The following is a 55,681-nucleotide window of genomic DNA, read 5'->3' on the forward strand; positions in this document are numbered from 1 at the left end:
GGGAGTTGTGGCGGCTGGGTGGGTGTGGCTGTTCACGGCGGGGGTGGTGCCTTGTGGGTGTGGGGAGTTGTGGCGGCTGGGTGGGTGTGGCTGTTCACGGCGGGGGTGGTGCGTTGCGGGTGTGGGGAGCTGCGGCGGCTGGGCTGACGCGGCTGCCCACACCGGGAGCGGCAGTATGCGAGCTTCGGAAACCATGACGCCCGGGCGGGTGCAAGTCTCTACACGAGGAGAGGACCGGCATCGGAGTGCGCGAGCGAGAACCAGCTGAACAATCTCATGATGTGAGACGTGCGTCCGTTGTGCGGGACTGACGACCGCATCGTGGTCGCAGGGTCCGCGATGTGAGACCGGAGTCCATTGTAGAGTTTCTTTCGTCCTGTCTCGGGGCTTTTGTCCTCGCGCTTTCCTCGACATTTCGTAGACCTTGGAGAGTTATGGCTCGTATGTGGGTGTCGTATGTGGGCGTAACTCTCCAAGGTCGCGAGAAAGTCCAGGATGTGGTCGGGATTGCCACATAGTGGGATCGGTGACGAGGTATCAGGCCGTTGCGCTGTCGAGGGCGCGATCACGGCGGTGTCGAAGGGCGCGGTCATGGCGGTGATGAGGCGTGCGGCGATCGCGGTGTCGACGGGCGCGGTCATTGCGATGACGGCGGGGGCGGCCACTGTGGTGTCGACGGGCGCGGTCATTGCGATGACGGCGGGGGCGGCCACTGTGGTGACGGTGGGTGCGGTCATTGCGGTGACGGCGGGTGCGGCCACCGCCGACGTGTGTGCCTCGTCGGTCATCTCGGCAGCCGATCTCGGTTGCGGGTCGTTGCGAGGCTCGACCCGCACGGCCTTCGCATCCGCCGCGGCCGGCACGGGAACAACCACGACGGATCCGGCCCCGACCCGCAAGGTTCTCTAGCGGGCGGCCCAGATCGGGCGGGTGCCGTTGACGCTCAGCCGGATCGCGTACAGGGTGGTGGTCGCGGCCAGGAACAGGACGTTGCGTTTCGGGCCGCCGAAGACCAGGTTCGCGACGACCTCGGGGACCAGGATGCGGCCCAGCCGGGTGCCGTCGGGGTGGTAGCAGTGCACGCCGTCGCCCGCGGCGGCCCAGATGAAGCCGCGGTCGTCGACGCGCAGGCCGTCGAACGAACCCTCGTCGCACTCGGCCACGAGCGAGCCGCCCGTCAGGCTCTGGTCGGCGGCGACGTCGAAGGCCCGGATGCTGCGCCGGGCGGTGTCCGCCAGATACAGGCGGCGCTCGTCGGGGGAGAAGGCCAGGCCGTTCGGGCGGTCCGCGTCGCGCACCACGGCGACGGGCGTCGAAGCGCCCGGGTCCAGCCGGTACACGTGGCTGGCGCCGATCTCGCTCGGCGCCCGGTGCCCCTCGTAGTCGCTGTTGATCCCGTACGGCGGGTCGGTGAACCAGATCGAGCCGGTGGAGTGCACCACCACGTCGTTCGGGCTGTTGAAGGGCTGACCGTCCCAGTTGTCGGTCAGCACGGTGATGCTGCCGTCGTGCTCGGTACGGGTGATCCGGCGCGGTCCCTGCTCGCAGCTGACCAGGCGCGCCTGTGCGTCCAGGGTGTGCCCGTTGGCGTACGCGGAAGGCTCCCGGAAGACGCCGACGGCGCCGGTGGTCTCGTCCCAGCGCAGGATGCGGTCGTTCGGGATGTCGCTGACGGTCAGGAAGCGGCCGGCCGGATGGTAGACGGGACCCTCCAGCCAGCGCGCCCCGCTGAACAGGCGTTCCACGCGGGCGTCGCCGAAACACGCGAAGCGCGGGTCCAGCTTGACGATCCGCGCTTCGATGGTGTCGGTCGCGAGCCGTGCATTCACGGCCGTGATCCTAGCGGCCCAGCTTCTCCCGCAGGGCGTCGCGGCGCTCGCGCAGCGTGTCGAGGACCGCTTCCTGCTCGTTGATCTCGGTCATCGCGGCCGCGTAGTCCTCCTGGTCGCCGGTGCCCTCGTCGCGGTTGCCGACGCGGCGGCGTGCCTCGTCGACGCTCGGCTCGAGGTCGGCGATCTCCTGCTCCAGCCGCTTCAGCTGGTTCTCGGGGCTGAAGTCGTCGTCATCGCTCATCGGATCATCTTGGCAGGCGGCCGGGAAAGCCGCACGCGCCAGGGTCCCCGAACGATATGGTCCGCTTGACATCACGTCGTGAATGACGCCAAGTAGGCGTATGCCCCGCAGCGTGGCGAGGCCTCCCCTCGCCACCTCGGTCAACCGCGCGCAACGGCAGGAGAGGGGAAGCGGGCATGCGAATCAGCGACATTCTCCGGGTCAAGGGCGACGAGGTCGTGACGGTGGCCCCGGATGCCGACGTGAGTGCTCTGCTGGCCGTTCTGGCCGAGCACCGGATCGGTGCGGTGGTGGTGTCCGCCGACGGCCGCCGGGTCGACGGCATCGCCAGTGAGCGTGACGTGGTGCGGGCGATCGCCCTGCGTGGCGCCGCCGTGCTCACCGAACCGGTCACCGCGATCCACACCGCCCAGGTGCGGTCGGTCGCCCGCGACGCCCTGGTCGAGGACGTGGAGCGGCTGATGACCGAGCGGCGGTTCCGGCACGTGCCGGTCGTCGAGGACGGCGTCCTGCACGGCGTGGTCAGCATCGGCGACGTGGTCAAGTTCCGGATCGACGAGCTGGAGTCCGAGCGCCGCAGCCTGGCCGGCTACATCACCGGCGAACGGGCGTACCCGGCCTGACCCGATTCACGAGTGTAAGTGCAATCACCCGTGACGGCCATTACAAGGTGACGCTGCGGACCACGACTCTCCGCTACTGTCGCCTGGCGCCATTACCTAGAGGAATTAGGGGCTTTCCTCCGGCCCCTTGCGGTAATGACGCGTGACCTGACCTGGGTGATTCGGTGATAGAGATCAACGGCGTCCGCAAGACCTACCGGTCGCGGCGGCGCACGGTCGTGGCCGTCGACGACGTGAACCTTACCGTGGGCGAGGGCGAGATCTTCGGTGTCGTCGGTCGCAGCGGCGCCGGTAAGAGCACCCTGCTGCGATGTGCCAACCTCCTGGAGCGCCCGGACGCGGGCACCGTGACGGTCGACGGCGTCGAGCTCACCGCACTCGGCGGGCGCCGCCTGCGCGACGCCCGGCACCGGATCGGCATGGTGCACCAGCACTTCGCGCTGCTCTCCTCGCGGACCGTGGCCGGCAACGTCGCCTTTCCGATGGAGCTGACCGGGGTGCCCCGGCCCGAGCGCCGGGCCCGCATCGCCGAGCTGCTGGAGCTTGTCGGGCTGGGGGACCGGGCCGACGCGTACCCGGCGCAGCTCTCCGGCGGGCAGAAGCAGCGGGTGGGAATCGCGCGCGCCCTCGCCGTACGGCCCCGGGTGTTGCTGTCCGACGAGGCCACCTCGGCGCTCGACCCGGACACCACCGCCTCGATCCTGGAACTGCTGCGCGACCTGAACAAAGAACTGGGACTCACGATCCTGCTGATCACGCACGAGATGGGCGTGGTCAAGAGCATCTGTCACTCGGCCGCGGTGATGCGCGAGGGCCGGTTCACCGAGTCCGGCGAGATCCCCGAGCTGCTCCGGCGGCCCGGGTCCGAGCTGGCCCGCGGCCTGTTCCCGCTGTCCGCGGCGGATGCCGGGCCGGGCGAGACGGTGCTCGACGTGACGGTGAGCGGGGGCGGCGCGGACGAGCCGCTGCTGGCCGAGGTGTCCCGCCGGTTCGACCTCGACCTGCGCATCCTCGGCGGCGGCGTGGAGACCCTCGCGGCGACGCGCGCGGGCCGGCTGCGGATCGCGGTGCCCGGCGCCGAGATCACCGGGCCCCTCGACTACCTCCGCTCGCGTGGCGCGCTGGTCGAGGTGGCTTCGTGAGCTGGCCGGACTTACGGGACCTGCTCTGGGAAGGGATCAAGGAGACGGCCTGGATGGTCGGCGTCTCCACGGTGCTCACCGCGATCGGTGGCCTGCTCATCGGCGTGCTGCTGGTGCTCACCGCCCGCGGCGGGCTGCTGCCGGCCCGGCCGGTGCACGCGGTGCTCGGCCTCGTCGTCAACGTGACCCGGTCGCTGCCGTTCGTCATCCTGCTGGTCGCGATCATCCCGTTCACCCGCGCCCTGGTCGGTACCACGATCGGCACCACCGCGGCGATCGTGCCGCTGACCATCGGCGCGATCCCGTTCTTCGCGCGGCTCGTCGAGACCTCGATCCGCGAGGTGACGCCGGACGTGGTCGCCGCGGCCGTCGCGATGGGCGCGTCGAGGCGGCAGATCGTCGCCAAGGTGCTGCTGCGCGAGGCCCGGCCCGGCCTGATCGCCGGGTTGACCATCACGGTGGTCGCGCTGCTGGGCTACTCGGCGCTGGCCGGTGTGGTCGGCGGCGGCGGGCTCGGTGACCTCGCCATCCGCTATGGATACCAGCGCTTCGAGACCGGGGTCATGGTCGCCACGGTCATCGTCCTGATCGTTTTTGTGCAGCTCGTCCAATCAGTGGGCGACCTGATCGTGCGTTTGCTGTCGCACGACTAATAAAGAACCCACAGCAGGAAGTAGAGAGATTCATCATGAAATTTCGTGCGATAGCCGCGACTGCCGTGCTTCTCGTCGGCCTCGCGGCCTGTGGCAGCAACGAGAGCGATTCAAAAAGCGCTGACGCACCCCTCAAGGTGGGAGTCAGCCCGGTCCCGCACGGCGAGATCCTCCAGTACGTCAAGGACAACCTCGCCGCCAAGGAGGGCCTCAAGCTCGACATCGTCGAGTTCAACGACTACATCCAGCCGAACGTGGCGCTGAGCGAGAAGCAGCTGGACGCGAACTACTTCCAGCACAAGCCGTACCTGGACGGCGAGATCAAGGACAAGGGCTACCAGTTCACCGCCGTCGAGCCGGTGCACATCGAGCCGCTCGGCGTCTACTCGCACAAGGTCAAGAGCCTGGCTGAGGTGCCGTCCGGCGGTGTCGTGGCGATCCCGAACGACCCGTCCGACGAGGGCCGCGCGCTCGGGCTGCTCGCCGCCAACGGACTGATCACGTTGACGCCGGACGCCGGGCTCGAGGCGACCGACAAGGACATCGCCTCGAACCCGAAGAACCTGCAGTTCAAGGAGCTGGAGGCGGCGCAACTGCCGCGCAGCCTGGACGACACCTCGCTGTCGGTGATCAACGGCAACTACGCGATCCAGGACGGCCTCAAGCCGGCGACCGACGCGCTGGCGCTGGAGAAGGCCGAGCACAACCCGTACGCGAACCTGCTGGTCGTGCGCACCGGCGACGAGAGTGACCCGCGGGTGGTCAAGCTGGCGAAACTGCTGCACTCGCCGGAGGTCAAGAAGTTCATTCAGGACAAATACCAGGGTTCGGTGCTGCCCGCGTTCTGATCCCCCGCTCGTACGGTCCGTCCCGTGATTCCACCGTAACGGTCAGCTATATGTCCATGTCTCAATGGATAGGCTGCCGGGATGGTGCCCGGATCCGGGCACCCGGGACGGACCGAAAGGCATGGGATGAGAAAGTTCCTCGCGGCCACGGTCGCCTCAGCGGCCGGACTTGTCCTGGCGGCCGGCGTGATCCCTGGCGCGGCGCAAGCCCATGATCACGGCGGCGGTGGCGACGGCGGCTGGACCCCGCCGCCGATCACCTGGTCGTCGTGCTTGAACGGCGCCGCCGAGTGCGGCCTCATGACCGTGCCGCTCGACTACGCGAAGCCGAACGGCACCAAGATCAAAATCGCTGTCTCCCGCGTACGCCACACCTCGTCCGACTATCAGGGCATCATGCTCGTGAATCCGGGCGGCCCGGGCGCCTCCGGGCTCGGCCTGGCGCGGCTGGGCACGAGCGTGCCGGACGACGTCGGCGACAAGTACGACTGGATCGGCTTCGACCCGCGCGGGGTCGGTTCCAGCCAGCCGTCGCTGACCTGCGACGACGAGTACTTCGGGTACAACCGGCCGTACTACGTGCCGGTCACCCGCCAGCTCGAGAAGACCTGGCTGAACAAGGCCGAGAACTACGCCGAGGCCTGCGACCGGGCCGGCGGCGCGCTGCTCGACCACACGAAGACGACCGACTGGGTCGCCGACATGGAGAGCATCCGCAAGGTGCTCGGCGCCAAGCAGATCAACTACTACGGCTTCTCGTACGGGACGTACCTCGGCCAGGTGTACGCCACGCTGCACCCGGACCGCGTGCGCCGGATGGTCTTCGACGGCGTGGTCAACCCGACCCGCGTCTGGTACGACGCCAACCTCGATCAGGACGTCCAGTTCGACAAGAACATGGACACCTACTTCTCCTGGGTCGCCGACCACAACGCGGTCTACCACCTCGGCACGAGCGGCAAGGTGGTCAAGGCCAAGTACTACGCGATCCTGCAGAAGCTCCGGGTCAAGCCGATCCAGGGCAAGATCGGCCCGGACGAGTGGAACGACATCTTCGTCTCGGCCGGCTACTACGTGTACGGCTGGGCGGACATCGCCACGATGTTCTCCCGCTACGTCAACGCCGGTGACGAGGCGGGCGTGCTCGACTTCTACGCCCCGCCCGGCGACCCCGGCGCGGACAACACGTACGCGGTCTACCTCGCCGTCCAGTGCACCGACGTGCAGTGGCCGCTGAGCTGGTCGAAGTGGGAACGCGACAACTGGCGGATCCACGCCAAGTACCCGTTCATCACCTGGAACAACGCCTGGTACAACGCGCCCTGCCTGGACTGGGGTGCCAAGGCCGGCAAGCCGGTACAGATCAACGGCAAGAAGGTCCCGCCGATCCTGCTGATCAGTGAGACCAACGACGCCGCCACCCCGTACGGTGGCAGCCTCGAGGTGCGCCAGCGCTTCCCGCGCTCGGTGCTCATCGAGGGCGTCGGCGGCACCACGCACGCCGGTTCGCTCAGCGGCGTCGCGTGCACCGACGACACCATCGCCAAGTACCTGGACACCGGCGTCCTGCCGCACCGGGTGCCGGGCAACCGGTCCGACAAGAAGTGCGCCCCGGTGCCGCCGCCTCCGGCCACCGCGGCCGCGACCATGCTGTCCACCGGTTCCAGCCGGGCCGGCATGCCGCTGCTGGGCCGTTAGCCACACCACCGCGCGTCCGGCGGTCCGCCACGGCGGATCGCCGGACGTTAGCGTGTGAGCCATGACTGACTTCCGGTTGTACGGCGGCCCGACGGTCCTGTTCGAGTACGGCGGGCTGCGGTTCCTGACCGACCCCACGTTCGACGCGCCCGGCGACTATCCGCGTCCCGGCGGCCGGTTCCTCACCAGGACAGCCCCGCCCGCCGCCGGACCGGAGACGCTCGGCACGATCGACGTGGTGCTGTTGTCGCACGACGAACACCCGGACAATCTGGACAATTCGGGCCGGGAACTGCTCGGTGGCGTACCGCTGGTGCTGACGACGCCGAGCGCGGCGGGACGTCTCGGCGGAACCACCCGGGGCCTGCAGCCGTGGGAAGAGGTGCACCTGGACGGCGTGACCGTCACCGCGGTTCCCGCGCTGCACGGGCCGCAGGGCGCCGAGGCCGTCATGGGCGAGGTCACCGGCTTCGTGCTGACCGCCGGCGGCCTGCCCACCCTCTACGTGAGCGGCGACAACGCCTCGCTCGACCTGGTCCGGCAGATCGCCGCCCGCTTCGACGTCGACACGGCAGTGCTGTTCGCCGGCGCGGTACGGATCGGCGTGTTCGACAACGCGGTGCTCACCCTGGACGGCTCGATGGCCGCCGAGGCCGCCGCGATCCTGGGTGCCCGCCACGTCGTACCGGCGCATGTGGACAGCTGGAAGCACTTCACCGAGGGCCGCGAGGAGTTCGTCACCGCGTTCGAGAAGGCCGGACTCGCCGGTCTGCTTGACGCCTGAGACCAGCCCCCATACGGTCGAGGCACAACCGCATACCGCGCCGCACGAACCGCTGCGGGAGAGCCCCGACCACGGGCGCCGAAGGAGCAAGTCCCTCCCCGGAATCTCTCAGGCCCACGTACCGCTGCCGGTCAGGCGACTCTGGAAAGACGGGACACCGACGTCCCGCACCCACGGTGCAAGCCGCCCGGCCGGGCGGTGAAGCTCTCAGGTACCGATGACAGAGCGGGAGGCCAACCAAGGGAGCCTTCCGTGGCGGTCAGCGCCTTCGATCTCTACTCCATCGGTATCGGCCCGTCCTCCTCGCACACCGTCGGCCCGATGCGCGCGGCCCGCGAGTTCGCCTCGCGCCATCGGGAGGCGACGCGGGTGCGGGTCGAGCTGTTCGGTTCGCTCGCCGCCACCGGCCGCGGCCACGGCACCGACGCCGCGATCCTGCTCGGCCTCGAAGGCGAGGACCCGGCCACCGTCGACACCGCCCGCGTTCCCGCGCGGGTCGCCGCGATCCGGGCCGGGAAGCGGCTGCTGCTCGGCGGCAAACGGGCGATCGACTTCGACCCGGACACCGACCTGGTCCTGCACCGGCGCGAGAGCCTGCCGTTCCACCCCAACGGGATGCGCTTCGAGGCGGACGGCGAGAGCCGCACCTACTACTCGGTGGGCGGCGGATTCGTGGTCGAGGAGGGTGCCGGGACCGCGTCGGACACCACCCGGCTGCCGCATCCGTTCACCAGCGGCGATCAACTTCTGGACATCTGCCGTACGGAGGACGCCTCGATCTCCACGGTGATGCTCGCCAACGAGAGCGCCTGGCGCGACGCCGCCGACGTCCGCGACGGGCTGCTGCACATCTGGGCCGTGATGCGGGCCTGCGTCCGCAACGGCTTCCGCGGCGAGGGGGTGCTGCCCGGCGGCCTGCGCGTCCGGCGTCGCGCGCCCGGCCTGCACCGCGAGCTCAGCGCCCGCTCGGACAACGACCCGCTGCACATCATCGACTGGGTCAACCTGTACGCGCTCGCGGTCAACGAGGAGAACGCGGCCGGCGGCCGGGTGGTCACCGCACCCACCAACGGCGCCGCCGGCATCGTGCCCGCCGTGCTGCACTACTACACCCGGTTCATCGGCGGCGCGGACGACGAGGGCGTGGTGCGGTTCCTGCTCACCGCCGCCGCGATCGGCCTGATCATCAAGGGCAACGCGTCGATCTCCGGCGCCGAGGTGGGCTGCCAGGGCGAGGTCGGCTCGGCGGCGGCGATGGCGGCCGGCGCGCTCTGCGAGGTCCTCGGCGGCACGCCGTCGCAGGTGGAGAACGCGGCCGAGATCGCGCTCGAACACAGCCTCGGCCTGACCTGCGACCCGGTCGGCGGTCTCGTGCAGGTGCCGTGCATCGAACGCAACGCGATCGCCAGCGTCAAGGCGATCAACGCGGCCCGGCTGGCGCTCTACGGTGACGGGACGCACCGGGTCAGCCTGGACACCGCGATCCGGACCATGCGCGAGACCGGCCGCGACATGTCGCACAAGTACAAGGAGACGTCGCTGGGCGGCCTAGCCGTCACGGTCGTCGAGTGTTGAACTCGACATGCGCCAGTTGGCGGATTGGCATAACTTTCATGAAGTGAGTGACACGATGCGCGCGGTGGGGTATCGCCGGAACCTGCCCGTTTCCGATCCGGAGTCGCTGGTCGACATGACCGTGCCGGTGCCGGTGCCCGGGCCGTACGACCTGCTGGTGCGGGTGCGGGCCGTCTCGGTCAACCCGGTCGACGTGAAGCGGCGCGCCGGCGTCACGGCCGGACCGGACGGGCAGATCCTCGGGTACGACGCGGCCGGCGTGGTCGAGCGGGTGGGTGAGGCCGTCACGCTGTTCCAGCCCGGCGACGAGGTCTGGTACGCCGGGGCGGTGCAGCGCTCGGGGACGAACGCCGAGCTGCACCTGGTCGACGAGCGGATCGTCGGCCGCAAACCGGCGACGCTGGACTTCGCCGAGGCGGCCGCGTTGCCGCTGACGTCGCTGACCGCGTGGGAGTCGCTGTTCGAGCGGCTGCGGCTGACCGCCTCCAGCACCGGGACGCTGGTCGTGGTGGGTGCCGCCGGTGGGGTGGGCTCGATCCTGGTGCCGCTCGCCCGGCAGCTGACCTCCCTCGAGGTCATCGGCACGGCGTCGCGGCCGGAGTCGCGCGACTGGGTGCTGGCGCGCGGCGCCAACCGGGTGGTCGGCCACGACGAACTGCCCGAAGGCGTCGACTATGTTTTCACGGCCCACTCGACCGGCATGGTCGATGAGTTCGCGAGGATTCTCAAGCCGTACGGGGAAATCGTGGCCATCGACGACCCGGCCGGCCTCGACATCAAAGCGTTGAAGGCGAAGAGCATCACCTGGCACTGGGAGCTCATGTTCACCAGGCCGCGGCTCGAACCGGAGAGCCGGGCGCAGCATCAGATCCTGACCGAGGTGGCGTCGCTGGTCGACAAGGGAGTGCTGAGCACGACGATGACCCGGCATCTCGAGGGCATCAACGCGGCCAACCTGCGGGTGGCGCACCAGGCCGTCGAGTCGGGCACGACGATCGGGAAGATCGTCCTCGAAGGGTTCTAGGCTCCTTTCACGACCGCCGGCGCCGCCGCAGCAGGAGGCCGCCGCCGATCCCGGCCAGGATCAGGACGCCGGCCGCGATCGCCGCCACCGGGCCGGCGCCCCGGTCCGGCTCGTCGTCGGCGGCCCGGCTGAGCACGGCGGTGGCGCCCGCGCTGGACGTGGCGGTGGGGGCGTGTTTCGGCAGCGGCGGCGCGATCACCTCCTGGCCGGTCAGCTCGCTCTCGGCGGCCTTGACCGTGAAGCGGTACGACCCCTTGACCTGATGCCCGTCGCGTGAGGTGACGTCGTAGGCCACGGTGTAGCCGCCGTTGCCCGGCTTCCGGCCGAACGTGACCCGGACCGTGGCGCCGTCGATCGCCGGCTTCGACGTCGCGACCGTCCGCGCCGCCGCGTCGGTGACCGTGACCCTGGTGGACGCCGGGTCCAGCTTCTGCAGGAACCGCAGCCTCACCTCGGACGGCGCCGCGCTCACCGTGGCGTTGCGGGCGGGGGAGGCCTCGGCCAGCGAGTTGTGTGCCCAGGCGGGAGCGGCCGGGGCCAGCGCCAGGGCGGCCGTCGTCGCGGTCGTCGTCGCCAGCGCCGCGAGCACGCTCCGGCCGCGGATGATCAGAGTCGGCATGCTTCCGTAGTCGAGCGAAGCGGGGAGTTAGTTCCCCGTCATCCCCGCTATCTTGGCGGCGACACGGGTGGCGCCGGCGCCGAGCACGATCGTGTAGTGGTTGACGTCGGCGACCAGGGTGGCGTCCATGCCGTCGAGCTGCGCGGCCGCGTACATGCCCTGGGGTTGGTCCTGCATGCCGCGTGGGGCCCAGAGGATCGGGTGATGCGCGTGCGGCGCGGGGTTCTTCAGCATGTCGGCGGCGTCCGCCCGGATCGCCGTGACATCGCACGACGATCCGCCGTCGACGTAATCCCGTTCGATGTAGCGGGACATCTCCGCCGACCAGTACCGGCCCATCGCGGGATTCGCCTCGAAGAACGCGATGTACGCGTCCAGCGTCGGGAACGTCATCGCCAGACGTTTCATGGCCGGGCCGACCGTGTGCGCGAGCGCGGCGTCCACGTCCATGCCGTCCGGGATCGCGAGCGGCACGCCACCGTCGACGAGCAGCACCGACGAAACCCGCTCGGGGTGGCGTTCCGCGGTCTCGGTCGCCACGAAACCGCCCATCGAGTGCCCCACCAGACCCACGCGACGCACGCCGAGGAAGTCGGCGATCGCCATGATGTCGGCCGCGTGCTGGGCCATCCCGTACGGGCCGGGCAGTTGCGCACTGCGGGCCCGTCCGCGCAGATCGGGCGCCACGAAGCGGACGCGTCTGTTCAGGGCGCGGGCGACGCGTGCCCAGGACAGGGCGTTCGCGGTGATGCCGTGCAGCGCGATCACGAGTGGCCCGTCGCCCGGCCACTCGACCACGCGTAACGGGCCGCCGTCGGCGGGGACGTCGAACTCGGCCGGCATCAGTGCGCCGTCCAGCCGCCGTCGATGGTGATCGACGAGCCGGTGATGAACTCGGCCGGCGGCGTGCACAGGTACGCGAGCAGCTCGGCCACGTGCTCCGGCTCGATCAGCCGCTTGATCGCGGCGCGTTCCAGCAACACCTTCGCCACCACGTCGGCCTCCGGGATGCCGTTGATCCGGGCCTGGTCCGCGATCTGCTGGTCCACCAGAGGCGTACGGACGAAAGCGGGGTTGATGCAGTTGGCGGTGACACCACGGCCGGCGCCCTCGATCGCGGTCACCTTGGACAGCCCCTCGAGGCCGTGCTTGGCGGTCACGTAGGCGGCCTTGAACGGCGACGCGAGCAGGCCGTGCACCGAGGAGATGTTCACGATGCGGCCCCACCCGGCGGCGTACATGTGCGGCAGAACGAGTTTCACCAGCCGGTAGGGCGCCTCGACCATGACCCGCTGGATGAGCGCGAACTTGTCGTCCGGGAATTCGTGCAGCGGCGCGACCACCTGCAGGCCGGCGTTGTTGACGAGGACGTCCACCCGGGCGGGCAGCTCGGCGATGCGGTCCAGGTCGGCGAGGTCGGCGGTGATCGCCCGGCCGTTGATGGCGCCGGCGACCTCCGTGGCGCTTCGCTCGTCGCGGTCCACGACCAGCACGTGCGCGCCGGCGCCGGCTAATCGTCGGGCGCACGCGCGGCCGATGCCGCTTCCGGCGCCGGTCACCAGGGCGGTCCGGCCGCGCAGATCCAGATCGACAACCATGAGGATCAACATACGCCGGTGCCCGCCGGTGCAGCCCGGTAGATTTCCGGGCATGGGCGTAACGCGACGCGAGCTCGCCGGGCTGACCTTCGCCGAGTGGCACCCGGGCGGGGCGCCGGTCGTCCTTTGCCTGCACGGGTTGACGAGCACGTCCGAGGTGTGGTCGGCGTTCGCGGCGGCGCTTCCGGACGCCCGGGTGATCGCGCCGGATCTGCCCGGCCGGGGTGGTTCGGTCGACACGCCGGCCGGTCCCGGGCTGGCCGGGCACGCCGAGGCGGTGGTGCGTCTCGCCGACGAGCTGGCGCTCGACGACATCGTCGTGGTGGGTCACTCGATGGGTGCGTTTGTTGCGCCGCTTGCCGCGTACGCCTTGGGCAAGCGCGTGCGCAAGGTGGTGCTGATGGACGGGGGAGTGCCGCCGGAGCAGACGCTGGTGGTGCGGCGGCCGGTGGTGCGGGCGGTGTTCGGGTTGCAGACGCGCTTGCTGGATCGCCGGTGGCGTGATGTGCGGTCCTATGTGGATGCCGTGGAGGGGAAGGCCATCGCGAACCGGGCCGAGTTGCGGCCGCGGATGGTGGAGTGGGCGGCGTACATGCTCGGCGGGCCGCCGGGGGCGTTGCGGCCGAGGGTGGATTCGGCGCGGCTCGTCGCGGACGCGACCGATGCGCTGGCGGGGGAGAAGACGTTGCCGGCGTTGACCGACGTTGATGCGCCGGTGCACGCGATCGTGGCGGCGAACGGGAAGGACGACAACGCCAAGCCGTTCATCAGCGATCGGGCGCTGGCGGCCGGGCACGTGTGTTTGCCGCGGTTGACGTCGGAGCGGGTGCGCGCCAACCATCTGACGATGCTGTTCGATCCGGCCGGGCCGGCTGCGGTTCGGGCGCTTCCCTAAGCGGGGTTTTCTGGCTTTCTCTTGTCGGCTTCCTAGACGCGAGTGGCTTACTAGGCGCGGGTAGCTGCTTTTCGCGCGCGGTAGGCGTTGACCGCCGCGCGGTTGCCGCAGCCGGCCTCGCAGAACCGTTTCGACCGGTTGCGGGTCAGGTCGACCACGACGTTGCCGCAGTCCGGGAACTCGCAGATGCGCAGCCGGTCGAGCTGACCCTCGCGGACCACGTCGACGAACGCCATGGCCGCGTCCACCGCCATCCGAGTCGCGAGCGGGGCGTCCTGCGGGGTGGCGTGCAGATGGTACGGCCAGTTGTGGTGCCGGACGAGCTGGGGCAACGCGTGGAACTCGCGCAGCAGTCCGTTGACCATCGCGACGACCTCGTCCTCGCCGCTCTCCCACAGCCGCCGCAGCCGGGGCCGGAGCTCCTGCACCGCGCGCAGCTCGGCCGCCGTGCCCTCGATGCGGCCGGTCCAGCCCTGATCGACGAAGAAGTGGTCCAGCGCGACCGTGTCCGGCAGCTCCTCACCGTCGCGCCCGGCCGTGTTGACCAGCGCGGCAGCGCCGGCCAGGGCGGTCTCGGTGTCATGACTAAAAACCATGTTGACTCCTGTCGCAACCCCCACTAGCGTCATGAGCATACCAACCCCTAGCTCATGACACCCCTCTCTCCTGGCAGGAGGAGCCCATGCGAACCGACCGTTCCGCCGCCGGCTTCGGCCTCGCGCTGGCCCTGGTCTCCGCGGCGACGTTCGGCACCTCGGGCACGTTCGCTCGCGCGCTGATCGACGCCGGCTGGACGGCCGGCGCCGCGGTCGCCGCCCGCGTCGGCATCGCCGCGGTGATCCTGGCGATCCCGGCCGCGATCGCGCTGCGCGGCCGCTGGCGAGCGTTCGGCCGGTCGCTGCCGCAGGTGGGCTTGTTCGGCCTCCTGGCAGTCGGCGGCGCCCAGCTGGGCTTCTTCAACGCCGTCCGTTTCCTGCCCGTCGGCGTGGCGCTGCTGGTGGAATATTCCGGGATCGTCCTGGTCGTCCTGTGGATGTGGGCCCGCCACGGCGACCGCCCCCGCCGCCTGACGGTCGCCGGCGCCACCGCCGCCGCGATCGGCCTGATCCTCGTCCTGGACGTGGCGTCCGGCGGCGGCCTGAGCCCCGTCGGCATCATCTGGGGCCTGGTGGCCGCCGTGGGCCTGGCGACGTATTACGTCTTGTCCGCCCGTGTCGACCCCGAGCTGCCGTCCGTGGCCCTGGCGTGCGGCGGCATGGCCATCGGCGCCGTGGTCCTCCTGCTGCTGGGCGTGGTGGGCCTGCTCCCGCTGCACGCCACCTACGGCAACGTGAGCTTCGGCGGCCACGAGATGAGCTGGCTGCTCCCGATCGCCGGCCTGTCCCTGATCGCCGCCGTGATCTCCTACGTGTCCGGCATCGGCGCCGCCCGCCTGCTCGGCGCCCCGCTGTCCTCGTTCGTGGGCCTGACCGAGGTCCTGTTCGCGGTCCTGTTCGCCTGGCTGGTCCTGGGCGAGTTCCCCACGCTGACCCAGGCCATCGGCGGCGCCTTCATCATCGCCGGCATCGCCCTGGTCCGCGTCGACCAGCTCAAAGCCGCGCCCAAGCCGCCCCGGGCCGAGGCGCCACCCGCCCACCTCCCCGAGCCGTCGTTGGCGACCCGCGGCCAAGGGGCGTAAGCACCCGCGGGGCCGAGTGCCGGCGTCCACCGCCCGCCCTTGCTTGGCGTTCGGGCAGCTGCGGCCCTCTCAGGTCCCAGAGCCGTCGTTGGTGCCGCGTGCCCGAGGGGGCGTAAGTACCGGTGGGTTGAGTGTCGGCGTCTGCCGCGCGCCTTCGCCTGGCGTTCGGGGAGCTGCGGCCCGTTCAGGTCCCGGGGCCGTTTGCTGGCGTGGCGTGGCCAAGGGCGTGAGCGCCGGTGGGTTGAGTGTCGGCGTCTGCCGCGCGCCTTCGCCTGGCGTTCGGGGAGCTGCGGCCCGCTTAGGTCCCCGGGGCGTCGTTGGTGTCGCGTGGCCAAGGGGCGTATGCACCGGTGGGGTTGAGTGCTGGGCGTCCACCGCCCGTCCCCGCGAGTTGTTCTGGGAGCTGCCACCCCGCTCTGGTCCTGCGGTTGTTGTTCGTGTCGCGTGGCCGCTGCGCGTAGGTATCGGTGTGGCTGAGTGCTGGCGTCCACCACTCGTGCGCGCCGGCGTTCTCGGAGGCGCGCTGCTCGGAGCTGTCGGTGGTGACGCGCGGCCGGGCGCCGGGGGACATGTCACGTTAGCGGTTTTGGGCGGATCGGCTTTGCCTCGCGCGCCGGTGGGGTGTGTCGGCTTCGCCGGTGGCGTCGATGGTCGTTCATTGGCCGGCCAGGATCGCGACGGGGGCCGGGATCGCGGCGCGGGCCAGGATCGCGGCGCGGGCCAGGATGCTGAGCAACATCTGCTGAGCCAAAGTGGGGTTAAGGCGACAAAGCGGTGCTTGACGTCGTGGTGAAGCGGCGCTCGCTTCCTGCGAGGTCCATGATGTGGGATCTGCGTCCGCTGTGCGGGATCGGTGACCACATCGTGGCCGCGCTTCCGCCATGTGGGATGAGTGTCCACTGTAGAGTTTCTTTCCTCCGCTCTTGCGGCTTTTGTTCGGCCGCTTTCCGCGCTGTTTCGTGGACCTTGGATACTTATGGCTCGCATGTGGGCGTAAGTATCCAAGGTCGCGAGAAAGTCCACCTTGTGGAAGGGATCGCCGCATAGTGGGATCGGTGCCGAGGCTTGCGGCCACTGGAGGCTAGTCCAGTGCCGGGCCGTGCAATGCCGTGCCGGGGCCCTGCAATCCGGAGCGTGCCGGGCGTGCCGTGCCGTGCACTGCCGTGCGATCCCGGGCGTGCCGGGCCGTGTCGTGCCGGGCCGTGTCGTGCCGGGCCGTGTCGGGCCGGGTAGCGACGGCGCGTTGTTGTTCGATGGCGAGCGCCCGGTGGGCCGGCACCATCTCGCAAGTGCGCAGGACCCGGGAGGCCGACGCGCACGGCATCGAGATCCGCCGCGACCTGGCTCGAAAGCGGCACACGCAGATCCGGACCCGGGCCACCCCAAAAGGGCTATAGCGCCCGCCTTGCCGCATTTGCTGTGAATCGTCCAGGGCCGCCGCCGGCCCCCACCCGTGTCACTGGGTGGGGTCGAGTCAAGCAGGCGGGTACGACAACTTTTTCTGGTTGTCCACAGTGGGGGCGGTGGCGGCCAGGCCAGGGCGGCGCCGCGGTGGCGTCCTCGGCGAGAGCGGCCCGGGCTGAGGAGGCGGTCGGCGGGTGCCTTCGCCGATCGTGGCGGCGGTGGTGGGCGATTGGTGCTTTCGCGCCCTGCCGGGCTGTTAGCGCTTTTGCGCCCTGCCGGGCTCTTGGGCTCGCGCCTTGCCAGGGTCTTGGGCTCGCTGCTTGCCGGGCTCTTGGGCTCGCGCCTTGCCAGGGTCTTGGGCTTGCGCCTTGGCGGGCACATCGGCTCGCGTCCGGCCGGGCTCTTCGGCTCGCGCCCCGCCGGGCACATCGGCTTGCGCGTCGCGGGGGGTGGCCAGCAGGGTGACCAGCTCGACCACCGTGCGGCGGCGGGTCTCGGGGGCGTCGGGCTGGGCGTTCTCGTGGGCCAGCTGGGTCATCGCCGGGCCGGGGTGGGCCATGGAGCGGGACAGCTCGTGGACGGCGTGGAAAAGGCTGACCGGGTCGACGTCGGGGTTGATGTGGCCGGCGGCCTGGGCCTGGCGGATTTCGTCGATCTTCGGCTGGTACGTCTTGACGCGGCGATCGTTCGCGTCGGGCTGGTCGCCGAGCCAGTCGTCCATGCGGGCGTACTCGGGATGGGACACGAACAGGTCGAACAGGCGGCCGGCGTAACCGGGCAGGTCGTCGCCGGTCATCTCCAGCTCCGACGTGGCGTCGGACATGACCTTGTCGATGGCCGCGGCGAACAGGGCCCCCTTGCTCGGGAAGTAGGCGTAGAGCCGTTCCGTGCTGGCCCGGGCGGAGGTGGCGATGCGGTTGACGCGGGCACCCCCGGGGCCGTACGTCACCAATTCCTTCAGCGTCGCGACCAAGATCCGTTCGCGAGTCGCCTCACCTGCAGCGCGCATCACACCAGGCTACCTTGCCGAAGCGTTTATTTCGGGACTAGCTTCGAGGACGGTCGCGGGCGGGTGGGGGGCGCCCGGGCCGCGGCGAACGGGGGAGAGGACGACATGAGCTACGACTATGTGATCGTCGGTGGCGGGACGGCGGGTTCGGTGCTGGCGGCGCGGCTGTCCGAGGACACCGACGTGCGGGTGCTGCTGCTCGAGGCGGGCAGCGCCATTCCGCTCGAGGCGATGGCCAATCCGCTGCGGTGGGAGCGGCTTTTCGGCACCAGGGTGGACTGGGGTTTCTCGACCACGGCGCAGCGGCACCTCAACGGGGACGAGATCGTCTATCCGCGGGGCCGGGTGCTGGGCGGCTCCAGCGGGATCAACGGGATGTACCACATTCGCGGGGATCGGACCGACTACGACGCGTGGGCGGCCGCCGGTGCGCAGGGGTGGGACTACGCCTCGCTGCTGCCGTACTTTCGCCGCAGCGAGACCGCACCGGGACGCGACCCGGCCTACCGGGGCACCGAGGGGCCGATGCTGGTCAGCGTTCCCGAGGGCCGCAACCGGCTGTGGGAGGCCGGCTACGAGGCGCTGCTCGAGGCCGGTTACCGGCGGAACCCGGACGGCAACGCGGAGTCCGCCTTCGGCGCCACGTGGAACGAGATGAACGTGGTCGGGGGGACCCGGCAGAGCGTCTCGGACAACTACCTGAGGTCGCTGCGCCGCGACAACCTGACGGTGCTCACCGAGGCACAGGCGTACCGGGTGATCATCGAGGGGGACCGGTGCGTGGGCGTGGAGTACGCCGTTCGCGGCGGCGCGGCCGAGACGGTGCGCGCCGACCGGGAAGTGGTGCTCGCGGCCGGTGCCGTCGCGTCGCCGCAGCTGCTGCAACTGTCCGGGGTCGGGCCGGCGGCGCACCTGCGTGAGGTCGGCATCGAGGTGAAGGTCGATCTGAGCGGCGTCGGCGGCAACCTGCACGACCATCTCATGTCCCAGGTCCGCTACCAGACGCCCGAATCGATGACCGCGACGTTCAGCCGCAAACCCCGCCTGCTGGTCGGCGGCATCCAGATCATGTTCGTCGACGTGGTCATGCATCCGCGGTGGAAGGCCGGCCCGGAGAACGGGTTCTCCATCGTGGCCAGCCTGGAGGTGGCGGAAAGCCGCGGTTCGGTGCGGCTCGCCAGTGCGGATCCGACGGCGGCCCCGCTGATCGACCCGAACTATCTTTCGGACGAGCGTGACGTGACCGCGCTGCTCGACGGGCTACGGATCGCCCGGGAGGTCGGCGGGACGGCCGCCCTGAGCGAGTTCCACGGCAAGGAACTGACCAGCGGCGAGGACGACACGGAGTTTCTCCGGCGGATCGTCTACACGCAGTTTCACCCGGCCGGCACCTGCCGTATCGGCGACGACGAGAACGCCGTCCTCGACCCGGAGCTGCGGGTCTACGGTCTCACCGGGCTGCGCGTGGCCGACGCGTCGGTGATGCCCTCGTCGATCCGGGCCAATCTGAACGCGACGGTCCTGGCCATCGGCGAGCGTGCGGCCGCCCTCATCCGCGGCGAGACGAACGTGTGAGACGAACGTGTGAGACGAACGTGTGAGACGAACGTGTGAAACCTTTCGGGTAATACGGGCTCCTCGGGTCAGTTGTGTATATTCCGGACGGTCCCGCCCCCGTCGTCGAGGAGAATCTCTGATGGACCCGGTCTCGATCGGCGTCGCCGCCGCCGCACTCGCGGGCAGCAAGGCGATGGAAGAATTCGCGACCCAGGCCGGATCGACCGCGTGGCTCGCCGTCCAGCGCATGCACACCTCCGTACGCGCACGGCTGTCGCCACGAGCGGGCGAGGAGCCAGCGGACGAGGAGCGGGCCGTCCTCGCCGGCGAGATCGAGGACGCGGCCCGCGCCGACCCGAGGTTCCGCGAAGAGCTGGAAGGCCTGGTCAGGCAACGAGCGGTAGCGCGCGATCACGCCAAGCAGGTCAACATCGCCGGCGGCAACAGCGGCCCGATCACCCTCTGACCGGCGAGGATCCGCTGCCATGCCCGGTGGCTTCCGGTGGCTCAAAGCACTAGCCGGGGGAAACGCCAAGCAGGTCAACGTGACGGGCGACAACTTCGGGCCGATCTATCTGGGCCCGCAGCACGGCCGCCGCAGCGTCCATCAGCTACCGGCCGACCCGGCCGACTTCTCCGGCCGGACCGCGCTCGTCGACCAGGTGCGCAAGCTGCTCACCGACGGACCCGGGCCGCGCATGGTCAACCTGTACGGCATCCCGGGCGTCGGCAAGTCCGCCCTGGGTCTGCGGCTCGCCCACGCGGTGAGCGCCGAGCACTATCCGGATCATCAGCTCTACTTCGACCTGCGCGAATACGACGACCCGCGGGCCGGCGACCCGCAGGCAGGCGACCGGCGGGCCGGCCACCCGCGGGCCGGCGACGCGAACACCGCCCACGACCTGCTCGGTGGCGCTCTGGTAGCCCTGGGCACGGCCGCCGCCGAGGTACCCAGCGGGCTAGGGCCACGCGCCGCCGCCTACCGTTCCGCCCTGGCCGCCGACCGCACCCTCGTGATGATCGACAACGCGTCCACCGCCGCCGAGGTCGAGCCGCTGCTCCCCGGCCACTACCGGTCGGCGGTCATCATCACCAGCTGGGCGCCGGTCACCGACCTCCCGGGGGTGCGGGCCGTCGGAGTCCGGGTGGTCGGCGACGACGAGGGCGTCGAGATCCTGCGCACCGTCTCGGGCCGCGACCTGGAGATCGCCGACCGGGGTGTCGCCCGCGAGATCGTCCGGTGCGCGGGGCACCTCCCACTGGCGCTGCGCGTCGCCGGCGGCCTGCTCAAGGTGCGTCCGGCATGGACCTGGAAGGATCTCCTGGTACGCCTCACCGGGCCGGACGGTCGCGGCCGCATCGACCGCTTCGCCACCGGCAGACTCGCGGTGGAGAAGACCTTCGATCTCGCGTACGGGGATCTCGGCACCGATCTTGCCCGCGCGTACCGTCTTCTCGGATTGGCCCCGTCCCCGCGGATCAGCCGCGAACTCGCCCGCGTCCTCATCGACGCGGACCCGCTGGTGGCCGACGACCTGACCGACGACCTGACCGGTCGTGGCCTGCTGCAACCCGAGTCGGGCAGCACCCTGCGGATGCACGGCCTGCTCTGGCAGCGGGCCCGTGACCTGGTCACCGGCGACGACCCGGCGCTGCGCCGGCGGGCGAGCGACCGGATGACCGCCTGGGCGCTCGCCCGGCTCGACAAGGACTACCTCGACCACCACGCCGGCGTGGAACCGGAAAGCTTTGTGGACAGCCCGTTGGACACCGGGACTGTGCTCACCGACGTCTTCCCGGCCACGCCGCGGCTGGTGCTGGTCGCCGACGGCGGCACCGGCAAGACCACCCTGGTCAACCATCTCTGCGTCACCGCGGCCCGGCATCGCCGCAACGGCTACGACGGCCCGGTCCCGCTGATCGCGCTGATCCGGGACATCGCCGGCGACGAGGACGCCGACGTCGTCACGCTGCTGCTGCGCACGCTGCGGCACCGCTACGGCCTGGACATGACCGTGGACGCGCTGCAGGTCGCGCTGCACGGCGGCCACGCCTTCGTGGTGCTCGACGGCCTCGACGAACTCGCCGACCGGACACTGCGGCGCACGGTCGTCACGGAGATCCGGGCCTTTGCCGAGGCGTACCCGGGAGTGCCGTTGCTCGTGACCTCCCGGCCGTATCACACCCTCGACGCGGATCTGCCCGGCTGGACGGCGGTCACGATCCGGCCGTGGAGCCGCCGGACGTCCGAGCGATATCTGGCCACGCTGCTGTCCGACCACTCCCCGCGGGAGGCCCGCGACCTGCTGCGGGTCGCCTCCGAATCGGGCATTCTGCAGGGCCCGCTGGCGCTGCAGATGCTGGTCGTGCACTACCGCCGGCACCGGCGCCTGCCCGCGACGCACTCCGAGCTGCTCGAGATGTACATCGCGGACACCATCGCGACCCGGGAGGCGAGCCGCGGCACCCTCTACTTCCCGCCGCAGCACCTGCGCCGGCTGCTGGAGTCGGTGGCCTTCACCATGCAGTCGGACGACACCAACCGGGTGACGATCGCCTACGCCGACGTCGTGCGGGCGATGCGGCGGGTCAGCCCGGACACGAAAGAGCTGCTGCTGTCCGGCTTCGCGGACCGCACCGGGCTGCTGCACGAGATCGGTGACTGGAACGCGCCGGGCCGGTCGGTGTTCGCGTTCACCCACACGATCTACCGGGAGCACCTCGCCGCGGCGCATCTCGCGCGCAAACCGGCCAAGGAGGTCGCGGCCAGCATTGTCGAGCACGCCACCGACGCGTCGTGGGAGGCGGTGCTGCGCGGCACGCTGGAGATGCGGGAGCCGGACTTCACCGCGGAGGTGGCCGCCCACCTGCGCCGCCGCCATCCCGGCCTGGCCGCGCTGGTCGCCGCCTGGACCACGTAGTGGTACACGAGCGCACCAGCCGCGACGGACGCGATGGTTACCGTCCAGACATGACACCAACCATCGGTGACCGCATTCAGCGCCGGCGTCTGCTGCGTGGGTGGAGCATCCGGTACGCCGCCAGCCGTGCCGGCATCTCGCACGCGACCTGGAGCCGTATCGAACGGGGGCTCCAGGCAGCGGACAACCGGTTCGTTCTCGCGGACATCGCGGCCGCGCTGGACTGCGCACCGGGCGAGCTCGCCGGTGTCGCGGTCCCGGCCGGTGACCGCGCCGCCCGCGACGCGCACGCCGCGGTGCACGGCATCCGGCAGGCCCTGGTCGAGGTGGACCTCGGTGAGCCGCCGCGGGTGCCGGCCCGGCCGCTGGACGAGGTGCGGCGCACCGCGGCACTGGCCGACCAGCTGCGTCAGGCCTGCGACTACGCGGGGGCGGCCCGCCTGCTGCCGGGCCTGCTGCGCGACGCGCACGCCGCCGGGGATCCGCGTCTGCTGTGCGACGTGGCGTTCTTCGCGTCCTCGGTGCTGCGCAACCTCGGGCATCCCGCGGAGGCGTGGCTGGGTGCCGAACGCTGCCGCGACGCGGCGCAGGCCACCGGCGATCCGGTCTTTCTCGCTTATGCCGCGTACGCCCGAGCGACCGCCGCCAGCACCTGCGGATCGATGGACCGCGCCCGGTCGCTGGCCGAAGGCGCCGCCGCCGAGCTGGGCAGCGACGCTGGCCCGGTGATGCTCGGCTCGCTGCACCTGGTCGCCGCGAACGCGAGCCGCAGCGGGGAGCATCTGGACGAGGCGGCCGCGCTCGCCGGCCGGACCGGGGAGACCACCACGATGGGCATGTACTTCGGGCCCACCAACGTCGGCATCTGGCAGATCGGGATCGAGGCGGACACCGGCGATCCGGGCCGGGCGGTGGCGGTGGCCCGCGAGACGAACCCGGCGATCATCCCGGCCGGGTTCCGGCAGGTGTTCTACTACGCCGAGACGGCTCGCGCGCTGGCCCGGATGCGCGGCCGCGACCGGGACGCCATCCGGCTGCTGCTCACCGCGGAACGCGTCGCGCCGCAGCACGTGCACACCTCACCGATGGTGCGCGAGACCACGCGCGCGCTGCTGGAACGCTCGCGGCGACAGGCCGGCGGCACGGAACTGCGCGGCCTGTGCGCCCGGCTGGACGTCAGCGCCTGAAAAGCGCGTCAGCGCCGGACGGTGACCTCTCGTACCAGGTCGGCGAAGGCCGCCGGCCGCTCCAGCTGCGGCATGTGGCCGGTCTCCGGGAACAGATACGTGCGGGCGTGCGGCAACGCGACCCGGGCCGCCGCCAGATGCGCCGCGGGCAGGACCAGATCGTGCTCACCCCAGACCACGAGGGTCGGTTTCGGCGTCTGCCGCACCCGCGTCAGCAACTCGGCACGCCAGCGCGGCGCGACCCCGCGGAAGCTGCCCAGCGCCCGGGCGATCTCCACATAGACCGGCGCGAAGTCGGGCTGCCGCGCGATCTCCACCGCCATCCGCACCCGTTCCTCGGTCACCAGCGAACCGTCCACGAACAGGGCCCGCTCGACGCGCCGGGCCGTGCGCGGATCGATCCGGCTCAGCAACCGCCGGCCCAGCAGCGGAATCGACAGCACCCGCAGCGCGAACGTCACCTCCCGGCCGAACCCGGCGCTGCCGGCCAGAGTCAGCGCGGACACCCGCCCCGGATCGTCGACCAGCATCTGCATGGCGACGGCACCACCGAGCGAGTTGCCCATCAGATGCACCGGCCGGGTCTCGCCGAGCGCGTCCAGCGTCTGCCACACCCCGTCGGACAGCGAGCCCAGCGTCGCCGGCACCGGCAGCCGCTGGGACAGCCCGAACCCGGGCATGTCGACGCTGATCACCCGGTGGTCGGCCGCCAGCAGCGGGTGCTGCGGCAGCCAGTCCTCGAGGCTGCGGCCGATGCCGTGCAACTGCACCACCGGCGGCGCCGCCGGATCCCCGCTCTCGTGGTAACGGATTCGCGCGCCGGCCACCTCGACGTGTTTCACCGGACCACCTTCCGCATCACCGCGGCGTGTCCCACCGGCAGCGCGCGGGCGAGCAGATCGGGCACTTTGGCGCTGACCGCGATCAATACCCGTGCCTTGCGCCGGGCGGCCGCGTCGAGGATCTGCCGGGCCGCCTTCTCCGGCGGAAAGGTGAGCAGTTTCGCGACGAGCTTGCGGTGCCCTTCGACCAATTCCTTCGGTACGCCGCTGCCGACGCGCGCGTTGTCCGCGATTCTGGTCCGCACCCCGCCCGGATGCACTGTTGTCACCCCGACGCCGTGCCCACCCAGTTCCGCGTAGAGCACCTGGCTGAGCCCGCGCAACGCGAATTTGCTGGCGCTGTACGCGCTCTGGCCGGCCGGGGCGATCAACCCGAACAGGCTGGAGACGTTGACCAGGTGGCTGCCCGGGGTGGCGTACAGGGAAGGGAGAAGGGCGTGGGTGAGCAGCATCGGCGCGCGGAAGTTCACGTTCATCACCGTTTCGAACTCGTCGACGGTGACCTGGTCGAAGCGTCCGCCGAGCGCGATTCCGGCGTTGTTGACGAGCATCCCCAACGCGGGGTGGCCGGTGCGGATCTGCGACGCGAGGTCGGTGACCGACTCGCGGGATGCCAGATCGGCGACGATGGATTCCACGCTCAGTTCCGGATGGGTGGCGCGGATGCGGTCGGCGACGACTTTCAGGCGTACGTCGTCGACGTCGACCAGCACGAGCCCGCTGCCGCGCGCGGCCAGCTGGTAGCCGAGGTGTTCGCCGATCCCGCTCGCCGCGCCGGTCACCACGGCGGTCCGGCCGGCGAACCGATAGCGTTCCAGCCTCATGCGCTCACCTCGAAACGCATGTCCCGGGTGACGTCCGCGCGCGGCGTCGTCACCACGTCGCGCAAATAGTTCTGCCGCATGACCCACGGATGGCGGTCGCCCTGCCGGGGGAACAGCGGAAGGGCACGTTGCACGTATCCGGACGACAGATTGATGAGCGGTTCACCCTCGGGGCCGTGATAGGAGGGCGTGGCCGTGGCGTAACCGCGCCGGTCCATGTGCCGGAGCAGTTTGACGACGTACCGGTGCGACAGGTCGGCACGCAGTGTCCACGACGCGTTGGCGTATCCGATGCAGTACGCGAAATTGGGCACCCCGCTGAGCATCAGCCCGCGATAGGCGGCGGTGCGGCCGAGCGGAACCGGCTCGCCGTCCACGTCGAGGCGCATCCCGCCGGCCGGGCGTAACGACAATCCGGTCGCCGACACCACGATGTCGGCGTCGAGGCGCCGCCCGGATTCCAGCCGGATTCCTTCGGGTTCGAACGACGCGATCCGATCGGTCACCACGGACGCGTTCCCGGACCGGATGGCGGCGTACAGATCACCCGCGGGCAGGACGCATAATCGCTGATCCCACGGGTCGTATCGGGGACGGAAATGCTCGTCCACGTAGGCCTCGTCGTGTAACGCGCGCACGGCCATCGAACGCAGCATTTTCCGGACCCCGGCGGGCCGGCGCCGGGCGAGCTGATAGAAGCCCTGGGTCAGCAGAATGTTCTTCGCCCGCACGACCCGGCCGGCGGCGCTTTCCGGCAGGACTTTGCGCAGCGTGTCCGCGATGGCGTCGCGCCCGGGCAGCACGGTCATGTAGGTGGGGGAGCGCTGCAGCATCGTCACGTGCGCCGCGTCGCCGGCCAGCGCGGGAACGAGCGTCACCGCCGTCGCGCCGCTGCCGATGACGACGATTTTCTTGCCCTGGTACGCCAGATCGGCCGGCCAGAACTGCGGATGCACCAGCTGTCCGGCGAAATCCGCGAGCCCCGGGAAGTCGGGTTGATAGCCGCTGTCGTAGTCGAAGTACCCCGTGCAGGCGTACAGGAAATCGCAGTTGATCTCGCGGCCGTCCGCGACGGTGAGCGTCCACGTCCCGGCGGACCACGCGGCCGAGACGACCTTGGCGCCGAACCGGATGTGCTTGTCGATGCCGGCCTCGGCCGCGGTGTCCTCGATGTAGCGCCGGATTTTGTCGCCGGGGGCGATCGACTCGGCCTCGCGCCACGGCCGGAACGGGTAGCTGAGCGTGAACATGTCTGAATCGGAGCGCACCCCGGGGTAGCGGAACAGGTCCCACGTGCCGCCGATCGCGTCGCGCGCCTCCAGGATCGCGTACGTCTTGGCGGGGAACGCCTCCTGTAATCGCCAGGCCGCGCCGATCCCGGACAGCCCGGCCCCGATGATCACGACGTCGAAGTGTTCGGCCATGTCCTCAGTCTTACGGCGATCGATCCGGCAGGACTTGCCTTCGCGCGACACTCATTTACCCTTAGGCGACATGGGATCGATGCTGCGTGCCGCGGGCCTGCGCGGACTGCCCGACCTCATCGAGGAGCTGGGTGGCGACCGGGAGGCTCTCCCGGCCCGCTACGGCGTGCCGGCCGCGGCCGTCGACTCGGACAACGAGGTGATCAGCTCGAACGACGCGGCCCGCCTGCTCCAAGGTGCGGCGGCGGCGTTGAACTGCCCCGATCTCGGGCTGCGGCTGGCCGCCCGGCAGGACATCGCGATCCTCGGCCCGCTCGCCGTCGCGATCGAGAATTCGGCGACGCTCGGTGACGCGCTGGACTGCGCCGGGCGGTTCCTCTTCGTGCACAGCCCGGCCCTCACGATCGACCAGGTGCCGGACCCGTCGCACCGGCCCGGGGTGATCGGCCTGCGCTACCGCGGCACCGAGTGGGACGCGCTGCCGCCGGTGGCCGCCGATCACGGCCTGGGCCTGCTGCACCGGATCACGATCGTGCTGATCGGCGGCCGCTACGGGCTGCGGTCGGTGCACCTGCCGCACCGGCCCGCCGCACCGGTCGCGCGCTACACCGAGTTCTTCGGCGCGGACGTACGCTTCGGCCAGGCCGACGCCCTGTTACGGGTGCCGGCCACGCTCGTCGACGCCCCGATCACCGGGGGCAGCCGGATGCTGCGCGACGTCGCCCTCGACTACCTGAAGTCACACCTGCCCGCCACCGCGCCGACCCTGGAGGTCCGGGTGCGGCAGCTGCTCACCCGCTCGCTGGGCTCGACCCCGGCCGACATCACCGCGATCGCCCGCCACCTGCGCACCCACCCGCGCACGCTGCAGCGCCGGCTCGCCGCGTCCGGCACGACGTTCGACAAAATCCTCGACTCCGTACGCCGGGAGGCCGCGCACCGCCTGATCACCACCACGGACGTACCGTTCGCGCAGGTCACCGCCATGGTCGGGCTGACCGAGCAGTCGGCCCTGACACGTGCGGTCCGCCGTTGGTACGGCCAGGCGCCGCGCGAGTTGCGCAGAAATATCCACCCGGTCCCTTGACCCGCACCGGGTGGATCTTGGCTGAGCCGGATCGGCCGGTGCCGCGGCCGGGGCGCACGCGACACGATGGGCTCGGCCGACCGGACGAGGAGGAGCCATGGACGACGCGCTGCGCGCCTACGACGTGGGCCGGGCCGACGGGCTCGCCGGACTGCGCGACCACGTCATGGCCACCGACCCGGACATGGGCGCCGACTACCGTGTCGGCCTGGCCGACGGCCAGCTCGAGCTGTTCCAGAAGAACCTTCTCGCCGCCGTCCGCAGGGCCCTCGGCGACGCGGCCTGATCCGATGGACGACGAGACCCTGCTGGCGTACTTCACCGGCCGGCTCGACGGCATCCTCGGGCGCCGCGACACCGTCCGCTCCGGCGACCCGGACTACCGGATCGGCTTCCTCGACGGGCGCCTCGAGGTCTTCCGCCTCCTCGCCGCGGTCCGCCGCATCGTCGAAGAGAACGACCGGTAGGGCCACTCAGGGCAGGAGGATGCCCGGGTTCAGGATGCCGGCCGGGTCGACCGCCTGCTTCACACCCCGCAGCATCGCGGCGCCCACCGGGCCGATCTCACCGGCGTACCACGGACGGTGGTCGCGGCCGATCCCGTGATGGTGAGTGATCGTGCCACCGGCGGCCGCGACCGCGTCGCCCGCGGCCTTCTTCACCGAGCGCCACTGCGCCACCGGGTCGTCGTCACTCTTAGTGGCTAGGGTGTAGTACAGCGAGGCGCCGTTCTCGTACACGTGCGAGACGTGGCACATCACCACCGCTCGCGGGGCGGCCTCGCGGAGCGCGTCGCGGATGGCGGCGTACGCGTCGGGTACCCGATGCCAGAACGTCGCGGTCTCGAACGTGTCCGCCCAGCCGCCCGCGTCCAGCAGCGCGTCCCGCAGGTAACCGGCGCCGTAGCGGCCGCGCTGCCACGCGTCGCCGGCCGCCGCGCCCAGCGGGGTGGCGCCGGGCGGGTCCAGCGGCGGCGCGTCCAGGTCCGGCGACGAGAAGATGGCCAGCGCGCCGTCCACCCCGGACACCTGCGACTCCACCTCGTCGGACAGCCGCGCGACAGCGGGCAGCGGACCGTCCTGGGCCAGCGACCGCATCGCACGTAGCCCGTCGGCGAAACTCGGGAAACGCCAACCGGCGTACCGCAGCACCGAGGCCGGACGCACCCGGACCGTGACCTGAGTGATGACGCCGAAGACACCCTCCGAGCCGAGCAGCAGCTGGCGCAGGTCGGGGCCGGCGGCGGACTGCGGCGCCCGGCCGAGGTCGAGGCTGCCGGTGGGGGTGGCGGCCCGCAACGCGACCACCATCTGGTCGAACCGCCCGTACGCCGACGAGGCCTGGCCGCTGGATCGGGTGGCCGCGAACCCGCCCAGCGTCGCGTACTGGAACGACTGCGGGAAATGGCCGAGCGTGAAACCGTGCGACGCCAGGATCGTCTCCGCCTCCGGCGCGCGGATGCCGGCCTCGAAGGTGGCGGTCCGCGAGATCGGGTCGATGTCGACGAGCCGGTTCATCCGGGCCAGATCCAGGGCGATGACCCCGGCGAATCCGTTGCGCTCGGCGTGCAGGCCGCCGACCACCGAGGTGCCTCCCCCGTACGGGACCACAGCGACCCGGTATTCCGAGGCGATCCGCAGGATTTCGAGTATCTCGTCGTGCGTCGCCGGCCGCAGGACGCCGTCCGGCACGCCCGGGACCTGCCCGGACCGGGCCAGCAGCAGGTCCTCGGTGGACATTCCGGCCGCGTGCCCCAGTCGCGCCTCGTCGGAGACGTCCGCGCCCGGGAAGGGAAGTGCCCGCGGCGCCGGAAGCGTGACGGGCGCGGGCGGTGGCGGATTGTCGGCGGCCAGGCCCAGGACGGCCCGGATCTCCGGCGGCAACGTGATGGCGTGAGCGGGTTCTCCCCAGCGGAACGCGGTCATGCGTATACCGTTTCATCCGCCTTTGGAGCGCCCAAGGGGTGATGCCTGCGCCGTTGATCTCACGTGAGGAGCGACTCATGTGAGAACTCGCCCGAGCACCTTTTCCGGCCGCCGCAGCACCAGCGCGACGACGGGCAGCGGGCTCTCGTTGAGGATCGCCGCGTCCGCGTCGGAGAGCAGGTCGCCCTCGGTGTAGGCCAGCCACCACCGGCGCAGCCGGGGGATCCGGCGGTCCCGCAGCAACCGGCCGAACAGCGTGCTCGCGGCCCGGCGGCTGAGGACGTCGAGCCGGTTCATCGCGGCGACCCGCGCGGTGACGTCGGCGTCGCCGGCCGCGATCGCGGTGAGCACGGCCCGCGCCTCGGCGTCCGGCAGCAGGCGGCAGGCCGCAGCCCGCACCAGCGCCGGGACACCGTCGGTGGTGGCCAGTGCGGCCAGCCGCGGATCGGTCACCAGCTCGACCGCCGCGGCCCGGTGCCGTGCGGGCGCGGTGTCGTCGAAGGCCAGCCGGATCAGCGGTCCGGCGTCGTCCAGGATGCCCAGCGCGACGGTGGCCGCCCGCAGCCGCAGCGCCCGCCGGGAGCCGGGCGCGGCGAGTTGGTCGAGGACCTGCCGGCCCGCGGCCGGGTCGAGCTGGGCGAGCCCGGTCGCGGCCCGCATCCGCGGGCGCCGCCGCGTGCTCCGGCTCCCGGCGGTGCGGCGCAGCCGTTGCGGGCCGCGCGGATCGCCGAGCGCGGTCAGGGCGATCGCCGCTTCGATGGCCAGGCGCGATCCGGTGCGTCCCCGCGTCCGTCGGTGCAGCACCTCCGCCGACCGCGCGTCGCCGTTGGCGGCCAGCAGATAGCGCAGATGCAGCTTCTGGAAGGGGGAGAAGCGATGTTTGTCGAGCAGCCGCCGCAGCCGTGGCACCGACTCGGCGTGGCCCACCTCGAGCAGCCCGGCGAGGATGGTGGCCTCGACCGCGGGCGGCTGCGGATCGTCGAGCAGCCCGGTGAGAGGCCGCACCGCGCCGAGGGCGGCGAGCCGTCGCGCGGCGGCGAGCCGTATGAGGATCTCGCCCGGCTGGTGGGCCAGCGAGGTCAGCGGCGCCCGGTTCCCGAGGTCGGCGCAGCGGGCCGCTGCCCCGTACGCCATCGGCAGGTTCGGGCGCGCCCGGGCGACGTCGCGCAACGCCTCGCCGGCGGCCGGATCCCCGCGCTCGTACAGGGCGAGCGCGGCCGCGTACGTGCTCGGCGGCCACCGCGTGGTGTACGGCCATCCGGCGCCGAGGTTGCGCAGCAGCTCCGGATCTCCGGCGTCGGCCAGCGCCGACGCCAGCCGCACGCGATGAAACGCGTCGATTCCCGGGGCCTCGGCCATCGCCCGCAGCGCGGCAGGGTCACCGCCCTCGGCCAGGCGGAACGCCGCGGCCACCCGCTCGGCCTCGCTGGCCCGCGCATCCGCCACCCGCCGGGTGAGCGCCTCCCGGGCCAGCACCCCGAGAGGCCCGTCCGCGACCGGCACCGCGTCCGCCGACAACGGCAGCCGCAGATCCGGGTCCGCCCCGGCGCCGCGTTCCTCGAGGGTGTCGGCGATCCACGCCCGCACCACCTCGTCCGCCTGCGCGGCCACCGTCCGGAGCAGCTCGTGCCCGTTCGCCGGGTCGATGTCGGCGACCCGGTCCGCCACCAGCGCACGCGTCCACGACGGCAGCGTCGCGTCACCGGCCAGCTTCGACATGCGCGCCAGCACGTCCGCGTCGATGCTCAGCTCACCCAGGATGCGCAGCGCCTCCGGGGCCTGCTCGGACTCCCCGGCGACCCGGTTCAGCAGCAGCTCGACGACCCGGTCGCGGGTCCGCGGCGCCACCGCGATCCCGTCGGCGAGCAGGTCGCCCGCAGCAATGGGCTCGTCGCGCAGCAGCGCCTCGATCAGCGCGTCCGAGTCGGGCCGCCGCGCGACCGCGAACGCGGCGAGACTGCGCGTGGCGGGGCCGGCCGCCAGCGTGATCCAGGACGCCTCGTCCACGAACGACGCCGCGAAGTACTCGGCGAAGCTCTGATGCGCGAACACCACCCGGTCCCGGCGCAGCGTGCACACCCCGGTGGCGAGCAGCAGGTCACGCACCACCCGATCGCGATCCGGGCCGAGGTCGTGCGGCGCGTGCTCGGCGAGCCAGCCGGCGGCGACGGTGATCAGGCGTACGGAGGGATCGGTCAGCCAGGCCTCGCCGCAGGCCCGCAACAGGCCCGCCAGGTGCGGCCGGAACGGGTCCGGCGCGCCGCGCCCGTCCAGCAGATGATCGACGAACCGGTCGTACAACGCGGCCCGGCTGGACGGCAACGCCCGATCGCCGGACGCCTCGTAGACCAGCGCGGCGATGGTCGCCAGCAGCGGAACCCGGGCCACCGGGCCCAGCCGGGCACCCGCCACCCGGGCCAGGAAACGCCCGGCCGTGCGGTCCGCGCGGCGCCGGTCGTCCGGGAAGCGCGCGGCGAACCAGCGATGCGCGAACTCGTCCAGCTCCCGCCGGTCGAAGGGGCGCAGGTCGTAGACGCCGACCGCCGGTCCGTGCAGCTCGGCGAGCTCGGGCCCGGCCAGCGGCCGCCCGGTCAGCACGAACCGGTACGGGCCGGTGCCGGTGAGCAGCCCCTTGATCCGCCACAGCACCTCGGACCGGCTCTTCGTGCCGGCCACCTCGTCGAGCCCGTCGACCAGCACCCGCCAGCAGTGGCCGCGGGCCGGCGGCCGCTCGAAGACCGCGGCCGGCAGCTCGACCGCCAGATCACGATGGACGGCACGGGCCAGCGCGTCGCCCAGCGATCGGCCCACCAGGTCGGCGGCCGGAACGATCACCGCGATGTCGCCCTGTCTACGCCGGGCGAGATCACCGGCGAAGGTCGCCAGAAACGTGGACTTGCCCGCCCCGGCGTCACCCAGCAGCACCGCGTGGCGATGCGCGTCGAGGATCCGCGCCGCCGCGACCGTGCGCGGTTTGTCGCCGCCGAGCGTCGCCCGCGACCGCACGTACAGCTCGCTCAGCCGGGGCACGTGCTCGCCGAAGAACCGGTAACGATGGCGTCCCGCGTCGTCGATCTGCGCCGCCAGCAGTGCGGCCAGGCGCGGATCCCGGCGGCGGCGCCGGCGCTTACCGGCCCGGACGGCGATCCACAGCGCCGCGACACCCGCCACGGCGCCCACGATGGACGCGAGCTTGTCACCGGTGTCCAACAGGGATCCGAGGCCGTCCATCGACGGCGATCCTCTCAGACGGCCCGGCGCGTGAGCTCGCGGACCACCTCAACGAAGACGTCGATGTCGGATTCGGTGGTGCGCCAGTTGACGATCGCCGGCCGCAGCGCCACCCGCCCGTCGTACACGGTGGTCCCGGCGTACACCCGGCCGTCCTCGATCAACGCGGCGCCGATCCGCCGGTTGAGCTCGTCCAGAGCCTCCTCCGGCACGCCCGCGGGCCGCGCCCGGAAACAGACGATGCACAGCGGGACGTCGGCCAGGCGTTCCAGTTCCGGCGCCTCGTCCACCCGGCGGGCCAGGTGCTGCGCCAAATCCAGGTGGCGTTCCACCATCTGCCGATAACCATTGCGTCCGTACGCCGAGAGCGTCGCCCAGATGGGCAACGCGCGGGCGCGCCGCGACGACTCCGGCCCGTACAGCGCGTATCCACCGGACGGGTCACCGGGGCCGGGCAGATAGGCGGCACCCGGCATGCCGAATGCCGCACCGAGCCGCGCGGTGTCCTTCACCAGGGCGAACCCGCTCTCGTACGGGACGTTGAGCCATTTGTGCCCGTCGGCCGCGATGGAGTCGGCCCGGTCGATGCCGTCGGTCAGGTGCCGGGTGCGCGGCGACAACGCGGCGAACAGCCCGAACGCGCCGTCCACGTGCAGCCAGGCCCCGAACTCCTCGGCCAGGTCGGCCAGCTCGCCGATCGGGTCGAAGTCGCCCGCGTTGACCTCACCCGCGTTCCCGATGATCACCGCCGGGGCGTTCAGCTCGGCCAGCCGCCGCCGCATCGCCCCGACGTCGGCCCGGCCGTCCCCGTACACCTCCACCGAGTCCCGGCCGTGGCCCAGCATCTGCAGTGCCTTACGGGCGCTGGCGTGCACGTATCCGCCGGACAGCACCGGCATCCGCGGCATCCCGGTCAGCCCTTGACCGACTGTGTCCCGCCCGTGCCGCGCACCCCACCAGTGGGTGGCGCAGCCCAGCGAGGTGAAGTTGGCGAACGTCGCACTCGCCACCAGCGCGCCGCCCCAGCCCCGGGGCAGGCCGAACAGGTCGCGCAGCCAGTCCAGCACCACGGTCTCGGTCTCGTGCGCGAACGACGACGACACCCGGGCGAACGCGTTCTGGTCGAGCAGGCTCGCCGTCCAGTCCGCGGCCAGCGCCGCCGGGGTCACCCCGCCGGTGACGAAGTGAAAGAAGCGCGGCCCCGACGAGGTGGTCGCCGCCGCGGTGCCGACGCGCAGCAGCCGCTCGACCGTCTCAGCGCCGCCTGCGCCGTCGTCCGGGAGCGACCCGCCCAGCTCGGGCAGCAGTTTGGCGGCGGCGGGGTCCAGCACCGGCCGGTCCGCGAGGGACGCCAGGTAGGGCCCGGCGGCGGCGTGGACGCGGTCGAGCGCGGCGGCGGCGAGGGCGATCTCACCAATCGGGTCGGCCATGCCCGCAGCCTACGGAATCGAGGCCGGCCACGGGGTCCGGCGCGCGCCCGCCGGGCGCGCGGTGGCTGCGCCCGGCGGCCGCGCGGTGGCCGTGCCCGCCGGACGCGCGGTGGCCGTGCCCGCCGGCCGCGCGGTGGCCGTGCCCGCCGGACGCGCGGTGGCCGCGCCCACGAAACGGTGGCTCCGGGGCTTGCTGTCGGCCGGCTGCTGACGTCGCCGAGCCGCCGCCGCCAACCGCTGAGGCGGCGACGATCAACCGGTGCGCCGTGTCCGCTCCAGTGCGTCTCCTTCAGCGGGATATTTCCGACTGCGCCGATCGCCCGGGCACCGGCTAGGAGCCACTGCCGTCTCACCCGCCTCCTGGTGTCTCCTTCAGCTGGAAATTTCCAACTCTGCTGACCGTCCAGGCACCGGCTAATTAGGAGCCACTGCCGTCTCACCCGCCTCCTGGTGTCTCCTTCAGCTGGAAATTTCCAACTCTGCTGACCGTCCGGGCGGCGGCCGTGAGCAAGCGTCGCGCTCGCGTGTCTGCTTCAGGTGGATATTTCCGACTGCGTCAGCGGTCTCGGCGCCGGCTATGAGCGAGCCAGCGCGTCGCATTCGCTTCATGTGTCTGCTGTCACGAGATATTTCCGACTTGTCGGTCGTGCGGGCGGCGGGCGTGAGCTAGGGCGTCGCGTTCGCTTCGCGTGTCTGCTTCAGACGGATATTTCCGACTCCGCTGACTGGCCGGGCGGCGGGCAGGAATCGCTGCGCCACGTTCGCCCTGTGTGCCTCCATCAGTTGCAGTTGCAACCGCGACCGGGCCCGAGATTGCATCGAGACATTTCCGATTTTTCGCTTTTATCGCCTGGCTCGGATGCTGCGGTCTCGCACCCGTCGTCCGGAGGGTGGCCCCCCTTCCGCGACGCCGCGAGGAGGTGTCGAGCGATCGGATTTTCGAGACCTTGGAGAGTTCGGGTTCGTATGTGGGCGTAACTCTCCAAGGTCTCGAAATCGGTCCGAAAATAGTGGCCACAAAAGCCGCGATGTGGATAAAACGACCGTCCTCTTTGGGCGGTCGTCCATGATGCGGGCGTTCTCGTCCGGATGGTGAGAAGTCCCCTCATCGCGACGCCCGCCTGCCAAGCCGCGCGCAGCGAATGCCGTATCACCGCGGCGCGCGCAGCCAATGCCGTCTCACCCCGCCGCGCCCCCATGGGCCCAAAGCATGACTTATACGGTCTATCCGCCCACCACGCCACCCGCGTGAGATCGATCGCGTCCGCTTTACATGATCAACGGTGCGGGCCCGGGCGCGGACGGGGTGAATGTGATCCGGCCGCTAGTCATGGTCGGTGCCGCCGGGCTTGGCCTACGGTGTAGAGCGTGCTGGACACGCTGCTCTCCGTGGTTGATCGGTTCGGGTACGTCGGCGTTTCCGGCCTGGTCTTCGTGGAGAGCTTCGGCATCCCGGCGCCGGGGGAGACCGCCATCGTCGCGGGCGCGGCGGCCGCCGGCAGTGGGCACCTCAACGTGTTCGGGGTCGCCGCCGCCGCGTTTGTGGCCGCCGTCCTCGGTGACAGCATCGGCTGGCTGATCGGCCGGCGCGGCGGACGCCCGCTCGTGCACCGGTTCGGGCGGTATGTCCGGCTGACCCCGGCCCGGCTCGACAAGGTCGAGCAGTTCATGTCCCGCCAGGGGCCGAAGATCGTGGTCGTCGCCCGCTTCGTCGAGGGCTTACGCCAGTTCAACGGGATCGTGTCGGGCATGACCGGGATGCGGTTCCTGGTGTTCGTGACGTGCAACGCGATCGGCGCCGCGCTGTGGGTGTCCGTCTGGTCCGCGGCCGGGTACTTCGCGGGCGACCACCTCGACGCGATCACCGGCGCGATCAAACAATACCTGGTGGTGGCCGTCGCCGCGGCCGTGGTGGCCGTCATCGCGTACGTCTGGATGCGCCGCCACCGCCGCCGCCACACCTGATGTGCTTGACGCGCACATCGACCGATGCCTAACTTCGGGGTCGAACCGGCGAAGGGGCAGCGGATGGTCACGGTAAAGGGCATCGACGAACTGAGCGCCCTCGTCGGCGAGGAACTCGGCGCGAGCTCCTGGCTGGAAATCACGCAGGAGCGCGTTGACCAGTTCGCCGACTCGACCGGCGACCACCAGTGGATCCATGTGGACCCGGCACGCGCGGCGCAGGGCCCGTTCGGCGGCCCGATCGCCCACGGCTATCTCACGCTGTCGCTGGTGATCCCGTTGTTCGGCGAGATCCTCAAGGTCGACGGCGTCAAGATGGGCGTCAACTACGGCCTGGAGAAGGTGCGTTTCCCCAGCCCGGTCCGGGTCGGCTCGAAGATCCGGCTGGTCGCCCGGCTCGTGTCGATCGAGGAGTTACCGGAGGGCGCCGCCCAGGGCGTCTTCGACTTCACCATCGAGGTGGACGGCAGCGCGAAGCCGGCCTGCGTGGCGCGCCCGATCTACCGCTACTTCACCTGACGGGCCGATCCGCACACCCACGTCCACGCGTCGTCGTCGCGCGTCATCGTGCACTCCCAGCCCAGCCTGCGAAGGCGTACCACCAGGTCGCCGGGGTCGATGAAATTCTTGACCACGCGGAACGCCCGCCCGTCCCGCAGGTGCCGCTCGACCACCTCGTCCGAAATGTACGTCTCCTTCGCCCGCTCCGAGACCGGCTCGTCCACGAACAGCACCCGGCCGCCGCCGGCCAGCAGGCCGCCCAGCGCCGCCCAGAACTCGCCGAACCGGGCCGCCGGCACGTGCGACAGCCACGCCGAGAAGAAGATCGTGTCGAAGCGGACGCCGGGCCGGTAGGTGAACACGTCCGCCACCTCGAAGCGCACGTTCTCCGCGCGCACCCGGTCGCGGGCGATGGCCAGCGCTTCCGGGGCGGCATCGATCGCCGTCACCGAGTCGGCGGCCGCTGCCAGCGCGGACGTCCACATCCCGGTGCCACAGGCGATTTCCAGTACGCGTCCGGCAGGCCGCATCGCCCCGACTATCCGCGCGATACGCTCCGAGGCCGCGGCGACATCCCCAAACGCCGTCGCGTCGTACTCCCCGGCCCGCAGCCGGTAGTAGTGAAGCTGCTCATCGGTCACGTCCGCCGCCTCCGCACTCTGACCGGGCTAGACGCTCTTGAGTACGTCGTCGAGGAAGTCGGCGCCGGCCTCGATCAGGGCGCCGATGTCGTCGTGGCCGGTGAAGCAGTGACCGGCCCCGGCGACCGGCAGCAGATCGCACCGTACGCCCTGGGCCCGTAACGCCTCGGCCAGGCGCACGCTCTGCTCGAACGGGACCACGTCGTCGGCGGTGCCGTGCACGTTCAGGAACGGCGGTGTCCCCGGGTGCACGCGGTGCAGCGGGCTGGCCCACGCCGCGAAGTCGCGCCGCTCGGCGATCGGGCCGCCCAGCAGTAGCGCCGGCGCGGTCACCGGGTTCTCGTCGTCGCCTACGTCCAGCAGGTCGGTCGCGCCGTACCAGTTCACCACCGCCTGGATCGCCGTCTCCCCGTCGCCGGCCACCCCGGCCATCGCGGCGAGGTGACCGCCGGCCGACTCACCCAGCGTCGCGAACCGCCCGGCGTCGAGCCGCAGCTCGGTCGCGTGGTGCCGCAGCCACCGGATCGCGGACTGCACGTCGAGAAGCTGGGCCGGGTAGAGAGCCTCGCCGGACAGCCGGTAGTCGACGTCCGCGACGGCATAGCCGCGCGCGAGGAGCCGCGAATGGAACCCGGACGGCTCGACCGTGTCCGGCATCCACGTGCGGCTGCCCTCCAGCCACCCGCCGCCGTGGATCCACAGCACCACCGGGAACGGGCCGTCGCCCGGCGGCAGGTGCAGATCCAGGTGCAGGGGCCGGAAGCCGGCGGGCGCGGACACCGTGCAGTTGGCGTACGTGACGGTCGGACGGGGCGCGGGCACCGGTATGAATTCGATCACGGACGATACATTAGACCGCCGGTACGCGCTGCCGTCCGAACCGGGCCGCCGCCAGCGTGCCCGCGCACAGCGCCGTCGCGCTCAGCCCGAGCGACCAGTGCACCCCGACCAGGCCGCCGAACAACCCGACCGTGATGCCGCTGCCGAACCGCAACCCCATCGACGACATGCTGTACACGCCGATCACCCGGCCCCGATCCGCGGGCGGCGCGAGCAACTGCACCAGCGTCTGCCCGATCGACATCGACGCCAGGCTCGCCACCCCGCCAATCACCAGAAGCAGCAGCGCGAGCGGGTAATTCGGGCTCCAGGCGAACAGGGCGGTGCTCACGCCGTACACAAATGTGCTCGCGATCGCCGTCCCGACGGTGGCCGGCAGACGCCCGGTCGCCTCCAGCGCAATGCCGCCCAGCACGCCCCCGGCGCCATTCGCAAACAGCAATATCCCGTACGCCGCCCCGGCGCTGGAGGCCCCGAGATCCTGCGCGAAGATCGGCATCGCGGACTGCAGTGACGCCCCCACGAAGAACGAGCCCAGCCCGCCCAGCACGATCAGGCTGACCAGCGTGTGATCGGTGCGCACCTTGCGCAGAACGGCGAGCGACCCGACAATTCCCACCCGTTCTCTCGGTACGCCTCCGGACCGTACATGCCCGGTGAACCGCGTCCGGAACAGGAAAACGGTCAGCGGCAGGTAGAACGCGACGTTCGCGAAGATGCCCCAGGTGGGACCGAGCCCGAGCAGCAACGCCGACCCGACGACCGGCCCGAACAGCACCCCGAGACTCCGGAAGGTCGCATTGAGCCGCACCGCGCTGGGCAGATCGTCGTCGCCCACGAAATCGTGCAGCATCAACTGCTCGGCCGGACCCCACAACGACCCGGCGACGCCGTGCAGAACGAGCAGCACGCACGCCTCCCACACCCGCAACGTACCGGTCAGGAAAAGCACGCCCCAGGCCGCCGACACCGCCATGAACAACAGTTGCGCGACCTGAATGACCCGGCGGCAGTCGAACCGGTCGGCCAGGGACCCGAACCACACCGACAGCAACAGGAACGGCACCCAATGGCTGATGACCTGGAATCCGGCCAGCGCCGGCGAATGGAACTTCTCCCACAGCTGCCAGTACGTGATCACGTGCTCGATATTGTCGGCCATCATTGCCAGGCCGGTACCGACGAGATAGGGGCGGCAGTCCGGGTTGCGCAGCGCGGCGAACCGGCGCCCGGTCATGAGCTGATCTTCATGTCGCCGACACGTTAGGCGGTGCGGTGGTCCGCGCGCAAAGCAAGATCAGCAAGCCAGTCGCGGCTGGCCCCGGCGACCCGCGGCGCGACGCCCAGCTCGGTGAGCAGGTCCGCGGCCGCGGCCATCTCCTCGGTCCGCCGCACGGCGTGCGCGTGCGACCCGTCGACGAGGCGATCGAGGGTACCGGCGTCGCTGCGGGTCAGCTCGGCCCGGATATTGCCGGCGAGCCAGTCCTCCAGCCCCGCCGCGCGCGCCGCTTCGAGGGCCTCGATGACGGCGGCCGCGAGTCCTTTGTAGAACACGCTGCGCAGCAGCTTCCGGGTGGCCGCCTCACCCACGGACCCGTCCAAAACCTCGATCTCGGCCCCGTACGCCCTGAGGAGTGCGGCCGCGCGCCCCGCCGCCGGCCCGCTCATCGTCATCGGGGTCCGCAGCCCGCGCCCCGGCACCGGCGCCATCAGCGCCACGTCGACCACGTCGGCCCGCCCGCCCGCGGCGTCCCGCAACGCCGTCTTGAGCGCGGGGGAGGCGGTGTTGAGATCGGCCCAGATGGTTCCCGCCCGCAGCGCGGAAAGCGACTGCCGGAGCGCGTCGAGCGCGTCGTGCGCGCTGTTGACGCTGAGCACGAGCCCCGCGTCCCGGCAGGCGTCGGCATCGCTCGCCGCCGCCCGCACCCCGTCCGGCGCACCCAGCCGCGGATCGAACCCGGCAACCACCGCCCCGGCCGCGGCGAGCTCACCCGCGATGCGCCCACCCGCCTCCCCGAGCCCGAGCACAGCGATAACCGTCATGCCGGCCCGCCCAGCGACTCGATCGAGCGCAACGCGTCGATCACGCTCGCGATGTGTTCGCGCATGGCGTCCTCGGCCGCCTTCGGGTCGCGGCTGCGGATCGCCGCGACCACCCGCTCGTGCTGCGGCAGCGACACCTGCGGCCGGCCCGGCAGCAGCGACAGCGTGAACTGGTGGCGGACCAGCTGGCCGCGCAGCGTCTGCACGATCCGGTCGGCGGTCTGGTGGCCGGAGATCTCGCGGATCGTCGAGTGCAGCCGCTGGTTCAGATCGCTGTACTGCCGGTGCTCGCCGGCCTCGACCGCCTCCCGCATGCGAGCCGCGATCTCGGAGAGGTCGTCGGCCTGCGACGGCGTGACCCGCTCGGCGGCCCGCGCGGCGATCAGCCCTTCCACCACCATGCGCACCTCGGTGATCTCGACCGCCTCGTCGAGCGACACCTTGCGCACGTGCGCGCCCCGATTGCGTTCCATCCGCACCAGGCCCTCGGCGGCCAGGTCCTGCAGGACCGCGCGCACCGTGAACCGGCTGGCCGAGAACTCCTCGATCAGCTGGGCCTCGACCAGCCGTTCGCCGGGCAGGTAGTCACCGCGAAGGATCGCCTCCCGCAGATCGTCGCGGACGTGCCCCCGGTCGCGCTCTGTCGCCATCCGCGAAGCTTAACGTGGACCGTGACCAAAATTGTCAACAATCATCCGGTCGCGGACCGCGCCGACGTCCGCCGGGGTCAAGCCCGCGTCGCGCAGGCAGGCCGCTACGTCCACCTCCGACAGCAACGCGTGCAGCGCCGCCGCGATCGTCGTGCCGCGCGCCGCCAGCCGTTCGGCGACCGGATCGTCGTCGCGCTCGAAATGGCGGCGCAGCCTTTCCCCGCTGAGCGCGTAGTCCTCGATGATGGCCGCCGGCGTCACCCCGGCCAGCGCGAGCAGCAGCAACGCGATCAGCCCGGTGCGGTCGCGGCCGATCCCGCAATGAATGACAACCGCGCCCGCCCCGGCCCGCGCCACCGCCCGCACCGCCGCGGCACAGCGATCCGCCTTGCGTTCCAGGAAAGGCCGGTAATAGAGCGGCGTCCCGTCGATGTCGTCGTCGGTGACCCGATACCAGAACGCCGTATCCGCGTTGTCGTCCACCGGCGCGTGCACCACGGTGATCCCGGCGGGCCGGGCGATATCCGGGGACCTTTCGTCGTCCTCGCGCAGATCGACAACCGTCCGTACGCCGTACGCGGAAAGGGAATTCCATCCCGCGGGCGTGAGCCGATCGAGACTGTCGGCCCGCACGACCGACCGCCACCGGGTCGCCCCGCCGCCCGTCAGCGGCAGCCCGCCGAGATCGCGCACGTTGCGGCAACCAGCCCATTCGAGATGCCGTTCAGCCATCGACCCGCCTAGGCTCATCCGGGGGAGAGGGGGAAAGGCAATGTTATCGATCAGCGACTATCTGGACTACTCCGGGCGCGACGACGCCCTCAGCGGCGGCGCCCGCAAAATCCCGATCACCACCCCCACCGGCACGTACGGCGTGTGGGTCAAGCGGATCGGCAACAACCCCCGGCTGCGGGTGCTGCTGCTGCACGGCGGCCCGGGCGCGACCCACGAGTACCTGGAGGCGTGCGACAGTTTCCTGCCCGCCGCCGGCATCGAGTATTACTACTACGACCAGCTCGGTTCCGGGTTCAGCGACCAGCCGGACGAGCCGTCGCTGTGGGAGCTGGACCGGTTCGTCGACGAGGTGGAGCAGGTCCGGGTGGCGCTCGGGCTGGGCCGCGACGACTTCGTGCTCTACGGCCAGTCGTGGGGCGGGCTGCTCGCCCTCGAATACGCGTTGACCTACCAGCGGCACCTGCGCGGGCTGGTCATCTCGAACATGGTGTCCAGCGCCGCTGCGTACGGGAAATATGCCCTTGAGGTGTTGATGCCGCGCATGGATCAGGGTGCGCTCGCCGAGATCGTGGCGTTCGAGGAGAAGGGCGACACCGGCGATCCGCGTTACATGGAACTGCTGATGGAGCAGCATTACGTGCACCACATTCTGCGGATGCCCGCGGATCAATGGCCGGAGCCGGTGGTCCGCGGATTCGCGCACATCAATCCGGCGATCTACGTGCCGATGCAGGGCCCCAGCGAGCTCGGACTCGCGAAGGACGCGAAACTGGCCGGTTGGGAACGCACCGAGCGGCTCGGCGAGATCGACGTGCCCACGCTGGTGATCGGCGCGCGGCACGACTCGATGGACCCGGCGTACATGGAGATGATGGCCGGCCGCCTGCCGCAGGGCCGCTACCTGTTCTGCCCGGACGGCAGCCACCTCGCGATGTACGACGATCAGCGGGTCTACTTCACCGGGCTGATCGACTTCCTGGAAAGCCTGCCATGACGCGATTCGACGTACGGGCGATCGGCGAGCTGCGCGACGAGTAGGGCCTATCGGCGCGGCGATCCCCGCCAGGCCTGGGCCACGCACGCCAGCAGCAGGAGATCGAGCAACGCCATTACCATGGTGGCCACCCACGTCGGGGCGGGCCGCAGGGCGACCATGCCGAGGATCGCGCACAACAGCAGGCACAGCGCCGCGGCCAGGATGTAGTCGTTGATCGGCGTCCGCTGGGACCGCCGCAGGTGTCGCGTCACGAGTCCGCGCATCCAGACCTCCGCCCCTCGGTCCGACAAGTCTTACCCAGCGTGGCCGGGCGCGACACCCTCAGCATTTGCGGGTGCCGTCCGAATGGACGAACGTGCCGGATCAGCTCTACCTGCTCGGCAACCTGGTGATCATGATCAGTTACGCCGGGATCATGGTGGCGATCATCGTGCCCGTCACCCGGGCCGGTCAGCTGCGTACCAACCATCTCGCGCTGACCACCGGCCTCATCTTCTTCAGCTGCGCCGTGGGCCACGGCCTGCACGCGATCCTGGCCTGGCGCACCCTCACCTCGGCGCACCCCGGCGGTCACGTCACCGGCATCGGCTGGTCCTGGGTGCTGGCCTCGTGGGATCTGACCACCGCGGGCATCGGTGTCTACTACTGGTCGCTGCGCCGGCACTACGGCGTGCTGCTGGGCAAGGGGTCGATCTACGTGTCGCCGGGGGAGAAGCACCGGCTGGACGAGGCCGACGCCCGCGAACGCGCCGCCCGTGACACGCTCTCCGCGGTGGCCGAGCACACCGAGACGGCCATCATCGGTGTCACCCTCGACGGCGTCGTCACCGCGTGGAACGGCGGCGCCGAGCACCTGTTCGGCTACCGCGCCGACGAGGCGATCGGCCGGCCGGTGTCGATGTTCACCGACGACTCGGGTGCGGACGAGCAGCGCGCGATCCTGGAACGCATCCAGAGCGGCGAACGCGGCGTGTTCTACGAGACGCAACGCGTGCACAAGGACGGCTCGCCGCTGGAGGTCGCGCTCAACGTCGCCGGCATCAAGGACAGCACCGGCCGGGTCACCGGCGTGTCGGTGGTGGCCCGCGACATCAGCGCCGCCAAGGAGGCCGCCGAACGGCAACGGGCGCTCGAGGAACGCACGCACCAGGCGCAGCGCATGGAAAGCCTCGGCAAGCTCGCCGGCGGTGTCGCGCACGACTTCAACAACATCCTCGCGATCATCGTCAACTACACGGAGTTCGCGGCGGAGGAGACCCGCGATCCCTCCGTACGCGATGACCTCGCGCACGTGCGTACGGCCGCCGATCGCGCCATGAACCTGACCCGGCAGCTGCTCACCTTCACCCGCGGCGACACGATCCAGCCGCGCGAGATCGACCTGAACGCATCGATCGCCGAGGTACGCGCGATGCTGGAGCGCACGATCGGCGAGGACATCACCCTGTTCGCGAACCCGGCCGCCCAGCCCGCCGTGGTGCTGGCCGACCCGGGCCAGATCCACCAGGTGCTGCTCAACCTCGCGATCAACGCGCGCGACGCGATGCCGGCCGGCGGCACCCTGGTCATCGAGGCCGACCTGGTCGACCTGGCCGGCGCCGAGGTCAGCGTGGAACCGGCGGTCCCGCCCGGCCGCTACGCCCGGCTGCGGGTCAGCGACACCGGCGAGGGCATGGCGCCGGAGGTGGCCGAGCACATCTTCGAGCCGTTCTACACGACCAAGCCGCAGGGCAAGGGCACCGGTCTGGGGCTGGCCACCGTCTACGGCATCGTCACCGAGGCCGGCGGCGGCATCGACGTGTTCTCCGAACCGGGCGTCGGCACCACGTTCCGCATCGTGTTGCCGCTGGCCGGCGCGCTCCGCGAGGCGGCACCCGCCGTCGCTCCGCTTCCCTCGCCGCCGTCCGGGGAGGGCCGCACCGTCCTGGTCGTCGAGGACGAGACCGCGCTGGCCCGGGTGGTCACCCGCATCCTGACCACCGGTGGCTGGCACGTGCTCGCCGCCGCGCACGGCCCGGAGGCCCTCGCCCTGCTCGACGGCAAGGACTGCGACCTTCTCCTCACCGACGTGATCATGCCGGAGATGTCCGGCCCGCGACTCGCCGAGCTGATCCACGAACGCCGGCCCGGCCTGCCCGTGGTCTACATGTCCGGCTACAGCAACGGCCTGCTCGGCAGCACCCGGGTGCTGGATCGGGACACCCCGTTCCTGGAAAAGCCGTTCACCGCCGACGACCTGTTACGCAAGGTGCACGAGGCGGTCACGGAGGCCACGTTAAGGTATTGACCATGGCGGATCAGGTGGTCGGCGTCGTGGGGGCCGGAATTGTCGGGCTGGCCATCGCGCGGGAGTTGACGAGGCGGATGCCCGGCGCGCGCGTCGTCGTCGTGGACAAGGAGGCACGGGTCGCCGCGCACCAGACCGGCCACAACTCCGGGGTCGTGCACGCGGGCATCTACTACCGGCCGGGCAGCCTCAAGGCCGAGCTGTGCACCCGCGGCCGGGCGCTGTTGCGGGAGTATTGTCAGGAGCGCGAGATCCCGTACGAGGAATGCGGCAAGCTCGTCGTCGCCGTCCGCCGTGACGAGCTGGGCCGGCTGGAGGCCCTGGCGAGCCGCGCCGGCGAGAACACGGTGCCCGGCCTGCGCCGCGTCGGCCCCGGCGAGATCAAGGACATCGAGCCGTACGCCACCGGCCTGTCCGCATTGTGGTCACCGAAAACCGCGATCACCGACTATGTACGCGTCGCCGAGTCCTTCGCTCGCGATGTGACCGAGGCCGGGGGCGAGGTGCTGTTGCGTTTCCCGGTGGATCGGGTGACGCCGTCGGCGGGTGGGCGGCTGGACATCGGTTCCGGTTCGCAGTCCCTTTCGGTGGATCGCCTGGTGGTCTGCGCCGGCATCCAGAGCGACCTGGTCGCGGGCCTCGCGGGCGACGTCGCCACGCCGCGGATCATCCCGTTCCGCGGCGAGTACATGTTAATAAATCCCGATAAGTCGGACATGGTGCGCGGGTTGATCTATCCGGTGCCCGACCCGCGCTACCCGTTCCTGGGGGTCCACTTCACCCGCCGCGTGGACGGCACCGTCGAGGTCGGACCCAACGCCGTGCTCGCCACCGCCCGCGAAGGTTACCGCCGGGGCAATGTGAACCTGCGCGAGCTGGCCGGCATCGCGTCGTACCCGGGAATGTGGCGGATGGCCGCGAGGCACTGGCGTACCGGCGTACGGGAGATGTATGGGTCGGTGTCCAAGCGCGCTTATATGCGGGCGGCGCGCCGTTATGTGCCGGAGATCGGCCCGGGGGATGTGGTGCGGGCCGGTTCGGGGGTGCGGGCGCAGGCGCTGGACCGGAACGGGGCGCTGGTGGACGACTTCCGTATCCATCAGTTGGGCGCGGTGACGGCCGTGCGGAATGCGCCGTCCCCGGCGGCGACGTCGAGCCTCGCTATTGCTGAGCATGTGGCGGACGCGTTGAACGCCTAGACGGGTAAGTCCTGAGCCGAGTCAGTGGCCGTGGCCGAGTCAGCACAACGGCAACCGGACGTGGCCCGCCGTCGCCTGCAGTCCGAGCTGACTTCAGTGGCCGTAGGCGAGTCAGTGATCTGATCGCCGTCAGTCCGTCAGCCCCGCCATCGCCGTCCCGCATATCCGATATTTCCTGATATTTGTTGGATCGGCTGGGCCGCTGGACGGGCCGGCTCGCCGCGCGGCCGCGCGGCGCTTCCATTCCGTGAGACGGGCGTCCGCCTGCTGAGAGGCTTTCGCACGCTTCGACGGTGGGGGGCCGACGGCCCGCGCCCGCATCATGGACTCACTGCCCGCGATGTGGGAGTAACGTCCATTGTAGAGAGTGCTTTTGTCACGTAACGAGGCTTTCGCCCGGCGGGTTTTTCCGGCCGAATGTGAACCTTGGAGAGTTATGGTTCGGAAGTATGCGGGCGCAACTCTCCAAGGTTCACAAAAATCAACGATGTGACCGCAGTGTCCACATAGCCCACATAGCGCGTCGGGTGCGGGCCGCAGCGGGTGGCCCCTGATCACGCTGGGCCGCCCCACGCTCGCGAGCTGACCCGCGGATCAGCCGAGGACGACGCCGGATCCGGCGACCCGCAGCGGCTCCCCGGGACGGATCGTTCAGCGGCCCGCCAGCCGGATCGCTTCGACGTCGCCGTCGAGGCGGAGCGGGCCCGAGGCGTACGGGATGAGCAGGGTGTTGCCCTTGCGCACCGTCACGTCGTCACTGTTGCCACGCAGCGTGCCCTCGCCTTCGGTCACGATCAGTACGCTGAAGCCGCTCACGGTGGCGCCGCCGTGCAGCGGCTCCGCCGTGAAGAACTCGTCCGCGGCCGCCGGGAGCAGGCCGTCCGTGCCGCGCAGGCCGTCGAGCCGCGCGGCGTCCCAGGCGCTGCGGTCCACGCACTGCAACGCGACGTCGTAACCGAGCCCCAGATCGCCGCCTTCGAGCCCGAACCGTTCGTATTCGAGCATCACCGAAAAGTCGGTAGGCTCCTGCACCTCGACCAGCAGAATCCCGTCACCGATCGCGTGCGGCACCCCCGCCGGGCACAGGATCGCGTCACCGGCCGTGACCGGAATGCGGTTCGTCGCCGACAGCAGCGCGCCGACGTCCTGCGAGTCGACCCACCCGGCCAGCTCGCCCGCGCTGACGTCGCGCGCGAAGCCGAGATGCACATACGCGCCGGGCCGCGCTTCGACGATCATCCACGCTTCAGTCTTCCCGTACGCCGAAGCGAGATGGCTGGCCGCGAACCCCCTGTCCGGATGCACATGCACCGGCAACCGCTCCCCGGCGTCAAGCAGCTTGACCAGCACCCCGGTCTCGGCACGGCCGGGCCCCAGCCAGTACGCCCGATCCGCGTCGATCGCGTCGGCCAGCACCCGCCCGTCCGGCAGCGTGGTCAGCCCCGACGGCCCCAGCCCGAACCGCGGCGTCACCGACCCGACCCAGTCCTCCGGCCGGTCCGCTAATCCGTCACCGCCACGAAACGCGGCGATCCGCCCCGCTCCGCGGTAGAAGGTCTCAGGCTGGTTCGCCGGCAGCGCTACAACGGTCATGATCTAATGCATACCCGTTTTCCCGGCTTGTTTCACCGAGCCCGCGCACGTCGGCGATTCGGGTCGCGCGGGTCACGTTGCCGGTTTCCGGAGCTCGGTAACGATGTCGGTCCCGGTCTCTCCGGGGGCCTGCGGTTCCCGCTCGATCCGGCGCACCTCGGCAAAGCCGTTCTTGCGCGCGACCGCCGCCGACCCCGCGTTCGACGCGTCAAACCGGATCGCCACCCGCTCGATCTCCGGCAGGGTGAGCGCCACCCGGGTGATCTCCCGAACCGCGGCGGTCATGTACCCCCGCCCGGCGTACGCGCTGCGCATCCAGTAGCCGACCTCCATGATCCCGGGCCCCATCCGAGTCATCAGCCCAACCGACCCGACAAGCTGCCCGTCATCGTCGAAGATCCCGTAGTTGAACTCGGTGCCCTCGGCCCAGTTCTTGGACGACGTCTCCAGGAAGGCGCGCGACGCCTCCTCGTCGTAGGCCTCACTGGCCCACGGCATGTACTGCATCAGCTCCGGCAGCGACTCCCGCACGGCCGCAGCGGCCTCCGCGGCCCACACCGGCTCCCAGCGCCTCAGCACCAGCCCATCACCATTGATCACCTCAGGCGGTTCCATGGCGCAGAGCTTGGCCCGCCCCACGGCCCGACGCAAACTCTTTCGCGCCCGCCCGGACATCCCAAACGGCTCGCTTGTCGCAGGCCTGCCGAATGTCGCAATCGGTCAGAGCTCGGCCCGGCCACCCGAAGCGCCGACATTCGGTCGGGCCCCGGCTTGCCCGATACGTCGGCATGTCAGGTCACCGCGTTCGTCACCGACTTCATGGTCACCCCGCACTGGCGGCACGGCTGCCACTAAACCGACCCGCCCGGTGGCGCGCCCGCCGCCACCGGGCGCGTCATGCGGCACGCCGAGGGCTCCGCTACGCCTGGCCCGGCCCGCAGGTGGTGCGCCTGCCCCCGGGCGCCCGCGATGTCGCCGATTCGGCACCGCCCGGCGGACCGAACCGAAACGCCAGCGATTCGCCAGGCGTGGGGTGCCGACGCAGGCACCCACCAAGCTCAGCCAGGGGCCCTCGGGGCCCTCGGCAATCCGTGACGCCCGGCGCTTGCTGGTGTGTAGCCCGTGCGGCTTCCAGGAGATGTTCGGCGCCGATCTCTGCGAAGACTCGATGACGGGTGTCCCCGTGGGCCGAGTCAAGTGTGGTGGCCGATCGCGACCGTCGGGGCGGCGGCGCGCATCGGCGATCCCCGGTGGCGCTCGCTGCCCATCATCGATCGGGCATTCCCGCGCCGGGCCTGCGACCGCGCGCCGGGTAGGACCCGCTGGCCGGGCATCAGCCGCGAGCCTGGTGTCGCTCGCGGTGGGTGCGTCGTTCGTCGGGCGCGCGGCTTTCGCTCGCTGGGTGTCGCCGGCTGCCTGCGGGTCATCTGACGGCTGAGTGTCGCTCGTTGAGCGTGGGTCGTTCGTCGGGCGTGCGGCTTTCGCCCGCTGGGTGTCGTCCGCTGCCTGCGGGTCATCTGACGGCTGCGTGTCGCTCGTTGAGCGTGGGTCGTTCGTCGGGCGCGCGTGACCGGCCTGACGAGTGTCGCCGGCTGCCTGCGGGTCATCCGTCAGCGGAGTGTCGTCCGCTGTCCATGGGCCATCCGTCATCCGCGCGTCACTCGCCGGCCGGGCGGCACCCGCTGACGCGCCGCGGCCGGGTCGCGCACCACCTGCATGATGCCCGGCTGGCGCTGATCCGTCGCCCGGCTCGGGCGCACCACCCGCCGGGGCGGCCGCAGACTGGTCGGACCGACGCGGTTCAACGGGCGGGCCGGAGCGTCGGTCGGCACGGGCGGGTTCCGGCCGGGGCGGGCGCGGCATCGGAGGCGATGGGTGCGGTTGTGGACTGTCGGGTGGCTTGGAATTCTGCTCGCGCGTGGCGGAGTTTCGTAGTCTGCGCAATTTCGCGGCGTGTCTCTGCTGCAAACCCCACGCGCGATGACGCTCGTGTTCGCGGCGGACTTCGTCACGCTCGGGAGAATAGTTTCGTGACCGCGTCCGATCACGCATCTGCGCCAACTCTGCCGAAGTGAAGAACTGTAACTGCCGCACCAGAGAATTCTCGCACACCCCGCGCATGATCGCCTTACCAGAAAATCAATCGATCATGCCAAACAAAATTGCTGACGAGCGTATATCGCGCTATGGTTCAGGCGGGTCGGTCGCGGCGGGCTCTGCTGTGGAGGGTCACGAGGCAAGTGGCGGAGCCGAGCAGCTTCCGTCCGCTGCCTTTGCTCGGCGAAACTTGTCGGGCACCTCGGCCGGTCGACGGTCACGTCGTGTGGCCGCTCGGCTGGCGCACCATAGGAAACGGCTACTAGGCCGCTGTCAGCGCCACGTAATGCTGCGAGGGGCGTCGGCCGCGTTGCGGCGGTCAGCGCCATTCGACGCCGCGAGGGGTGTCGCCACGTCGCGGCGGTCAGCGCCATTCGACGCGGCAAGGGGTGCGGGCCACGACGTGGCGGTCAGTGCCACGTGACGCCGCAAGCGGTGTCGACCACGACGTGGCGGTCAGCGCCATTCGACGCCGCAAGCGGTCCAGGCCACCACGCGGCGGTCAGCGCCATTCGACGCGGCAAGGGGTGCGGGCCACGACGTGGCGGTCAGTGCCACGTGACGCCGCAAGCGGTGTCGACCACGACGTGGCGCTCAGCGCCACCCGACGCCGCAAGCGGTCCAGGCCACCACGCGGCGACCAGCGCCACCCCACCCCGCATGCGGTCCCGGCCACGAAAACCCCACCCCCTCCTCACCCATGCGCACGGATCTGCAACACCAAATGCGACACCAAAACAACCATGAACGCCCCACTCAACCCGACATACACCACCCCGGTCGCCCCCTCCCACCCCTTCGGGACCAGCTCCTCGGACACCGCCAGCCGCACCAACCCCGACAAGCCCAGACACACCACACCGACCCCCCACATGCGCGGCCGGTGCAGCGGGCGTCCGAACAACCGGGCCTGCGGCCCCCGCACGAACGCCACCACGGCCAGCACGATCGCCGCCACGCACAACCCCGCCAGCAGAACACTCATCACGGCCGACACTGTAGCGACATCCCTTGACCTGGAGCGCACTCCAGGTCATAACGTCGCATTCATGCAGATGATCGAACTGGGACGCACCGGCACGCGGATCAGCCAGATGGCGCTGGGTGCGATGCAAATGGGAAACGCCACCGACGAGGCCGATTCCACCTACATGCTGGACCGCTTTCTGGACGCGGGTGGATCCTTCATCGACACGGCCGACGCGTACGAATGGTGGGCGCAACGGGACAGCCGCGGCGGCCACAGCGAGGAACTTCTCGGCCGATGGATGCGCAATCGGGGCAACCGGGACCGCGTCTTTCTCGCGACAAAGGGAAGTGCCTTACCGGAATATTCACCGCACTTATGGGCCGCCGACGGAACAGCGAATTGGGACCTGGCCCGCCGCACCTTCGCCGGGGCCGGGGCGAAAACCCTCACCGACGCGCTGACCGGCAGCCTGCGCCGGCTCGGCACCGACCACGTCGACCTTTACTACATTCACGTCGACGACCCCCGTACGCCGCTGGAAGAGACCCTCGAGACACTGGCCGGCTTCGTGCGCGACGGCAAGGTCCGCTACCTGGGCTGGTCGAACGTGCGAACCTGGCGCCTGGAACGCATCCGGCAATTGTGCCTGCGCCACGGCTGGCCGCTGCCGGTCGCCGTGCAGCAGGAACATTCGTACCTGCGGGCGCGCGCCGGCGACACCAACGTCGCGGTGGCGGGGGTCGAGATGCTCGACTACCTGCGGGCCAACGGCGATCAGACGCTGGTCGCGTACTCACCGATCCTCAAGGGAATCTACGACGCGCCGGCAAAAAACCATCACATCATGCACACGTACGCCGGCCCGGACACTGACGCCCGCCTGGCCGCCGTGGCGCGGGTGGCCGCCGAGACGGGTGCCACCCCGGGCCAGGTGGTCCTCGCCTGGCTGATGCAGCAGAGCGCGCCCCGCGTCGTCCCGCTGATCGGCCCCCGTACCAGGCAGCAGTTCGACCTGGCCCTGTCCGCGGTCGACGTGAAGCTCGGCGCCGAGCAGCTCACTTTCCTGGGAGACGCTTCACACAAACCCAAAGAGGGCAAGCCGGGTGTGAGCTAATTCGCGGACGGGTTCTTGACAAGCGCATAGTCAAAATGGGTCCCGGACACGAGTCTTGCTCGCATGACTTCGTTCGATCGTGGCCTGTCGCGTAACAGCGCTGAGCACCTACGCAGCAAGCGGCTCGAGCTGTCCACCCTGGAGATCCCCGAGGGGCGCGGCTGGGCGCCCATGAAACAGAAGGTCGCCGAGACCCTCACCGGGACGCCGGAGCGGATCGGTGGTGTGATCGACCGGCTGGTGTCGGTTCAGTCGATCATGGATGCGTTGCCGCCGAGCCCGTTGCAGAACCGTGTCTCGGCCTTCAACCAGCTGTACCTGAAGATCACGCGCCGGGTGGACGGCGCGCTGGCCACGGCAACGTCGCCGGGGTTCCTGGAGCTGCTCGACATCGAGTTCGCGAAACGCTACTTCGCCGCGCTGACCCTGTGGAACGACGACAACCCGGACACCCCCGACGTGTGGGAGGTCCTGTTCAAGCGAGCCGGCGACATGGAGCTCAGCCGCCTCATGGCCGCCGTGCTCGGGGTCAACGCGCACATCAACCACGACCTCTCGCTGGCGCTGATCAGCACCTGGGAGAAGGTCGGCGTGCCCGGCGAGGACGACCCGATCCACCCCGACTATCTGCTGGTCAACGACATCTTCTACGAGGAGATCCCGATCCTGCGGCAGAGCTTCTCGGACCAGTGGCAGCTCGACCTCGACCACATGGTCGGCGGGCTGGACGACTGGAGCCAGCGGATCCTGGTGCGGGTGACCCGGGCGCACGCCTGGGAGCAGGGCCTCGACCTGTGGAAGCTGAAGGACAACCCGAAGGACTTCGAGCAGGCGCGCTTCACCATGGACCGGGCGGCCTCGCTGCTGGCCGAGTTCGCGATCGGCGGCGACCGCCTGATCAACGACGCCGGCGACGCCTGGGACCGCCTGCGCCGGGTGTTCGACGGCGACGACGACGCCGAGAAGGACACCGGCAAGCAATAGACAGCGGGCGTGGCCGATGATCTGAGGATGACCGGACCTTCACGGGGACTCGCGCTTCTCGTCGCGGGCGCCTTCTTCATGGAGATCCTGGACGCCACGGTCATCGCGCCCGCCGCCCCGCACATCGCCGCCGACTTCGGCGTTCCCGCGGTGGCCGTCAACGTCGCCATCACCGCGTACGTCCTGACCCTCGCCGTCCTCATCCCGATCAGCGGGTGGCTCACCGACCGGTTCGGCGCCCGCCGCATCTTCATGACCGCGCTTGTCGTGTTCACCGTCGCGTCGGCGGGCTGCGCGCTCGCCACCAGCCTGCCCGCGCTGGTCGGCACCCGGGTCCTGCAGGGTGTCGGCGGCGCGATGATGGTCCCGGTCGGCCGCCTGGTCGTGATCCGCACCACCGCCAAGACCGAGCTGGTCCGGGCGATCGCCTATCTGACCTGGCCGGCGCTGGTCGCGCCGCTCGTCGCTCCCGCGCTGGGTGGTTTCCTGAGCACGTACGCCTCCTGGCGCTGGATTTTCGTGCTCAACATCCCGCTCGGCCTCGCCGCGCTGCCGATCGCCCGTCGCCTGGTCCCGCCGGTGCGCGCCGACGAGCCGGCCAAGCTCGACTGGCGCGGCTTCCTGCTCACCGCCGCCGGGATGGCCGCCCTCGTCATCGGCCTCGAGGTGGCCGGGCTCGTGCTGGTGCCGGCCGCGGCCGCGATCACCGCAGCGATCCTCTATCTGCTGCGCACCCGCCGCCGCCCGCTGCTCGACCTGCGCATCGTCCGGGTCCGCACGTACCGGGTCACCGCGCTCGGCGGCTCGGTCTTCCGGGCCGTCATCACCGCGATCCCGTTCCTGCTGCCGCTGTTCTTCCAGCTCGGCTTCGGCTGGACCGCCGCCCAGGCCGGCCTCGTGGTGATCGCCCTGTTCGCCGGCAACGTCGGGATCAAACCGGCCACCACGCCGCTGATGCGCCGCTTCGGCATCCGCACGGTCATGCTCGGCTCGGTGACCGCCTCCGCGGCGTGCCTGCTGGCGATGGCGTTCCTGCAGGCCACGACGCCGCTGCCGGTGCTGCTGGCATTGCTCGCGTGCAGCGGGATCGTCCGGTCGACCGGCTTCACCACGTACAACACGATCGCCTTCGCGGACGTCCCGTCCGACCGGATGACCAGCGCGAACACCCTCATGTCGACGGTCCAGGAGGTGGGCAGCGGCCTGGGCGTCGCGGTGGGCGCGCTGCTGGTGCGCTTCGGCGAGTCGCTGACCGGCGGCGACGGCGGCTACCGGGTGGCGTTCGTGGCCCTCGCGGTGCTGCTGGTCGTTCCGGCGGTGGAGGCGATCACGCTCCCGCGTACGGCCGGGAATGTTCTCACCGGGCGAGGCTGAACGTCCGGACGAGCTCCGGCGTGCGCCCTTCGCTGATCCAGCCGGCGACGGCCTCGCCGGTCGCGGCGGCCATCATGATCCCGGTGGTGAAGTGCCCGCCCGCGAACCAGCCGTTGCTCACCTCCGGCAGGCGGTCCACGACCGGCTGACGACCTTCCACGTACGGGCGGAAGCAGCACCATCGATGCGAGATGCGCGCGCCCGCGGCCTTCGGCACCAGCGTGGCGAGCGCTTCGGCCATCGGGTCGGACACCTCCGGCCGTACGTCGGGAGTGTTGTCGCCCTCGTCGAAGCTCCCGCCGCAGAAGATCGTCCCGTCGCCGAGCGGGGTGCCGCCGCCGAGCGGTCCGGCGAGGACGCTGCCGAGCCGCCACGGGCCGGGCGCGACCGCCACCATGTGCCCCTTGACCCAGCGTTGCCGCGTCCGCCACGGCTCCGGCAGCAACCCGGTGGCCATCACCACCGCGCCCGGCGTGAAATCCCCGGCGGTGGTGCGCACGGTGATGATGCGATCGCCGGTGCGTTCCACCCCCAGCATCCGTACGCCGGTGACGACCGTTCCCGCTCTGGCCGCCAGGGCCGCGACGAGGCGTTGCGGGTTGACGCCGAGCTGACCGTCCACGAGGACGGCGGTGCCGCCCTCGGGCAGGCGCACGTCCGGCTCGAGCTCGCCCAGTTCGCCCTCGCCGATCGGCTGGAACTCCTCGGGCAGTGGGCGTGCCTCGATGTCGCCGGGCGCCTGCCGGGAGACCAGCGGCCCCTCGCCGGCGGGAAAGATGTTGAGCCAGCGCGTCGGCCACGTGCCGATCGCACCGCCCCATTCGGCGTCCCACTCTCGGTACAGCGCACGACTGCGCCGCCCGAACGCCACCATCTCCGGCGGGTCGGTGAGCAGGTGCATGTCCGGGGCGATGGCGCCACCGTTCGATCCGGACGCCCCGCTCGCCAGGCGCGCGGCCCCCTCGATCGTGACGACCTGTCCGAGCCCGGCCCGGCGGCACGCGGCCGCGACGGCGAGCCCGACGGCGCCGCCGCCCACGACGAGGACGTCCGGCGACCGGTTCAGGTCGTCCGGCTGTCCGGGCTGCAGTGCTTGGCGGGCGGCGTCGTCGAGACGGTCGTCCCAGAAGGTCACAGCGAGGGCGTGGCTTCCTGCGGCATCTCGATGTCGTCGACCTTGACGTTGACCCCGGTCACGGTCAGCCCGTACGCCGTGACGGCCTCGGTCACCTTGGCCTGCACCGCGCGCGCGACGTCGGCCACGATGCTGCCGGTCGCCATGACCACCACCACATCGATCTCGACGCTGGCGCCCTTCACGTGCGCCTGCACGCCGCGGGTGGCGTCGCCGACCTCGTCGAGACCGACGGCGTCGAGCACCTTGTTGAAGAACCGGGCCACGTCGCCGCCGAGGTCCACGACCCCGGGGACCTCGCGCGCCGCGGACGCCGAGATCTTCTCGACGACCTCGCGCTCGACACTGTTGACCCCGGCCCTGGCCGTCCCTGCATCGTCAGTCATGGTTCTCGCGTTTCCCTTCAGCCCCACCGGCGCGCACGAGCGTAGCAGCGATTTCTCCCACCGGTGATCACCGCCCGCGACGGAGATTCCACCCATATCGTGTCTGCCTTGGACAGTTG

At 70.9% G+C, this 55,681-nt stretch carries 54 protein-coding genes and 1 riboswitch; of the genes, 27 read left to right on the plus strand and 27 right to left on the minus strand.

Features of this window, described 5'->3' with window-relative positions; genetic code table 11:
• Positions 1–573 precede the first annotated feature (573 nt).
• Complete coding sequence (locus HH310_RS33475; protein ID WP_169179731.1) at positions 574–909, plus strand: hypothetical protein; 336 nt, start codon at positions 574–576, stop codon at positions 907–909.
• Here the strand turns inward: HH310_RS33475 and HH310_RS33480 are convergent.
• Positions 906–1,829, minus strand: a complete 924-nt coding sequence (locus HH310_RS33480; protein ID WP_396027563.1) for an SMP-30/gluconolactonase/LRE family protein — start codon at positions 1,827–1,829, stop codon at positions 906–908. The two genes, HH310_RS33475 and HH310_RS33480, sit on opposite strands and share 4 nt — an antisense overlap.
• Before the next feature lie 10 nt (positions 1,830–1,839).
• Positions 1,840–2,073, minus strand: a complete 234-nt coding sequence (locus HH310_RS33485; protein ID WP_169179732.1) for a hypothetical protein — start codon at positions 2,071–2,073, stop codon at positions 1,840–1,842.
• A gap of 176 nt (positions 2,074–2,249) precedes the next feature.
• Between HH310_RS33485 and HH310_RS33490 the strand changes: the two genes are divergently transcribed.
• The 8 genes from HH310_RS33490 (at position 2,250) to HH310_RS33525 (ending at position 10,420) form a co-directional block, all read left to right on the plus strand.
• Positions 2,250–2,696 (plus strand): CBS domain-containing protein, encoded by a 447-nt coding sequence (locus HH310_RS33490; RefSeq protein WP_169179733.1) that lies wholly within the window; start codon positions 2,250–2,252, stop codon positions 2,694–2,696.
• A gap of 164 nt (positions 2,697–2,860) precedes the next feature.
• Positions 2,861–3,838 (plus strand): methionine ABC transporter ATP-binding protein, encoded by a 978-nt coding sequence (locus tag HH310_RS33495; RefSeq protein WP_169179734.1) that lies wholly within the window; start codon positions 2,861–2,863, stop codon positions 3,836–3,838.
• Positions 3,839–3,891: 53 nt separating this feature from the next.
• A complete protein-coding gene (locus HH310_RS33500) occupies positions 3,892–4,491 on the plus strand; it encodes a methionine ABC transporter permease (RefSeq protein WP_169179823.1) in 600 nt (199 codons plus the stop codon).
• Between the two features lie 35 nt (positions 4,492–4,526).
• Positions 4,527–5,339, plus strand: coding sequence for a MetQ/NlpA family ABC transporter substrate-binding protein (locus HH310_RS33505; protein ID WP_169179735.1), 813 nt, complete (start codon positions 4,527–4,529; stop codon positions 5,337–5,339).
• A gap of 126 nt (positions 5,340–5,465) precedes the next feature.
• Positions 5,466–7,037, plus strand: coding sequence for an alpha/beta hydrolase (locus HH310_RS33510; RefSeq protein WP_169179736.1), 1,572 nt, complete (start codon positions 5,466–5,468; stop codon positions 7,035–7,037).
• A 61-nt stretch (positions 7,038–7,098) separates the two neighbouring features.
• Complete coding sequence (locus HH310_RS33515; protein WP_169179737.1) at positions 7,099–7,821, plus strand: MBL fold metallo-hydrolase; 723 nt, start codon at positions 7,099–7,101, stop codon at positions 7,819–7,821.
• A gap of 45 nt (positions 7,822–7,866) precedes the next feature.
• A riboswitch (glycine riboswitch) is annotated at positions 7,867–7,955 on the plus strand.
• A 118-nt stretch (positions 7,956–8,073) separates the two neighbouring features.
• Positions 8,074–9,396 carry an L-serine ammonia-lyase gene (locus HH310_RS33520; RefSeq protein ID WP_169179738.1) on the plus strand — a complete coding sequence of 441 codons (1,323 nt, stop codon included), beginning with the start codon at positions 8,074–8,076 and terminating at the stop codon, positions 9,394–9,396.
• 43 nt (positions 9,397–9,439) lie between these two features.
• A complete protein-coding gene (locus tag HH310_RS33525) occupies positions 9,440–10,420 on the plus strand; it encodes a zinc-binding alcohol dehydrogenase family protein (protein WP_312034499.1) in 981 nt (326 codons plus the stop codon).
• Positions 10,421–10,427: 7 nt separating this feature from the next.
• Here HH310_RS33525 and HH310_RS33530 read toward each other — a convergent pair whose 3' ends face one another.
• The 3 genes from HH310_RS33530 to HH310_RS33540 are packed head-to-tail and all read right to left on the minus strand — an operon-like array spanning position 10,428 to position 12,637.
• The gene (locus HH310_RS33530; protein ID WP_211192948.1) at positions 10,428–11,039 is read right to left on the minus strand and encodes a copper resistance CopC family protein; all 612 of its coding nucleotides are present in this window, start codon (positions 11,037–11,039) and stop codon (positions 10,428–10,430) included.
• Between the two features lie 27 nt (positions 11,040–11,066).
• On the minus strand, positions 11,067–11,882 hold the full coding sequence (locus tag HH310_RS33535) for an alpha/beta fold hydrolase (protein WP_169179739.1): 816 nt from the start codon (positions 11,880–11,882) through the stop codon (positions 11,067–11,069).
• The gene (locus tag HH310_RS33540; protein WP_169179740.1) at positions 11,882–12,637 is read right to left on the minus strand and encodes a 3-hydroxybutyrate dehydrogenase; all 756 of its coding nucleotides are present in this window, start codon (positions 12,635–12,637) and stop codon (positions 11,882–11,884) included. The genes HH310_RS33535 and HH310_RS33540 overlap by 1 nt, the downstream gene beginning before the upstream one ends.
• Positions 12,638–12,689: 52 nt before the next feature.
• On the opposite strand from HH310_RS33540, the gene HH310_RS33545 reads away from it, so the two are divergent.
• Positions 12,690–13,532: an alpha/beta fold hydrolase gene (locus tag HH310_RS33545; protein WP_169179741.1), complete on the plus strand. Its 843-nt coding sequence runs from the start codon at positions 12,690–12,692 to the stop codon at positions 13,530–13,532.
• Between the two features lie 50 nt (positions 13,533–13,582).
• Here HH310_RS33545 and HH310_RS33550 read toward each other — a convergent pair whose 3' ends face one another.
• A complete protein-coding gene (locus HH310_RS33550) occupies positions 13,583–14,128 on the minus strand; it encodes a CGNR zinc finger domain-containing protein (protein ID WP_169179742.1) in 546 nt (181 codons plus the stop codon).
• A gap of 86 nt (positions 14,129–14,214) precedes the next feature.
• Between HH310_RS33550 and HH310_RS33555 the strand changes: the two genes are divergently transcribed.
• Positions 14,215–15,210 carry a DMT family transporter gene (locus HH310_RS33555; protein ID WP_169179743.1) on the plus strand — a complete coding sequence of 332 codons (996 nt, stop codon included), beginning with the start codon at positions 14,215–14,217 and terminating at the stop codon, positions 15,208–15,210.
• 1,081 nt (positions 15,211–16,291) lie between these two features.
• On the opposite strand, the gene HH310_RS33560 is transcribed toward HH310_RS33555, so the two are convergent.
• Positions 16,292–16,492, minus strand: a complete 201-nt coding sequence (locus HH310_RS33560) for a hypothetical protein (RefSeq protein ID WP_169179744.1) — start codon at positions 16,490–16,492, stop codon at positions 16,292–16,294.
• 378 nt (positions 16,493–16,870) lie between these two features.
• A complete protein-coding gene (locus HH310_RS33565; RefSeq protein WP_169179745.1) occupies positions 16,871–17,623 on the minus strand; it encodes a TetR family transcriptional regulator in 753 nt (250 codons plus the stop codon).
• Positions 17,624–17,728: 105 nt separating this feature from the next.
• Here HH310_RS33565 and HH310_RS33570 point away from each other — a divergent pair, with 105 nt between their 5' ends.
• The 4 genes from HH310_RS33570 (at position 17,729) to HH310_RS33585 (ending at position 23,288) form a co-directional block, all read left to right on the plus strand.
• Positions 17,729–19,198 carry a GMC family oxidoreductase gene (locus HH310_RS33570; RefSeq protein ID WP_169179746.1) on the plus strand — a complete coding sequence of 490 codons (1,470 nt, stop codon included), beginning with the start codon at positions 17,729–17,731 and terminating at the stop codon, positions 19,196–19,198.
• A 121-nt stretch (positions 19,199–19,319) separates the two neighbouring features.
• Positions 19,320–19,646 carry a hypothetical protein gene (locus HH310_RS33575; RefSeq protein ID WP_169179747.1) on the plus strand — a complete coding sequence of 109 codons (327 nt, stop codon included), beginning with the start codon at positions 19,320–19,322 and terminating at the stop codon, positions 19,644–19,646.
• Between the two features lie 19 nt (positions 19,647–19,665).
• On the plus strand, positions 19,666–22,101 hold the full coding sequence (locus tag HH310_RS33580) for an NACHT domain-containing protein (RefSeq protein ID WP_169179748.1): 2,436 nt from the start codon (positions 19,666–19,668) through the stop codon (positions 22,099–22,101).
• Positions 22,102–22,151: 50 nt separating this feature from the next.
• A complete protein-coding gene (locus HH310_RS33585; RefSeq protein ID WP_169179749.1) occupies positions 22,152–23,288 on the plus strand; it encodes a helix-turn-helix domain-containing protein in 1,137 nt (378 codons plus the stop codon).
• Between the two features lie 8 nt (positions 23,289–23,296).
• On the opposite strand, the gene HH310_RS33590 is transcribed toward HH310_RS33585, so the two are convergent.
• Genes HH310_RS33590 through HH310_RS33600 form a run of 3 tightly spaced genes read right to left on the minus strand, consistent with a single transcriptional unit; the run spans position 23,297 to position 26,378 of the window.
• The gene (locus HH310_RS33590) at positions 23,297–24,130 is read right to left on the minus strand and encodes an alpha/beta fold hydrolase (RefSeq protein WP_169179750.1); all 834 of its coding nucleotides are present in this window, start codon (positions 24,128–24,130) and stop codon (positions 23,297–23,299) included.
• Positions 24,127–24,954, minus strand: coding sequence for an SDR family oxidoreductase (locus tag HH310_RS33595; protein WP_248294682.1), 828 nt, complete (start codon positions 24,952–24,954; stop codon positions 24,127–24,129). Before HH310_RS33595 ends, HH310_RS33590 begins: the two co-directional genes overlap by 4 nt.
• A complete protein-coding gene (locus HH310_RS33600; protein WP_169179751.1) occupies positions 24,951–26,378 on the minus strand; it encodes an NAD(P)/FAD-dependent oxidoreductase in 1,428 nt (475 codons plus the stop codon). Before HH310_RS33600 ends, HH310_RS33595 begins: the two co-directional genes overlap by 4 nt.
• A 70-nt stretch (positions 26,379–26,448) precedes the next feature.
• On the opposite strand from HH310_RS33600, the gene HH310_RS33605 reads away from it, so the two are divergent.
• From HH310_RS33605 to HH310_RS33615, 3 genes are all read left to right on the plus strand, one after another.
• Entirely contained in the window at positions 26,449–27,465 is a 1,017-nt protein-coding gene (locus HH310_RS33605) for an AraC family transcriptional regulator (protein ID WP_169179752.1), read from the plus strand.
• A 97-nt stretch (positions 27,466–27,562) separates the two neighbouring features.
• Entirely contained in the window at positions 27,563–27,751 is a 189-nt protein-coding gene (locus HH310_RS33610) for a hypothetical protein (protein WP_169179753.1), read from the plus strand.
• A gap of 4 nt (positions 27,752–27,755) precedes the next feature.
• Positions 27,756–27,932 carry a hypothetical protein gene (locus HH310_RS33615; RefSeq protein WP_169179754.1) on the plus strand — a complete coding sequence of 59 codons (177 nt, stop codon included), beginning with the start codon at positions 27,756–27,758 and terminating at the stop codon, positions 27,930–27,932.
• A 6-nt stretch (positions 27,933–27,938) separates the two neighbouring features.
• Here HH310_RS33615 and HH310_RS33620 read toward each other — a convergent pair whose 3' ends face one another.
• From HH310_RS33620 to HH310_RS33630, 3 genes are all read right to left on the minus strand, one after another.
• Positions 27,939–29,390, minus strand: a complete 1,452-nt coding sequence (locus HH310_RS33620; protein WP_169179755.1) for an FAD-binding oxidoreductase — start codon at positions 29,388–29,390, stop codon at positions 27,939–27,941.
• A gap of 75 nt (positions 29,391–29,465) precedes the next feature.
• Positions 29,466–32,621 carry an NACHT domain-containing NTPase gene (locus tag HH310_RS33625; protein WP_169179756.1) on the minus strand — a complete coding sequence of 1,052 codons (3,156 nt, stop codon included), beginning with the start codon at positions 32,619–32,621 and terminating at the stop codon, positions 29,466–29,468.
• A gap of 14 nt (positions 32,622–32,635) precedes the next feature.
• Positions 32,636–34,051, minus strand: a complete 1,416-nt coding sequence (locus HH310_RS33630; protein ID WP_169179757.1) for a pyridoxal-dependent decarboxylase — start codon at positions 34,049–34,051, stop codon at positions 32,636–32,638.
• Here HH310_RS33630 and HH310_RS33635 point away from each other — a divergent pair.
• The 3 genes from HH310_RS33635 to HH310_RS33645 all read left to right on the plus strand — a co-directional run bounded on the left by HH310_RS33635 (position 34,050) and on the right by HH310_RS33645 (position 36,535).
• Entirely contained in the window at positions 34,050–34,262 is a 213-nt protein-coding gene (locus HH310_RS33635; RefSeq protein WP_211192949.1) for a hypothetical protein, read from the plus strand. The genes HH310_RS33630 and HH310_RS33635 overlap by 2 nt on opposite strands.
• A 1,157-nt stretch (positions 34,263–35,419) precedes the next feature.
• Positions 35,420–36,016, plus strand: coding sequence for a DedA family protein (locus HH310_RS33640; protein WP_312034501.1), 597 nt, complete (start codon positions 35,420–35,422; stop codon positions 36,014–36,016).
• Positions 36,017–36,079: 63 nt separating this feature from the next.
• Positions 36,080–36,535 (plus strand): MaoC family dehydratase, encoded by a 456-nt coding sequence (locus HH310_RS33645; RefSeq protein WP_169179758.1) that lies wholly within the window; start codon positions 36,080–36,082, stop codon positions 36,533–36,535.
• Here HH310_RS33645 and HH310_RS33650 read toward each other — a convergent pair.
• The 6 genes from HH310_RS33650 to HH310_RS33675 are packed head-to-tail and all read right to left on the minus strand — an operon-like array spanning position 36,523 to position 41,423.
• Positions 36,523–37,158, minus strand: a complete 636-nt coding sequence (locus HH310_RS33650; protein WP_169179759.1) for a bifunctional 2-polyprenyl-6-hydroxyphenol methylase/3-demethylubiquinol 3-O-methyltransferase UbiG — start codon at positions 37,156–37,158, stop codon at positions 36,523–36,525. The two genes, HH310_RS33645 and HH310_RS33650, sit on opposite strands and share 13 nt — an antisense overlap.
• 27 nt (positions 37,159–37,185) lie before the next feature.
• On the minus strand, positions 37,186–37,998 hold the full coding sequence (locus HH310_RS33655) for an alpha/beta hydrolase (RefSeq protein WP_169179760.1): 813 nt from the start codon (positions 37,996–37,998) through the stop codon (positions 37,186–37,188).
• 10 nt (positions 37,999–38,008) lie between these two features.
• A complete protein-coding gene (locus HH310_RS33660; protein WP_169179761.1) occupies positions 38,009–39,235 on the minus strand; it encodes an MFS transporter in 1,227 nt (408 codons plus the stop codon).
• 26 nt (positions 39,236–39,261) lie between these two features.
• Positions 39,262–40,041: an NAD(P)-dependent oxidoreductase gene (locus HH310_RS33665; protein WP_169179762.1), complete on the minus strand. Its 780-nt coding sequence runs from the start codon at positions 40,039–40,041 to the stop codon at positions 39,262–39,264.
• A complete protein-coding gene (locus HH310_RS33670) occupies positions 40,038–40,691 on the minus strand; it encodes a GntR family transcriptional regulator (RefSeq protein ID WP_169179763.1) in 654 nt (217 codons plus the stop codon). Before HH310_RS33670 ends, HH310_RS33665 begins: the two co-directional genes overlap by 4 nt.
• Before the next feature lie 9 nt (positions 40,692–40,700).
• Positions 40,701–41,423, minus strand: coding sequence for a tyrosine-protein phosphatase (locus tag HH310_RS33675; protein ID WP_169179764.1), 723 nt, complete (start codon positions 41,421–41,423; stop codon positions 40,701–40,703).
• Between the two features lie 40 nt (positions 41,424–41,463).
• Between HH310_RS33675 and HH310_RS33680 the strand changes: the two genes are divergently transcribed.
• Positions 41,464–42,420 carry a proline iminopeptidase-family hydrolase gene (locus HH310_RS33680; protein WP_169179765.1) on the plus strand — a complete coding sequence of 319 codons (957 nt, stop codon included), beginning with the start codon at positions 41,464–41,466 and terminating at the stop codon, positions 42,418–42,420.
• Between the two features lie 47 nt (positions 42,421–42,467).
• Here HH310_RS33680 and HH310_RS33685 read toward each other — a convergent pair whose 3' ends face one another.
• Positions 42,468–42,686 carry a hypothetical protein gene (locus HH310_RS33685; RefSeq protein ID WP_169179766.1) on the minus strand — a complete coding sequence of 73 codons (219 nt, stop codon included), beginning with the start codon at positions 42,684–42,686 and terminating at the stop codon, positions 42,468–42,470.
• Between the two features lie 71 nt (positions 42,687–42,757).
• Here HH310_RS33685 and HH310_RS33690 point away from each other — a divergent pair, with 71 nt between their 5' ends.
• A complete protein-coding gene (locus HH310_RS33690) occupies positions 42,758–44,710 on the plus strand; it encodes an ATP-binding protein (RefSeq protein ID WP_312034504.1) in 1,953 nt (650 codons plus the stop codon).
• A 2-nt stretch (positions 44,711–44,712) separates the two neighbouring features.
• Complete coding sequence (gene lhgO / locus HH310_RS33695) at positions 44,713–45,909, plus strand: L-2-hydroxyglutarate oxidase (RefSeq protein WP_169179767.1); 1,197 nt, start codon at positions 44,713–44,715, stop codon at positions 45,907–45,909.
• 651 nt (positions 45,910–46,560) lie between these two features.
• On the opposite strand, the gene HH310_RS33700 is transcribed toward lhgO, so the two are convergent.
• The 4 genes from HH310_RS33700 to HH310_RS33715 form a co-directional block, all read right to left on the minus strand.
• A complete protein-coding gene (locus HH310_RS33700; RefSeq protein WP_169179768.1) occupies positions 46,561–47,502 on the minus strand; it encodes a class I mannose-6-phosphate isomerase in 942 nt (313 codons plus the stop codon).
• A 72-nt stretch (positions 47,503–47,574) separates the two neighbouring features.
• Positions 47,575–48,117: a GNAT family N-acetyltransferase gene (locus HH310_RS33705; RefSeq protein ID WP_169179769.1), complete on the minus strand. Its 543-nt coding sequence runs from the start codon at positions 48,115–48,117 to the stop codon at positions 47,575–47,577.
• A gap of 1,031 nt (positions 48,118–49,148) precedes the next feature.
• Positions 49,149–49,334, minus strand: coding sequence for a hypothetical protein (locus tag HH310_RS33710; RefSeq protein WP_169179770.1), 186 nt, complete (start codon positions 49,332–49,334; stop codon positions 49,149–49,151).
• Between the two features lie 959 nt (positions 49,335–50,293).
• The gene (locus HH310_RS33715) at positions 50,294–50,587 is read right to left on the minus strand and encodes a hypothetical protein (RefSeq protein ID WP_169179771.1); all 294 of its coding nucleotides are present in this window, start codon (positions 50,585–50,587) and stop codon (positions 50,294–50,296) included.
• Between the two features lie 61 nt (positions 50,588–50,648).
• Between HH310_RS33715 and HH310_RS33720 the strand changes: the two genes are divergently transcribed.
• The 3 genes from HH310_RS33720 to HH310_RS33730 all read left to right on the plus strand — a co-directional run bounded on the left by HH310_RS33720 (position 50,649) and on the right by HH310_RS33730 (position 54,041).
• Positions 50,649–51,683: an aldo/keto reductase gene (locus tag HH310_RS33720; RefSeq protein ID WP_169179772.1), complete on the plus strand. Its 1,035-nt coding sequence runs from the start codon at positions 50,649–50,651 to the stop codon at positions 51,681–51,683.
• Between the two features lie 63 nt (positions 51,684–51,746).
• A complete protein-coding gene (locus HH310_RS33725; RefSeq protein WP_169179773.1) occupies positions 51,747–52,667 on the plus strand; it encodes a DUF5995 family protein in 921 nt (306 codons plus the stop codon).
• A gap of 27 nt (positions 52,668–52,694) precedes the next feature.
• Complete coding sequence (locus HH310_RS33730; protein WP_169179774.1) at positions 52,695–54,041, plus strand: MFS transporter; 1,347 nt, start codon at positions 52,695–52,697, stop codon at positions 54,039–54,041.
• On the opposite strand, the gene HH310_RS33735 is transcribed toward HH310_RS33730, so the two are convergent.
• Complete coding sequence (locus tag HH310_RS33735; RefSeq protein ID WP_169179775.1) at positions 54,025–55,176, minus strand: FAD-binding oxidoreductase; 1,152 nt, start codon at positions 55,174–55,176, stop codon at positions 54,025–54,027. The genes HH310_RS33730 and HH310_RS33735 overlap by 17 nt on opposite strands.
• Complete coding sequence (locus HH310_RS33740; protein WP_169179776.1) at positions 55,173–55,562, minus strand: Asp23/Gls24 family envelope stress response protein; 390 nt, start codon at positions 55,560–55,562, stop codon at positions 55,173–55,175. Before HH310_RS33740 ends, HH310_RS33735 begins: the two co-directional genes overlap by 4 nt.
• Between the last annotated feature and the right edge of the window lie 119 nt (positions 55,563–55,681).

The organism is Actinoplanes sp. TBRC 11911, from assembly GCF_012933445.1.
Lineage (GTDB): Bacteria > Actinomycetota > Actinomycetes > Mycobacteriales > Micromonosporaceae > Actinoplanes.

Excerpts from the sequence above, each read along its gene's own strand:
- HH310_RS33740 (WP_169179776.1), bottom strand. The coding sequence starts at position 55,562 with ATGACTGACGATGCAGGGACGGCCAGGGCCGGGGTCAACAGTGTCGAG.
- HH310_RS33670 (WP_169179763.1), bottom strand. The coding sequence starts at position 40,691 with ATGGCGACAGAGCGCGACCGGGGGCACGTCCGCGACGATCTGCGGGAG.
- HH310_RS33630 (WP_169179757.1), bottom strand. The coding sequence starts at position 34,051 with ATGGCCGACCCGATTGGTGAGATCGCCCTCGCCGCCGCCGCGCTCGAC.
- HH310_RS33700 (WP_169179768.1), bottom strand. The coding sequence starts at position 47,502 with ATGACCGTTGTAGCGCTGCCGGCGAACCAGCCTGAGACCTTCTACCGC.
- HH310_RS33505 (WP_169179735.1), top strand. The coding sequence starts at position 4,527 with ATGAAATTTCGTGCGATAGCCGCGACTGCCGTGCTTCTCGTCGGCCTC.
- HH310_RS33555 (WP_169179743.1), top strand. The coding sequence starts at position 14,215 with ATGCGAACCGACCGTTCCGCCGCCGGCTTCGGCCTCGCGCTGGCCCTG.
- HH310_RS33615 (WP_169179754.1), top strand. The coding sequence starts at position 27,756 with ATGGACGACGAGACCCTGCTGGCGTACTTCACCGGCCGGCTCGACGGC.
- HH310_RS33645 (WP_169179758.1), top strand. The coding sequence starts at position 36,080 with ATGGTCACGGTAAAGGGCATCGACGAACTGAGCGCCCTCGTCGGCGAG.
- HH310_RS33720 (WP_169179772.1), top strand. The coding sequence starts at position 50,649 with ATGCAGATGATCGAACTGGGACGCACCGGCACGCGGATCAGCCAGATG.
- HH310_RS33595 (WP_248294682.1), bottom strand. The coding sequence starts at position 24,954 with ATGAGGCTGGAACGCTATCGGTTCGCCGGCCGGACCGCCGTGGTGACC.
- HH310_RS33500 (WP_169179823.1), top strand. The coding sequence starts at position 3,892 with ATGGTCGGCGTCTCCACGGTGCTCACCGCGATCGGTGGCCTGCTCATC.
- HH310_RS33560 (WP_169179744.1), bottom strand. The coding sequence starts at position 16,492 with ATGGTGCCGGCCCACCGGGCGCTCGCCATCGAACAACAACGCGCCGTC.
- HH310_RS33585 (WP_169179749.1), top strand. The coding sequence starts at position 22,152 with ATGACACCAACCATCGGTGACCGCATTCAGCGCCGGCGTCTGCTGCGT.
- HH310_RS33680 (WP_169179765.1), top strand. The coding sequence starts at position 41,464 with ATGTTATCGATCAGCGACTATCTGGACTACTCCGGGCGCGACGACGCC.
- HH310_RS33605 (WP_169179752.1), top strand. The coding sequence starts at position 26,449 with ATGGGATCGATGCTGCGTGCCGCGGGCCTGCGCGGACTGCCCGACCTC.
- HH310_RS33530 (WP_211192948.1), bottom strand. The coding sequence starts at position 11,039 with ATGCCGACTCTGATCATCCGCGGCCGGAGCGTGCTCGCGGCGCTGGCG.
- HH310_RS33540 (WP_169179740.1), bottom strand. The coding sequence starts at position 12,637 with ATGGTTGTCGATCTGGATCTGCGCGGCCGGACCGCCCTGGTGACCGGC.
- HH310_RS33570 (WP_169179746.1), top strand. The coding sequence starts at position 17,729 with ATGAGCTACGACTATGTGATCGTCGGTGGCGGGACGGCGGGTTCGGTG.
- HH310_RS33565 (WP_169179745.1), bottom strand. The coding sequence starts at position 17,623 with ATGCGCGCTGCAGGTGAGGCGACTCGCGAACGGATCTTGGTCGCGACG.
- HH310_RS33675 (WP_169179764.1), bottom strand. The coding sequence starts at position 41,423 with ATGGCTGAACGGCATCTCGAATGGGCTGGTTGCCGCAACGTGCGCGAT.
- HH310_RS33485 (WP_169179732.1), bottom strand. The coding sequence starts at position 2,073 with ATGAGCGATGACGACGACTTCAGCCCCGAGAACCAGCTGAAGCGGCTG.
- HH310_RS33705 (WP_169179769.1), bottom strand. The coding sequence starts at position 48,117 with ATGGAACCGCCTGAGGTGATCAATGGTGATGGGCTGGTGCTGAGGCGC.
- HH310_RS33725 (WP_169179773.1), top strand. The coding sequence starts at position 51,747 with ATGACTTCGTTCGATCGTGGCCTGTCGCGTAACAGCGCTGAGCACCTA.
- HH310_RS33535 (WP_169179739.1), bottom strand. The coding sequence starts at position 11,882 with ATGCCGGCCGAGTTCGACGTCCCCGCCGACGGCGGCCCGTTACGCGTG.
- HH310_RS33545 (WP_169179741.1), top strand. The coding sequence starts at position 12,690 with ATGGGCGTAACGCGACGCGAGCTCGCCGGGCTGACCTTCGCCGAGTGG.
- HH310_RS33730 (WP_169179774.1), top strand. The coding sequence starts at position 52,695 with ATGACCGGACCTTCACGGGGACTCGCGCTTCTCGTCGCGGGCGCCTTC.
- HH310_RS33515 (WP_169179737.1), top strand. The coding sequence starts at position 7,099 with ATGACTGACTTCCGGTTGTACGGCGGCCCGACGGTCCTGTTCGAGTAC.
- lhgO (WP_169179767.1), top strand. The coding sequence starts at position 44,713 with ATGGCGGATCAGGTGGTCGGCGTCGTGGGGGCCGGAATTGTCGGGCTG.
- HH310_RS33610 (WP_169179753.1), top strand. The coding sequence starts at position 27,563 with ATGGACGACGCGCTGCGCGCCTACGACGTGGGCCGGGCCGACGGGCTC.
- HH310_RS33685 (WP_169179766.1), bottom strand. The coding sequence starts at position 42,686 with ATGCGCGGACTCGTGACGCGACACCTGCGGCGGTCCCAGCGGACGCCG.
- HH310_RS33550 (WP_169179742.1), bottom strand. The coding sequence starts at position 14,128 with ATGGTTTTTAGTCATGACACCGAGACCGCCCTGGCCGGCGCTGCCGCG.
- HH310_RS33625 (WP_169179756.1), bottom strand. The coding sequence starts at position 32,621 with ATGGACGGCCTCGGATCCCTGTTGGACACCGGTGACAAGCTCGCGTCC.
- HH310_RS33580 (WP_169179748.1), top strand. The coding sequence starts at position 19,666 with ATGCCCGGTGGCTTCCGGTGGCTCAAAGCACTAGCCGGGGGAAACGCC.
- HH310_RS33510 (WP_169179736.1), top strand. The coding sequence starts at position 5,466 with ATGAGAAAGTTCCTCGCGGCCACGGTCGCCTCAGCGGCCGGACTTGTC.
- HH310_RS33490 (WP_169179733.1), top strand. The coding sequence starts at position 2,250 with ATGCGAATCAGCGACATTCTCCGGGTCAAGGGCGACGAGGTCGTGACG.
- HH310_RS33665 (WP_169179762.1), bottom strand. The coding sequence starts at position 40,041 with ATGACGGTTATCGCTGTGCTCGGGCTCGGGGAGGCGGGTGGGCGCATC.
- HH310_RS33575 (WP_169179747.1), top strand. The coding sequence starts at position 19,320 with ATGGACCCGGTCTCGATCGGCGTCGCCGCCGCCGCACTCGCGGGCAGC.
- HH310_RS33635 (WP_211192949.1), top strand. The coding sequence starts at position 34,050 with ATGCCCGCAGCCTACGGAATCGAGGCCGGCCACGGGGTCCGGCGCGCG.
- HH310_RS33600 (WP_169179751.1), bottom strand. The coding sequence starts at position 26,378 with ATGGCCGAACACTTCGACGTCGTGATCATCGGGGCCGGGCTGTCCGGG.
- HH310_RS33620 (WP_169179755.1), bottom strand. The coding sequence starts at position 29,390 with ATGACCGCGTTCCGCTGGGGAGAACCCGCTCACGCCATCACGTTGCCG.
- HH310_RS33660 (WP_169179761.1), bottom strand. The coding sequence starts at position 39,235 with ATGACCGGGCGCCGGTTCGCCGCGCTGCGCAACCCGGACTGCCGCCCC.